This window comes from Streptomyces sp. NPDC126510, from assembly GCF_040302345.1.
Classification (GTDB): domain Bacteria; phylum Actinomycetota; class Actinomycetes; order Streptomycetales; family Streptomycetaceae; genus Streptomyces.
In genome coordinates this window covers 1-56,276 of record NZ_JBEORR010000013.1, presented here as the reverse complement: position 1 = coordinate 56,276, position 56,276 = coordinate 1, and the positions used below count along the sequence as shown (strand labels likewise).

Genomic DNA, 56,276 nt, shown 5'->3' with positions numbered 1-56,276 from the left:
TGTTGGTGAGGATCCGGTACAGCCACGCCTTGAGGTTGGTGCCCTCGCGGAACTGGTGGAAGGACGCGTACGCCTTGGCGTACGTCTCCTGCACCAGGTCCTCGGCGTCGGCCGGGTTGCGCGTCATGCGCAGCGCGGCCGAGTACATCTGGTCGAGGAACTCGAGCGCGTCCCGCTCGAAGCGCGCACTGCGCTCCGCGGCCGTCTCCGCGCCCGTGCCGCCCTGGCCCTCGGGCTGCTCCGCCTGGCCGTGTTCGGTCCCTGCGTCGGTCCCAGTGACCGGACCCACCTCCTCGAGTGTTCTCGTGAGACCGAGACCGGTCTCACCCGAATCGGAGGATAGACGACGATCCGGTCCGCCCGCCGCCCGAACAGGGGCGGTCTTGGCCGCGTGCAGCACCGTCCAGTCCAGGTCGGCGCGGCTGCTGCGGGTCGGGCAGATGGTCGAACCCATGCGGCGGACTCCCTCTCCTACGACGTCGGTGCTGGTCCCCAGCACGTACGTCCCGCACAACAGTGACCGCCGCCCCGGCATTCCCGAAGCTTTACCCGAGTGACCCGACCCACTCCACGACCGCGTCCGTGATGACCGCCACGGCCTCTTCCTGCGAGAGATCCGCACGCTTCGGCACAGCGAAGCCGTGATCCCCGTACGGGACCTCCACGAGCTCGTACTCCCCGTCGGGGAACTCCCCCGGCTTCCCGAACGGGTCGTTCGCGCCCTGCACGACCAGCGTCGGCACACCGGACCCCAGCAGCTCCCCGGCCCGGGACTTCTCCGGCTTGCCCGGCGGGTGGAGCGGGAAACTCAGCGCGAGCACGGCGTGGGCGCCCAGCTCGGCGGCGGTACGGCAGGCCACCCGGGCCCCGGCACTGCGCCCGCCGGAGACCACCGGCAGTCCGGGCCTCGCCAGCGCGGGCCACAGGCCCCGCCAGCCGGTGTCCAGCGTCTTCGGCGCGGGCGCCAGCTTCTTCCCCGCCACCCGCCAGGGCTGCTCCACGCGGGCCACGGTCACGCCGTGGGCGGGCAGGACCTCGGCCAGGGCCGTCAGGTCACGGGCCTCGATGCCGCCGCCCGCCCCATGGCTGACGGCGAGGACCAGCCGGGCCTTCTTCGCCTCGTGCCAGGTGATACGGGCCGTTCCCGCGTCGGTCTCGACGGTCTCGGTTGTCACGTCGGCCGCCTTCGTCCCACGAGTCACGTTCGTCACGTTCGTCACGTCAGAAGAGTGTGCCCTCTTCGGGCCCTTCGAGCTCCTTCAGCAGCTCCGGCCCGTTGTTGCGGACGTTGCTCACGGCGGTGGCGACCGGGTAGGCGCGCATCAGCCCGGCGGGCGGCGGAGCGAGGAGCTCGCGCAGTTCGCCGGCGTCCGTGCGGGAGGGGTCCAGCCAGGTGTCCCAGCGGTCGGGCGTCAGCATGAGCGGCATCCGGGGGTGGATCTCGGCGAGCGCCCGGGGCCCGTCGGCCGGGGACACCGCGAGCGGGCTCTGCTCGGCCTCCGTGGTGATGACCGAGCACGTCACCCACCAGGCCTGCGGGTGGTCGTCGGGGAGTGTCTTGTCACGCCAGAACTCGTACAGCCCGGCCATCGCGAAGACCGACCCGTCCGCCGGGGTCACGAAGTACGGCTGCTTGCGCGGCCGCTTCTTCTTGCCTTCGACCTCCAGCTCGCGCTCCTGGGTGCCGGTGACCCACTCGTAGTAGCCGTCGGCGGGCAGGATGCAGCGCCGGGAGGTGAAGGCGCGGCGGTAGGACGGCTTCTCGTGGACGGTCTCCGCCCGGGCGTTGATCATCCGGGCGCCGCCCTCGGGGGTCTTCGACCAGGACGGGACGAGCCCCCACTTCAGCGTGCGCAGCTGCCGAACCGGCCGCGGGTCGTCCGCGTCCTTCAGAGGGCGGTCCAGGACGGCGTAGACCTCTTTGGTGGGCGCCACGTTGTAGTCCGGCGCGAGGGTCTCCTCGGGCTCCCACTTCTCGATCTCGAAGATTCCTGCGAGATCCTCTGGCCTACGACTCGCTGAATACCGTCCGCACATACGTGCCACACTGCCAGATTCCGTCCGAGCACAGGGAGCCAACGCCACACATGGACAGCACCGCAACCGCCTCGCTCGCCTCCCTCTGGGACGAGGTCTCCGGTACGCAGCCCGACCCCGACCTGTGGGTGGTGATCGCGACCCTGGGCGCCGCGCTCGCCGTGGTGATCCCGCACGGCCTGTGGCGCATCTCCCGCAACGCCATCACCATCGCCCACGAGGGCGGTCACGGGCTCGTGGCCCTGCTCACCGGCCGCACCCTCACCGGCATACGCCTGCACTCGGACACCAGCGGCCTGACCGTCAGCCGGGGCAAGCCGCACGGCATCGGCATGATCCTCACCGCGGCCGCCGGTTACACCGCCCCGCCCCTGCTGGGCCTCGGCGGCGCGGCCCTGCTCGGCGCCGGCCGCATCACACTCCTGCTGTGGCTGGCGACGGCCCTGCTGCTCGCCATGCTCGTGATGATCCGCAACGCCTACGGCGCCCTGACCATGCTCGTCACCGGCGGCCTGTTCGTGCTGGTGTCGTGGCTGGCCGGCCCCCAGGTCCAAGCGGCGTTCGCGTACGCCGTGGTGTGGTTCCTGCTGATCGGCGGAGTCCGCCCGGCCTTCGAACTCCAGGCGAAGCGGGCCCGGGGCGGAGCCGGGGACTCGGACGCGGACCAACTGTCGCGGTTGACGCACGTGCCGGCGGGGCTGTGGTTCTTCCTGTTCCACGCCGTGTCGCTGTGCTCACTGATCGGCGGGGGCCGCTGGCTGCTGGAGATGTGACAGCGGGCAGGGGAGCCCGGCCGCCTCGGAGTGCGGCTCCACCCGCGCGCGACCGGCCCCACGGCGCCGCACCCGGAGGACGGCCTGCTTATAAAGTAAAGGCATGGCCCCGAACACCGCAGACACCGCCCTCTGGCCCGCCCCGCACGCGAGCGGAGCCGTCGACGCGACGGTCCACGTGCCCGGGTCCAAGTCGGTCACCAACCGCGCCCTCGTCCTCGCCTCCCTCGCCTCCGAGCCCGGCTGGCTGCGCCGCCCCCTGCGCTCCCGCGACACCCTGCTGATGGCCGGCGCGCTGCGTGCGATGGGCATCGAGATCGAGGAGGGCGTGGGCCCCGACGGCACCGGCGAGGCCTGGCGGGTGCTCCCCACGGGGCTGCGCGGCCCGGCCACGGTCGACGTCGGCAACGCCGGCACGGTGATGCGGTTCCTGCCGCCGGTGGCCGCGCTCGCCGACGGCCCCGTCCGCTTCGACGGCGACCCCCGTTCCTACGAGCGTCCCCTGACCGGCGTCATCGACGCGCTGCGTCAGCTCGGCGCCCGGATCGACGACGACGGACGCGGCGCCCTGCCGTTGACCGTGCACGGCAGCGGCGCCCTGGACGGCGGCACGGTCGCCATCGACGCCTCCTCCTCCTCGCAGTTCGTGAGCGCCCTGCTGCTGTCCGGCCCGCGCTTCAACCAGGGCGTGGAGGTCCGCCACACCGGCGCCACACTGCCCTCCATGCCGCACATCCGCATGACGGTCGACATGCTGCGTGCGGTCGGCGCCCAGGTGGACACGCCCGAGTCGGGCGGCGAGCCGAACGTCTGGCGGGTCTCGCCGGGTGCCCTCCTCGGCCGGGACCTGGTCATCGAGCCGGACCTGTCGAACGCCCAGCCGTTCCTGGCGGCGGCGCTGGTGACCGGCGGCAAGGTCGTCGTCCCGGACTGGCCCTCCCGCACCACGCAGCCGGGTGACCGGCTGCGCGAGATCTTCACCGAGATGGGCGGTTCCTGCGAACTGACCGATTACGGCCTGGTGTTCAACGGCTCCGGCTCGATCCACGGCATCGACGTCGACCTCGGCGAGGTGGGTGAGCTGACGCCGGGCATCGCGGCGGTCGCGGCCCTCGCGGACTCCCCGTCCACCCTGCGCGGTGTGGCTCATCTGCGGTTGCACGAGACGGACCGGCTGGCCGCTCTCACCAAGGAGATCAACGAACTCGGCGGCGACGTCACGGAGACCGCCGACGGTCTGCACATCCGCCCGCGCCGCCTGCACGGCGGGATCTTCCACACCTACGACGACCACCGCATGGCCACGGCCGGCGCGATCATCGGCCTCGCGGTGGAGGGCGTGCAGATCGAGAACGTGGCGACGACGGCCAAGACCCTGCCCGACTTCCCCGACCTGTGGACCGGGATGCTCGGGGCGTAGGACACAGGGATCACGTCATGCGCCGCTACGGCAAGCACACCGACGAGGACGACATCCGCACCCGTCCGGGCCGCCGCAACACCCGGCCCCGGACCAACATCCGCCCCAAGCACGAGGACGCCGCCGAGGGTCTCGTCCTCACCGTCGACCGGGGCCGCCTGACCTGCCTCGTCGAGGACCGCGTGGTCATGGCGATGAAGGCCCGCGAGCTGGGCCGCAAGGCGGCGGTGGTCGGCGACCGCGTGGCCCTCGTCGGCGACCTGACGGGCCAGAAGGACACCCTCGCGCGCATCGTGCGCATCGAAGAGCGGACCTCCGTTTTGCGGCGAACCGCGGACGACGACGATCCGTTCGAGCGCGTGATCGTCGCCAATGCCGACCAGTTGGCCATCGTCACCGCTCTCGCCGACCCGGAGCCCCGCCCCCGCCTGATCGACCGCTGCCTGGTCGCGGCCTACGCCGGTGGCCTGGATCCGCTGCTGGTACTGACCAAGTCGGACCTCGCCCCGCCCGACAAGCTGCTGGAGCTGTACGGACACCTCGACACCCCCTACGTCGTCACCAGCCGCGAGGAGCTGCAGAACGGCACCGCCCTCGCCCGGGTGCGGGAGCAGCTCGACGGCAAGATCACCGCGTTCGTCGGCCACTCCGGAGTCGGCAAGACGACCCTGGTGAACTCGCTGGTGCCCGAGGAACGGCGGCGTACGACCGGCCATGTGAACGCGGTCACGGGCCGCGGCCGGCACACCACCACCTCGGCGCTGGCGCTGCCGTTGTCGGGCGGTGACGGCTGGGTGATCGACACCCCGGGCCTGCGGTCCTTCGGCCTCAACCACGTCGATCCGTCCCGGGTCATCCACGCCTTCCCCGACCTGGAGCCGGGCACCGAGGGCTGTCCGCGCGCGTGCAGCCACGACGAGCCGGACTGCGCGCTGGACGCGTGGGTGGCCGAGGGGCACGCGGGTCCGGCGCGGCTGTACTCGCTGCGGCGGCTGCTGGCCACGCGTGAGCGCAAGGAAGGCGACTGACCTCCGCGTTGTTTGTCCTGGCGTGTGGGCGGTAAGTGCATAATCGCACCCAAGCCGGATGCAAGCGTGGCCAAGGCCTGACGAGCGCGCTGAGACTGATGAAGCGGTCACTGAACGTGGGATACGGGAGGACGACTCATGGCGTGGCTGCTGGTCATCGTGGCCGGGTTGCTCGAGACCGGCTTCGCGGTGTGTCTGAAGCTGTCGCACGGCTTCACCAGGCTGTGGCCGACGGTCGCGTTCTGCGTTTTCGCCCTCGGCAGCTTCGGACTGCTGACCCTCGCGCTCAGAAGACTCGACGTGGGTCCCGCGTACGCGGTGTGGACCGGCATCGGGGCTGCGGGGACGGCGATCTACGGCATGGTCTTCCTGGGCGACCTGGTGTCCGCGCTGAAGATCGTGTCCATCAGTCTCGTCATCGCCGGTGTGGTCGGACTGCAGTTGTCGGGGTCCGCGCACTGACACCCTGTCAGCCGCCCTGCCGGGAGAAGGCGCTGCGGACCAGTCCGGCGACGCCTCCCTCGCCGGGTGGCGCGGCCACACACGACAGGGCGAGCCGGACGGCGAGTTCGCAGGAGCGGGCCAGGTCAGCGGTGTCGGTCTTGGGCGTGGCGGGGCCGGCCAGCGCGGTGACGGCCCGGTCGCGGACGAGCGCGACGAAGTCGCCGGGTGAGGGCAGCGGTCCGTCGGCGCGGCGTTGGGCCGGTACGGCGGAGCTGGAGGGTAGGGCCGTCAGGGCCGGGGCCGGCAGTCGCTCGCTCCAGCACCCGGTGAGCATGGCGCGGACGAGGATGTTGTCCCGGGCCGCCGAGGCGGTCCACTCGGCGGTGGCGGTGAGCCGGTCGCACGGATCGCTGTGCCCTGAGAGGGCACGTTCAACCCCCGCGAGATAGCCGTCGGCCTCTCTCCGGACGAGCGCCCGGGCGAGACCGTCCTTGCTGCCGAACTCGTTGTAGAGCGTCTGCCGGGACACTCCGGCCGCCGCGGCCACGTCCACCATGCGTACGGCGGACCACGGCCGGCGCACCAGGGCCGTGTAAGCGGCGTCCAGTAGAGATTCCCGCGCTGCAGGCATCTTCGCCTCCCCTTGGGGCGAGCGGCTCTGCGCCCAGATTTGACGCGCGTGGAACCACTGTCAAGGGTTCGCGGGCGTGCACGGGGGCGCGTTTCGGCCTTGTAGCGCGGGGCGTTGACCTGTGTGCGGGGTCCTCCGCCCGCGCATACGAACGGGCGGCGCACTCCGACCGGTTGTCGGTGTACGCCGCCCTGGGGTGGGACGTTCGCGGGATACGGCCCGCGTGGCCACGGTGGCTACCTCGGGTCGCCGTCGAACTTCGAGGTCGACCAGAAGTAGCCGAGCACCGCGAGGCCCAGGCACCAGGCGAGGGCGAGCCATCCGTTGTGGCCGATCCCGGTGCCGAGCAGCAGGCCGCGCAGGGTCTCGATGGCCGGGGTGAACGGCTGGTACTCGGCGATCGGCCGGAACCAGCCCGGCATCGCGTCGAGCGGGACGAAGGTGCTGGACAGCAGCGGCAGCAGGATCAGGGGCATGGCGTTGTTGCTCGCCGCCTCGGCGTTCGGGCTGACCAATCCCATCCCGACGGCGATCCACGTGAGTGCCGTGGCGAAGAGCACGAGCAGGCCGAAGGCCGCCAGCCACTCCAGGACGGTGGCGTCGGTGGAGCGGAAGCCGATCGCCACACCGACGGCGCCGACGAGCACCACGCTGACGACCGCCTGCAGCACGCTGCCGAGGACGTGCCCGATGAGCACCGATCCACGGTGGATCGCCATGGTGCGGAAGCGGGCGATGATGCCCTCGGTCATGTCGTTGGAGACGGAGACCGCGGTGCCGATGGTGGTGCTGCCGATGGTCATCAGCAGCAGGCCGGGGACGACGAAGGCGATGTACGCGGAACGGTCCGGACCGCCACCGCCGATGCCGGCGCTCATGGTGTCGCCGAAGATGTAGACGAAGAGCAGCAGCAGCATGATCGGGGTGAGCAGGAGGTTGAGGGTGAGGGAGGGGTAGCGCCGGGCGTGCAGCAGGTTGCGGCGCAGCATGGTGGAGGAGTCGCGCAGGGCGAGGCCGAGGGAACTCATCGGGCGTTCTCCTTGGGCTGGTCGGGGATGCCGGCGGTGGTGCCGCCGGTCAGGGAGAAGAAGACGTCGTCCAGGTCGGGGGTGTGGACGGTGAGTTCGTCCGCTTCGATGCCGGCTGCGTCGAGCCGGTCGAGGATGGCGCGCAGGTGGCTCTGGCTGCCGTCGCTGGGGAGCCGCAGGGCGAGGGAGTCGTCGTCGCGGGTGGTGTCGGTGAGGGTGGCGGCGGCGTTGCGGTATGCGGCCGGTTCGGTGAAGCGGAGCCGGATGTGTCCGCCGGGGATGAGGCGCTTGAGCTGGTCGGGGGTGCCTTCGGCGGCGAGGGTGCCCTCGTTGAGGACGGCGATGCGGTCGGCGAGCTGGTCGGCCTCCTCGAGGTACTGGGTGGTGAGGAAGACGGTGACGCCTCCGGTGACGAGTTCGCGGATGATCTGCCACAGGTTGTGGCGGGCGCGTGGGTCGAGGCCGGTGGTGGGTTCGTCGAGGAAGATGATCCTCGGGCCGCCGACCAGGGTCATGGCGATGTCGAGGCGGCGTTTCATGCCTCCGGAGTAGGTGGAGGCCGGCTTCTTCGCGGCGGCGGTGAGGTCGAAGCGTTCCAGCAGTTCGGCGGCGACGCGGCGTCCCTCACGTCTGGGCAGGTGGTGCAGGTCCGCCATGAGGAGCATGTTCTCCTCGCCGGTGATCAGGCCGTCGACCGCGGAGAACTGGCCGGTGACTCCGATCGCGGCGCGTACGGCCTGGGGGTCGGTGGCGAGGTCGTGGCCGGCGACCCGGGCCTGCCCGCCGTCGGCGGTGATGAGGGTGGAGAGGATCTTGACGGCGGTGGTCTTGCCGGCGCCGTTCGGCCCGAGCAGGGAGAAGACGGTTCCTTCCGGGACGGCCAGGTCGACGCCGTCCAGGACGGTCTTGTCGCCGTAGGACTTCCGCAGCCCGTTCGCCGCGATGGCCAGGTCGGTCATGAGAGGTGCTCCTTCGGAGAAGCTGCGGGCTGTCAGAGGCTGCGGGCGGTGATGTCGCCCTGCCCGGTGGTCGCGTGGATGGTCAGGCCTGCGCCGGCGCCGTCGGCGTTCTTGAGGGTGTTGTGGATGCGGCCGTAACCGGTGCCGGCGTCCAGGGATGCGGAGACGCCGTGGGCGGCGCCGACCGAGATGTCGCCCTGCTCGGTGCGCAGCGCGACGGTGCCGCGGACGGCCTCGGCGATGCGGAGGTCGCCCTTCTGGGTGCTGATCTGCGCGGGGCCGCCCAGGCGGCCGACGGTGAGGTCGCCGGCGAGGAGGGTGAGACGGGCGTTCTGGGTCTCGTCGAGCTTGACCGAGCCCTGCGCCGCCTCGAAGACGACGTCGCCGAGGCGTCCTACGCCGCGGAGTTCGGCGGCGGCGGCCTTCGCCTCGACGTGGGAACCGGCGGGCAGCTGCACGGTGATCTCGACGGATCCGGAGTGGCCGAGGATGCGGTTCTTCGCCTCGGGGGCCGTGATGCGCAGGACGCCGTCGTCGTAGGTGGTCTCGATCTGCTCGGCCGCCTTCACATCGCGGCTCTTGGACGCGTCCACGGGCAGGACCTCGACGGTGGTGTAGCCCCGGTCGGCGGCGATGAAGCGAATGCGTCCGGCGGGGATGTCGAGGACGGTCGAGACGGGGGCGGGGGTGTCGAACTTCTGCATCGTGCTCTCCTTGGATTCTTACGGTGCGTCGTCGTTTCCAACGATGGAAAAGCTACGTTGCGTTCACAGAACTGACAACGACTTCGTTGCGCTTGATTGCCATAACTGCAGTTCAAAGCCCAGAAATCATTGCAACGAGCCTGGAGGCGAACGCAACAGAACCACCCACTCCGTTGCAATGATGTGTCGGTGAACGCTAAGGTGCGGGCATCACGCACCACCAAGGAGGCTCCGATGCCGGGAGGCAGACTCACCCAGCAGGAACGCCAGCAGATCGCGCTGGGCCTGGCCGACGGCCTCGCCTACGCGGAGATCGCCCGGAGCCTGGACCGCCCGACCTCGACGGTCACCCGCGAGGTCATGCGCAACGGCGGCCCCACGGCCTACCGCGCCGACCTGGCCCACCGCGCCACGGAACGGCGCACGCGCCGCAAGCAGGCCGCACCCCGGGACCCGATGTCACCCCCGCAGACCGACGGGCGCGACGCAGAGGCCGTGCGCGAGTACGAGGAGACGTTCACCACCGTCCTCATGGGGTCGGGCATGCCCAAGATGATGTCCCGGGTGATGGCCTGCCTCTACGTGACCGACTCGGGCAGCCTCACCGCGTCCGAACTCGCCCGGCGGCTCCAGGTCAGTCCGGCGTCCGTCTCCAAGGCCATCGCGTTCCTCGACAGCCAGGGCTTCGTCCGCCGTGAGACGGACGAAGGCCGCCGCGAGCGCTACGTCGTCGACGACGACGTCTGGTACCAGTCGATGACGGCCAGCGCCCGGTCCATCGCCCAGGTCGTCGACATCGCCCGGCAGGGCGTCGGCGTCCTCGGCCACGGCACCCTGGCCGCCACCCGGCTCGAGAACGCCGCCCGCTTCCTCGACTTCGTCTCCGAAAGCACCGCCCGAGCCGCGGAGCAGGCACGCGCCATCCTCCACAGCAAGCCCGGACCGGCTCCGGGCGGCGCCGAGGAGCCGAGTCCGGATCACTGACCCCGCCCCTTGCGCCCGGCCTCGCCCAAACCCCTCCCTCACCGTCACAAATCCCCGGTAGCCCCATCCCCACCTCGGCAGATAGGTTCGTTGCATGCCCGACTACCTCGACGACCTGCGTCTCGCCCACGTCCTCGCCGACGCCGCCGACGCCGCGACGATGGACCGCTTCAAGGCCCTCGACCTCAAGGTCGAGACCAAACCGGACATGACCCCGGTGAGCGAGGCGGACAAGGCCGCGGAGGAACTCATCCGCGGCCACCTCGGGCGCGCCCGCCCCAGGGACGCGATCCTCGGCGAGGAGTACGGCGTCGAGGGCACCGGCCCCCGCCGCTGGGTGATCGACCCGATCGACGGCACCAAGAACTACGTGCGCGGCGTGCCCGTGTGGGCCACGCTCATCTCGCTGATGGAGGCAGGCGAGGGCGGCTTCCAGCCCGTCGTCGGTGTCGTCTCCGCTCCCGCCCTCGGCCGCCGCTGGTGGGCTGCCAAGGGCCATGGCGCGTTCTCCGGCCGCAGCCTCACCAAGGCCTCCCGGCTGCAGGTCTCCCGCGTCTCGAAGCTCTCCGACGCGTCCCTGGCGTACTCCTCGCTCAGCGGCTGGGAGGAACAGGGCCGTCTGGACGGCTTCCTGGACCTGACGCGCGAGGTGTGGCGCACGCGCGCGTACGGCGACTTCTGGCCGTACATGATGGTGGCCGAAGGCGCCGTCGACATGTGCGCCGAGCCGGAGCTGTCCCTCTGGGACATGGCCGCCACGGCCATCGTCGTCACGGAGGCCGGCGGCACCTTCACCGGCCTCGACGCCCGCCCGGGCCCCCACAGCGGCAACGCGGCCGCGTCGAACGGCCTGCTGCACGACGAGTTGCTGGGGTACCTCAACCAGCGCTACTGATCGAATACGGCCTGACCTGCACGTTCCTTCCCCCTTCAGATATCAGGGCCCGTGGGCCGTCTCGGCAGACGCTGTTCGCGGCGATCATCTACGTGCTAGTCAGCGGTTGTGCCTGGCGGGGTCTGCCGCCGTGTTTCGGGATATCGAAGTCGACCGCGCACCGCCGGTTCCTGATCTGGTCGCGGGCCGGGGTGTGGGGCCGGCCGCACGAGGCGGTGCTGCACCGACTCGATGATGCCGGCCTCATCGACGTCTCGCGCCTGGTCCTCGACTCCGCTCACGTGGGGGCTAGAAATGGGGGCGAACTCAAGGTCCGGGACCCCCTTTTTCGTGTCGATGTGGCTGCCGTCGATCACCGCCCGGGACCAGTCGATCTCGTTTGCCGCGTTCAGCTGGGCAAGCAGGATCTGATGCAGATCGTCGAACACCCCGGCGTTGATTCACCGCTTGCTCCGCCGCCAGCACGTCATGCCTGACCTGAAGCCGAGTTCCTGCGGAATGTCTTCCCAGCCGATCCCGGTATGCAGCACGTACAAGATGCCCTGCAGGCACTGCCGATCCGGCACCGGCCGCGGACCGGGCGCCTTCATCGGGCCACGGCGGAAGCAACGGCTCGAGAAGCTCCCACAACTGATCATTTAGCAGAGCGCGTGAGCGGCTCTTTAACGTTCGTCTCAGGTTCGCTCGGTAGGAACTAGGCATGCGGATAAGCGATGCAACCCGTATGTAGAAGGCTAGTGATGGCAGTCGACGCAGCACCATCGGGGAAAGCGCAGCCCGGCCCCTACGCGCGGGCGGTCGTCAGCCCCACCACAGCCGCTGCGCACCGGCGGGCGTTTCCTCGACCTGAGCGCTGCCGCGGTGCGCGAGCGGATACCTCACCACACAAACGCCTGAAGAGAGGGACTGACATGAAGCCCATGGGACGCCGCGGCTTTCTCACCGCCAGCACGGCACTTGGCATTGGTGCCGGCTTGTCCACGCACGCCATTCTCTCGGAAGCGAGCGAGAACGAGACTTCGGACAAGACTTCGGACATTTCACGGCGGGACCAAGACCTGCCCTTCATCGGCACGGAGGAGACCTTTTCGACTCCCACGTTGTTGAAGTTGAACTCCATCAATCAGGATCATATAGCGTTCCTTGAGGAAATTGGTCTTTCGGATCTAGGCCAACGCCGCATCGGCGATATGGATGCGGGGGGACTCAACGTTCAAATCCTCTCTGCTCATACACCCTCCGTACAAAATGTCCCTGGGCAGAGGGGCATCGACCTTGCCTATCGTCTTAACCGGCAACTTGCAGACGGGCCAATCGCCAAATATCCGGACCGCTTCAAGGCTTTCGCCACCTTGCCCTTGCAGAGCCCGGAGGCGGCGGCGGACGAACTGGAACGCTCGGTTCGGGAAGATGGCTTCTTGGGCGCCCTGACCAACGGACACATCGCGAAGAAGTATCTCGATCATCCCGATTTCGAGCCTGTGCTGGCACGTGCCGTTGCTCTCGATGTGCCGATCTACCTGCATCCGGGCTATCCAGCTGACGAGGTCTTCAAGATCTACTACAGCACCACACGGTCTAAATACACCGAAGAGTACCAGGACTACATTTTCAGTGGGTCTGGATATGGCTGGCACCAGGAGGTGCTGACCCAATGCATTCGGATGATCGCGTACGGAGTTTTCGACAGATTCCCCAAACTGAAAATCATCATCGGCCACATGGGCGAAGGTCTTCCCTTCTACTATGAGCGGATCGTCAATGACATGGGCGAGCCGACCAAAGACTCGCTCGAGAAGCCCATCGGGCAATACTTCCAGGACAACTTCTGGGTCACAACCAGCGCATTCCCCCAAACCGAACTGCTCGATCTCCTGCTGAAGTACATAAGCGTGGATCGAGTGATGTTCGCAACCGACTACCCGTTCGCGGACATAAAGGAGCAGACCGACTGGTTCCGCGGAGTCGATTTGCCACGCGAAGACAAGGAAAAGATTGCATTCCGAAATGCAGAGAAACTGTTCAGAATGAAAGTGCCCGTGAAGTGATACGCCACCGTCGGCCGGAACGAAAGAATGCTTTGCTGTAAGGCGAGAGTACGGCCGAAGCAGGAGCTGGTCGCACCGTTGCTGCCGTCGTTCAACTCCCGTCCGCAGGGCGGCGGGACCGCTCCGCTGACCAGCGGGTGCGCCTGGCGGTATCTGCCGGAGACGTTCGGCGTCTCGCCCGCGACCGCGCATCGCCGGTTCACCGGGTGGACCCGGGCGGGACTGTGGCGTCGGCTCCACCGGGCGGTCCTGGACGAACAACTCGGTGCGCGGGGCGAGCTGGACTGGGCCTCGGCGATCGTCGATGCCGCCTCGGTCCGGGCCAAAAGGGGGGCACGCTGACCGGGCCGAACCCGGTCGATCGCGGCAAGAAGGGCAGCAAGCTGCATGTGCTGTCCGAGGCCCAGGGCATCCCGCTGGCCGTCGCGGTGTCGGTGCGGGGATGACAGGCGGAGCCTGGTCGCCATGATGACGCCTCTTCCGCAGGTTGCGGTTCCTGCTGCGTAGCGATCGAGGGACATCCGGGCATGCGTCCGCCACGCGTGAAGGCTTTGCAATGAGGGTGACAAGATCGAGCGGCGCCGAGGAGTCCGCTCCCAAACTCACTGGCAGGGCGGCCAGGACGAGGACCGTTCGCTGCCGACTGCCTGCCGCTGCGGTAACGGTCTGCAGTGTTGTGCCGCATTGATCTTCGGTTGCTCACACCCGCCCGCGGATCCCCCGGGCCGTCTCTGGGTCGTCCCACGACGGCATATAACGACCAACAACAACGGCGAAGGACGCCAACAGTCCAGCTCTCCGGCGGTTGCCGAGCAACGCCACAGCTCGCTGAAGCGGCCGATCAACCAGCGCTACCGAGCCCCCCGTTGTTACCGAGCGCCCCCTTGTTGACCCTCCCTTTGCCTGCCACCCTGAGAGTCCCCCCACTTGTGAATTTGTGAAACTCTGAACGAACGGTGGGGAGAATCCCAGGAGGTGGCTCCATCCATGCTCGTCCGTGACGCCATGAGCACCGTCGTCCTCACGATCGGCCCGACCCACACCCTGCGCCAGGCCGCATCGCTGATGTCCGCGCGCAAGGTCGGTGCGGCGGTGGTCCACGACCCCGACGCCGGCGGCATCGGCATCCTCACCGAACGCGACATCCTCAACTCCGTGGGCCTGGGCCAGGACCCTGACACGGAACGCGCCCACGCCCACACCACCAACAACGTCGTGTTCGCCGCCCCGGCCTGGACCCTGGAGGAGGCGGCGGCCGCCATGGCACACGGCGGCTTCCGGCACCTCATCGTGCTGGACGGCGGCGAACCCGCCGGCATCGTCTCGGTCCGCGACATCATCCGCTGCTGGGCACCGGCACGACAGCGGGTCCCGGCATGACGACGCGGACGGGCCGGGCCCCTCATGGGACCCGGCCCGTCCGCCACCGCAAGCGGTCCGGCGCCGGAGTTCAGCCGCGCAGGGTCCGGACCGCGACCTCCAGCCGCTTGCCGTAATCTCCGTCGGCCCGGCGGAAGTTGTCGATCGCCCGCTCGGCGATGTCGTCGCGCGAGACCTTGGCGATGAAGCCCGCCAGGTTGGTGATCAGGCGCTCCTTCTCGTCCTCGCCCATCAGACGGTAGAGGTTGCCCGCCTGCACGAAGTCGTCGTCCTCGGCATGCACAGGAGCCCGGTGGTTGCCCGTCGCCCCGCTCACGGCCGTGGCGCACCACAGGGGACGATCGGCCTGGAGCGGGCCGCCGAAGCTGTTCGGCTCATAGTTCTTCGCACCCGCGTGACGGCCGTCGTAGAGGTACCCGTCGCGGGAGTTGGTGCGCGTCACGGTGGCGTGCGGCCGGTTCACCGGCAGATGGTCGGCGTTGATGCCGACGCGGTAGCGATGGGCGTCGCCGTAGGCGAAGAGGCGGCCCCGGAGCATCTTGTCCGGGGACGGGCCGATTCCGGCACGAAGTGGGCGGGGCTGAAGATCGACTGCTCGACCTCGGCGAAGACATTCTCCGGGTCGCGGTTGAGCTCCAGCCTGCCGATCTCGATCATCGGGTAGTCGGCGTGCGGCCAGACCTTCGTCAGGTCGAACCGGTTGAAACGGTAGGTCGCCGCCTCGGCCACCGGCATGATCTGCACGCCGACGGTCCACGTCGGGTACTCGCCGCGCTCGACGGCCTCGCGCAGGTCGCGCTGGTGGGAGTCGGGGTCCTCACCGGCGAGCCGGGCGGCCGCTTCGGCGGTCAGGTTCTCGATGCCCTGGTCGGTCTTGAAGTGGTACTTCACCCAGAAGGCCTCGCCGGCCGCGTTGTTCCACTGGAACGTGTGCGAGCCGAAACCGTCCATGTGCCGGTACGAGGCGGGGATGCCACGGCCGAACAGCCAGGTCACCTGGTGCGTGGACTCGGGCGACAGACTCCAGAAGTCCCAGACGTTGTCCGCCTCCGTCGACCCCGTGTACGGGTCGCGCTTCTGGGTGTGGATGAAGTCCGGGAATTTGATGGCGTCCTTGATCAAGAACACCGGGGTGTTGTTGCCGACGAGGTCGTAGTCGCCCTCCTCGGTGTAGAACTTCAGCGCGAAGCCGCGCGGGTCCCGGACGGCGTCCGCCGCGCCCAGGTTGCCGGCCACCGTCGAGAAGCGCAGGAACACCTCGGTCTGCTTGCCGACCTCGGAGAGGAACGCGGCACGCGTGTACGGGGTGACGTCGGCGGTCACCGTGAAGGTGCCGTACGCCCCCGCACCGCGGGCATGCACCACGCGCTCCGGGATGCGCTCACGGTTGAAGTGAGCCGGCTTCTCCAGCAGGAGCTGGTCCTGGACGAGCACCGGACCGACGACGCCCGCGGTCTCGCTGTCTCGAACCTATAATAGACAATGTCTAAAGCAAGTTAGGATCTAAACTCACACCTGTTCGGGACCTGGTCTCTTTTGCTGTTAGGCTGGTGGCTATGAGTGACCTTCTGGAACGGCTGCGCGGACGCGGATGGCGGATGACCGCGCAGCGGCGTGTCGTGGCTGAGGTCCTCGACGGCGAACACGTCCATCTGACGGCCGACGAGGTCCATGCCCGGGCCGTCGCCAAGCTGCCCGAGATCTCCCGGGCCACCGTCTACAACACGCTGGGCGAACTGGTGACCCTCGGCGAGGTGCTCGAGGTCTCCACGGACCAGCGCGCCAAGCGGTACGACCCGAACGCCCACCAGCCGCACCACCACCTGGTCTGCGCCCAGTGCGGCGCGATCCGCGACGTCCACCCCACCGGCAACCCGCTGGCGGACCTCCCCGACACCGAGCGCTTCGGCTTCACGGTCTCGGACGTCGAGGTGACGTACCGCGGCGTCTGTCCGAACTGCGCCGCCGCCTAGCCCTCCCGCACGAAAACGCACGAGAGCCCCGGCACCGATGGGTGCCGGGGCTCTGGGCTGCCGTCCCGCATGGGCGCACACCCACTGGCGTCACATACGCCGAGGGCCGGAACCCTTTCGGATTCCGGCCCTCGGCCTTCAGTAGCGGGGACAGGATTTGAACCTGCGACCTCTGGGTTATGAGCCCAGCGAGCTACCGAGCTGCTCCACCCCGCGTCGTTGAATGCAACGTTACGTCACCGCTGAGGGCGGATGCAAATCCATTACTCGGCGGCCCTCGCCCGGGGCCGGACGGCAACGGCTCACGCGGACAGCTCCTGCCGCAGCGCATCCCGCAGCCGCTCCGCCCTCTCGGCTACGGACGCCGGTCCCAGGGACACGGCCCGGTCAGCCCAGCGCTGTCCCTCCGCCAGCTCACCCCGACGCGCGTAGACCAGGGCCAGCCGCAACGCCGCCCGCCCGTGCCCGGCGTCAGCGGCCCGCGTCCACCACACCGCCGCCTCGGGCTCGCTCCCTTCCCTGGCCAGCAGCAGCCCGAGATTGAACGCGCCGTTGCGGGATCCGGCCTCGGCCGCCTCCCGGTACCACCGAGCCGCCTCGACGACGTCGCCCCGGGCCGCCGCCAGCATGCCGACCCGCACCTGTGCCCGCCGGTGCCCCTGGGAGGCCGCCCGCTCGTACCACTCCTCGCACTCGCTCCGCCGGTGGACCGGCTCCCCCAGCTCGTGCGCGGGCTCCGGGGGCCGCCGCGCGTCGAGCACGGTCGCCAGCCGGTACGCGGCCTCGGAGCTCCCGCCCCCGGCCGCACACCGCAGGTGCCGCTCGGCCTCCTGATCGTCGCCGTCCCGCAGCCTCGCCATGCCGACCTGGAGCGCCGCCTCGGTGTGGCCGGCGGCGGCGGCACGCTCGTACCAGCGCAACGCGGCCTGCTCCTCACCCCGGCCGGCATGCAGGATGCCCAGGTTGAAGGCGGCGTCGACGCTCCCGGCCTCGGCGGCCTTGGAGAACCACGGCTCCGCGCCCGTCTCGTCGCCGCCCCGCAGCAGCAGGATCGCCAGCGCGTTCGCCGCCTCCCGGTGCCCGGCGTAGGCCGCGCGCCGGTACCACTGCTCGGCCTGCGGAGTGCGCCCCTGCTCGGCGCAGAGCAGACCGAGGTTGTACGCGCCGTTCACGTCACCCGCGTCCATCGCGGCCCGGTACCACCGCTCGGCGGTCTGGGTCTCGCCCCGCTCGGCGTGCAGCGCCCCCAGCGCGTTCGCCGCGTTGCCGTCGCCGTCCTGGGCGGCCCGCAGCCACCACACGGCGGCGTTCTCGGTGTCGCCCGCGTCGCGCAGCAGGAAGCCGAGCGCACAGGCGGCGCGCGCCTCCCCGTCCTTGGCGGAGGTCAGGTACCAGCGTCCGGCCTCCTTGAGCTCGCCCCGCCTCTCCAGGATCGTCCCGAGGTGCAGCGCGGCCCGCCGGTGGCCCCGCGCGGCGGCCTGGCGGTACCACTGCTCGGCCTCCTCGGGCGCCTGGACACCGTCGTCTCCGTCGGTTTCTCCCGCTGCCTTCCGGTCCAGCGCCCGCGCCAGCCGGTACGCCGCCTCCCGGTGCCCGCGCTCGGCCGCGACCCGCATCCACTGCTCGGCCCCGGCGTCACCGCGATGCTCCAGCAGATCGGCGAGCGCGTACGCCCCCAGCGTGTGGCCCTGTTCGGCGGACTGGCGCAGCCAGTACTCGGCGGCGGGCTCGTCGCCGCGCTCGCGGTGGTGCCGCCCGAGGGCGTGCGCGGCCGCCGTGGATCCGGCGACGGCGGCGATCCGCCACCATCCGGCGGCCTCGTCGGCGTACCCCCGCTGGTGCAGGAGGACTCCCAGGTTGTTGGCGGCCGCCCGGTCGCCCGCGGCGGTGGCGGCACGCAGATGAGGCTCGGCACCGTCGAGATCACCACGGCGCAACAGCATGGCCCCGAGGACACTCATCGCCTCGACGTCGCCGGCCTCGGCTGCGAGCCGCTGACGCAGCTCCTCGGCCGCCTCGTCGGCGATCTCCCCGGTCTCGTCCGGGGTCTCGGTGTCCTCCCGGCTGGAAGGCTGCACAAAACGCCCTGTCTCGAACAGAGTTGCCTTGTCCCCCATAACGTCCATCGTCGCACCACCTGCAACCTGGGTACACCTGGTATACCGCAGCCAGTGAGGTCACTACAGCGTTTTGTCGACATGCCCACAGAGAGACAAGTCAAACACAGATCGGCCAACTCCCCCCGACGGCGCGGCCACAAGCGGCGCCAGCACATGCGTTCACACATCACGAAGGCCCGGATTCCTTTGTGGAATCCGGGCCTTCGGTGCCGCTCCGTCACTCGGACATCGCGACTTCAGTAGCGGGGACAGGATTTGAACCTGCGACCTCTGGGTTATGAGCCCAGCGAGCTACCGAGCTGCTCCACCCCGCGCCGTTGTGTTCATAACCGTATCACGGCGCGGGATGGGCATTTGACCAGGCCAGGGCGCTAGCTGCTCGGCTTCGGACTCGGACTGCCGCTCGGCTTGCCGCCGGGCTTGCTCTCGCCGCCCCCGGAACCGCCGGCCCGGCTCGCCTCGGACTGTGCGTCCTCGGCCCGCTGCAGGGCGTCCTCGAGGTCCTTCTGCGCCTTGCCGTACGCCTCCCAGTCGTTCTTCTTCAGGGCCTCCTGACCCTCGTCGAACGCCTTCTGGGCGTCCTGCAGGGCCTGCTGGACCGTCGGGTTGTCGGACGTCGGCGGCGGTTTCGTCGTATCACCCTCGCCCGGTGGCTCGGTGGTCGGGCCGTCCGCTCCGAAGACCTTGTTGAGGGCCTCGTCGAGGGTGTTCTCGAAGGCGGTCTGGCCTCCGTAGGTGACCAGCACCTTGCGCAGCAGGGGGTATTTCAGTCCACCACCGCGTACGTAGACCGGCTCCACGTACAGCAGTCCTCCGTCGAGCGGCACCGTCAGCAGGTTGCCGTACTCGACTTCGGAGTCGCCGCCTCTCAGGAGCCTGATGGACTCGGCGATGTCCTCTTGCGAGTTGAACTGGCTCTGGACCTGCTTGGGTCCGTTGACCGTGGTGTTGGTCGGCAGTTTCAGGATTCTGATCTTGCCGTAGTCACTGGTGCCCGCCTCGGCGTCGACCGCCATGAACGCACTGAGGTTGTCCCGGCCGTTGGGCGTGAGGGTCGTCGTCAGCGAGAACGCCTGCGCCTTCTGGTCGGGCATCTTCATGCTCAGGTAGTACGGCGGCACCGCGCTGCCCGACCGGTTCGTCGGGTCGTCCGGCACCTGCCACACCTCGCTGCCGCTGAGGAACGTCGTGGCGTCCTTCACGTGGTAGCGCGTGAGCAGCTCCCGCTGGACCTTGAACAGGTCCTGCGGGTAGCGCAGGTGGTCCATCAGGTCCTTGGAGATGTCGCCCTTGGGCTCCACCGTGTTCGGGAAGGCCTTCATCCAGGTCTTCAGGACCGGGTCCTTGGTGTCCCACTGGTAGAGCTTGACCTTGCCGGTGTAGGCGTCGACGGTCGCCTTCACCGAGTTCCGGATGTAGTTGACCTGGTTCTGCTGGGCCACCACCGCGCGGTTGTCGTTGGTGGCGGTCAGCGAGTCAGCCGTGGTGTCGCCGAGGGTCGTACGCGAGGAGTACGGGTAGCCGTTCGTCGTCGTGTACGCGTCGACGATCCACTGGATCCGGCCGTCCACGACCGCCGGATAGGCGTCGCCGTCGATGGTCAGCCAGGGGGCGACCGCCTCGACGCGCTCCTTGGGCGTGCGGTTGTACAGGATCCGTGACCCCTCGCCGATGGCCCCGGAGTACAGGATCTGCGGCTCTCCGAACGCCACCGCGTACGCGGCCCGGTTGACCGGGTTGGAGAGATTGACCCCGCTGTCGCCCTTGTAGCTGGTGGTCTTCTCGCCGTTGTCGTCGGAGTAGTCGATCTCCTTCTGGGGACCGCCGACGATCGAGTACGTGGTGGTCTTCTCGCCGTAGTAGACCCGCTGCTCGTACGTGCCGAGGTCGCCCTCGGAGGGCAGGTCGGACTCGGTGAAGTTCGGACGGCCCTGGGCGTCGGCGCTGGTGCCCTCGGCGGCGACCACTCCGTAGCCGTGCGTGTAACGGAAGTGGTTGTTGATCCAGTTCTTCTTCGGGATGCCCGCGAGGTTCAGCTCACGCAGGCCGATGACCGTGTCCTGGTCCTTGCCGTCCTTGGCGTAGCGGTCGACGTCCAGGTTGGTCGGGAACGCGTAGTAGTTCCTGATCTGCTGGAGCTGCTGGAACGTCGGCGAGACGATGTTCGGGTCCATGATCCGGATGCTCGCCGTGGACGGGACGTCGTCGCGCAGTGTGCTCTTGTCCTCGGTCTTGCTCGTGCCCGAGTAGTCGGTGACCTTGGTGCCGTCGATGCCGTAGGCCTTACGCGTCGCTTCGAGGTTCTTCTCGACGTACGGCGCTTCCTTGGCCTGCTCGTTCGGCTGGACCTGGAACTTCTGCACGATCGCCGGGTACAGGCCGCCGATGAGGATCGCGGAGAGCACCATCAGACCGAAGCCGATCACGGGCAGCTGCCACGTGCGCCGCCAGATGGTGGCGAAGAACAGCAACGCGCAGATGACGGCGATGCAGAACAGGATCGTCTTGGCCGGCAGGTAGGCGTTGGCGTCGACGTACCTCAGGCCCGTCCAGTTGTCGGTCGCCCTGAAGTCGCTGGACTTCACCGCGAGTCCGTACCGGTCGAGCCAGTACGCGACCGCCTTGAGGGCGACGAAGACGCCGATGAGTACCGACAGGTGCCCGGTGGCCGCGGCCGTGGCGCGGGCACCGGGGCTGGTGACGCGCAGCCCGCCGTACAGGTAGTGCGTGAGCGCGGCGGCGATCACGGACAGGATCGCCGCGGCGAAGCCGAAGCCGAGCAGGAACCGGTACCAGGGCAGGTCGAAGGCGTAGAAGGAGACGTCCAGCTTGAACTGGGGGTCCTTCTGCCCGAAGGGCACGCCGTTGACCCACATGAGCCATGTCCGCCACTGGCCGGAGGCGGAGGCGCCGGCGATCAGGCCCACGAGGGCGGTGATCCCGAACAGCAGCCACTTCTTGTAGGGCGCGATGCCCATCCGGTAGCGGTCGAGGTTCTGCTGCTCCATCGACATGGCGCTCAGCGGTGGCCGCAGCCGGTGCGCCAGCCAGATGTTGAAGCCGACGGCGAGGGCCATGAGCAGGCCGAAGACGAAGAAGAGCCCGATCTTGGTCCACAGGGTGGTGGTGAAGACCGAGGAGTAGTTCACCGAGCGGTACCAGAGCCAGTCCGTCCAAAAGCCCGCGAACATGGTGAACGCCATGCCGAGAACGGCAAGGACGCCCAGCGTCATGAGCAGGGTCCGGACTCGCCGGGACGGGCGGCCCACTCTGATCCGCGGCCCTGTCGGGCCTCCGCCGCGGTCCGGCATCTGGAAAGCCAAGGTGCGCACCTCGAAGTTCGCTGTTGATTGGTCAGGCCCGCGTCTTCACGGGCCGTACGTGGCCCCGTGATCGTGGGGCCCCCACCTATGCAACTTACTCACCGTTTACTCGGTTCCCGATTCCGGCCGGGAACGAGGCAGGATTGTGACCATGTCCAACACTCCCATGGCTGCGAACCCGCTCACCCGGGCCGTTCTCGAGATCGACGAGTACGTCTCCGGCCTCGGCTGGGACCAGTCAGCCCGCCTTTTCGCCCTCGTCGACACCGCACGGCTACGGGCCGAACAGCCCTCGCTCGCGGACCGGCTCGGTCTGGGGGACGAGTCGGAGAACTCCGGCCTCACCCCGATCGAGCAGGACGAAGTGCCAACGGGCAAGCCGCTCGACGAGTTCCTCGCCACCATCGCCTGGCCCGACGCGGTGGTCGGCTGCGCCCTCGCCGTGGAGCGCCTGATGCTGCCACCGTCCGCGGAGGCGCAGGTTCCGCAGGGTCTGAGCGAGGCCGCCCTCACGAAGTGGGTGGCGGACCACCCGGACCGCCAGGAGGTCCGCATGACGGTCGCGGTCCTGCGCGACGGCACGCGTGAGTCGGCCCTGCGGCTGCGCGAGAAGGACTCCCCCACCGAGGTCCTGACCGGTTCCGACCTGGTCCCGGGGCTGGCGGAGGCGCTGGCCGCGACGTTCGAGGAGTAGCGACCGCCGAGGAGCGGACCGCGGGGCCCGGCTTTCCGGGCCCTCGGTCCCCCGGCTACTTACCGCACTTCGGCAGGTCCGCGGTGTCGCCGCTGCGGATGTCCTTCAGGGCTCCCAGGGCGTCCTTGATGGTGCCCACCTTGATCAGGGTGAGACCGTCGGGGGTGTCCGCGGCGGCGGCCGCGCAGTTGTCGGCGGGCGTGAGGAAGTACTTCGCGCCCTTGGCCCGCGCGCCCACGGTCTTCATCTCGATGCCGCCGATCGGCCCGACCTTGCCGGTGTCGTCGATCGTGCCGGTGCCGGCCACGAACGTGCCCCCGGTCAGGCTGCCCGGGGTGAGCTTGTCGTAGATGCCGAGCGCGAACATCAGCCCGGCGCTCGGCCCGCCGACGTCCGCGAGCTTGATGTCGATGGTGAACGGGAAGGTGTGGTCGGTCCCGGCGGAGATCCCCACGATGGCGCGCTTCTCACCGGTGTCGTCGGACGTCGTGGTGGTCATGGTGATGTCCTGCGTCCTGGTCGGCGTCCGCTTCTCCTTCTCCGCGGCGACCTGCTCCTTGGCCGGCACGATCGTGAAGCGGACCTCCTGGCCCGGCTTGTGCTTCGTGACGAGCTTCGCGACGTCGGCCGGCTCCTTCACCGCCGTACCGTCGACGGCCTTGATCACATCCCCCGCGTGCAGCTTGCCCTCGGCGGGGGATCCCTTGACGACCGTGGAGACGATCACCCAGGACTTCACCGGAACGTCCAGCTGCTTCAGGGCGGCGACCTTGGCGCTCTCCTGGGACTGGCTGAACTCCTCGGCGTTCTCCTGGGTGGACTGCTCCTCGGTCTTGCCGTCCGGGTAGAGCGTCTCGTGCGGCACGACCTTGTTGTCGTGCGCGAGCCAGCCGTAGACGGCTTCGACCAGGTTCATCCGGTAGTCGGCGCTCGTGACCCGGACCGTCGTCATGTTCAGATGGCCACTGGTGGGGTAGGTCTTCCGGCCCTCGATCTGCAGCACCGGCTCGCCGTCGTGATCGCCCAGCGTGTTCACCGTCGGCCCCGGGGACATCTCCGAGTACGGCACGGGGATGAACACTCCCGCGCACAGGAGCGCGATCAGCATCAGGGTGGAGGCGAGCATCGTCGCGGTGCGGCGTGGCATGAGTCGACAGTACGGGACGGTCCTGTCAGCGCACCGTCAGGGCCGCCCGTCCGGGGCGACCCTGCTCTCTGCAACGCTTGTGACCTGCGGGTTCCTCGGTCATCAGGCTCCCGGGCGGGGCTTCTCCATGGCCTCGCGGAAGCGGATGTAGCCGGTGAGCTCGGGGCCGTCGTTGCGGACCTTTCGGGTCCGGTGGGCCCAACTGCCCCAAAGTCCCGCGCCGATGGCAGCCACAAGCGGAATCAGCAACCAGGCGAGCGCCGCCATGCCGACCTCCAACCCCTTTGAGCATCCGCAACTGACTGATCAGCAGATTAACGATCCGCAGTGACAACGCTCACGCCAGGGGTGCGGTTACGCAACCGGAGGGCCGCTTCCAGGCTCGGCAGGCGGGCTGCCGGCCGGGGTCAGCAGGCTCCGACCCACTCCTCGGTGCCGTCGGAGAATTTCTGGTGCTTCCAGATGGGCACTTCGTGCTTGAGGTCGTCGATCAGCTTGCGGCAGGCCTCGAAGGCCTCTCCGCGATGCGGACAGGAGACGGCGACGACCACGGCGAGGTCCCCGACCCGCAGGTCTCCTACGCGGTGCACGGCCGCCAGGGCCCGCACCGGGAACTCGGCGGCGACCTTCTCCGCGACGCGCCGCATCTCGGCCTCGGCGCTGGGGTGGCAGGAATACCCCAGCTCGTCGACATCGGCACCGCCGTCGTGGTTCCGCACGGTTCCCACGAAGAGCGCGGTGCCTCCGGCCGCGTCGTCCCCGACGGCCCGGAACACCTCGTCCAGGGAGAGAGCCGAGTCCCGGATCCCGATCAGCTTGATCGGGTCCTGCGCGGCCTGCTCACCGGGGTGATCGTTCGTGGTTGCCATGCCTCCATCGTGCCGCACGCGACCGACAGCACGGAATAGAGCCATCGACCGGCACGCGCGCGTACCCGTTTGGAGCCTCCTACAGGGCGGCCTTCTGCGGCGCTCCCCGCGCAGGCGTTTCAGATCCGCCGCCGGGCCTTCCGCGCCCGCCGCACCACCGCCGCCGCGCCCAGCAGCGCCACCGTCGCACCGGCGGCACCCGCGGCCGTCGCGTCCTTGCGGCCCAGCCGCCGCCCGGCGACCGTGTGCCGGCCGGAGACCTCCTCGAGGAGCTCCGCCAGCACCTCCTCGTTGGTGTATCGCGGCCGCCACCCGGCGTCGTGCAGCCGGCTGCCGCTGACCACCCAGGGGTACATCGTGTACGCCAGGTCCCCGGCCGGGGAGGGCGTGAGCCCGATGCGGTGCAGTCGCGCCGCCGCACCCAGCGCGACCGCCGACGGCAGCTCCATCCGCCGGATCCCGCTGAGCTCCTCGACTTCCTCCTGCTCCAGCCAGCCGTCACAGCCGACGCTCAGTTCCCCGTCGACCTTCTCCAGAACGGCGTACTCCAGCGCGCTGCACAGGTCCTCGACGTGGCAGAACTGCCACGCGGGCCGCGATCCGGCCACGACGAGAAGCCGGGGCGACTCGAAGTACCTGGTCAGTGCGGTGTCGGTGCCTCCGACCAGCACGGCCGGCCGTACGACGGTGACATTGAGCCCGGGGTGCGCCCGGGGCGCGCGCCGGGCCAGCCGTTCGATCTCCAGCAGGTCGCCGACGCCCGTCGCCTCGGCCGTGGCGCGCAGCTCGGCGTCCTCGGACAGCGGCAGCTCGTTGTCGGGCAGCGCCCCGTAGACCATCGCCGAGGTGCACAGCACGACCCGGTGCACTCCGGCGGCCGCGGCGGCCGTCAGGACGGTCTGCGTCCCCCGTACGTTGTAGGCCGTTCGGGCGGCCGCGTCGGTTTCCAGGTCGAGATCCAGCGCCAGGTGCACCACCACGTCGGCCCCGCGCAGCTTGTCCGCGATGGCCGGGTCCCGTACGTCCAGGATGTGCCACTGGGCCGCCGCGCACTCGCCGCGCCGCTCGTCGATGGCGACGACCTGCTTGACCTCGTCGGATGCGGCCAGCTGCTCCGTGAGCAGGGCTCCGACGCCGTACGCGGCACCGGTGACCGCGACGACGGGTCCGCGTGCGGCGGGACTCGCGGAACTGGTTGACTGGTTTCGCGCTGCGCGAACCTGCGGATCTGGGGAACTCACCGGGCGTCTCCAGCGGTTGTCTTCAGTACGAGCGCGTCCGACGCGTGCGTACCAGGTGGCATCCATCCTGCCGCAGGCCGTCAGTCGGCGAAGCACCGAGGCCCGATCCGCCCCGGGTGTCTACGCTGGGTGGTGTTGTCGGGCAGCCGTGCCGCCGGAAAGAACCGGCGGCCCTACCAGCCGAGGAATCCCGTGAGTGACACCCCATTCGGATTCGGCCTTCCGCCGGAGGAGCCGGACGACGGCGACGAGGGCAAGAAGAAGGACCAGCAGAGCGGTGGTGGTCAGGGACCGGCCAACCCGTTCGGTTTCGGCGGCCTGCCCGGAGCCGGTGGCTTCGGCTCGGGCCCCGGTGGCCCTGGCGGCCCCGGTGCGGACAATCCGTTCGCAGCCATGTTCGGGTCGCTGAACCCCACCGACCTGGGCGCCGCGTTCCAGCAGCTGGGCCAGATGCTCTCCTACGAGGGCGGCCCGGTGAACTGGGACATGGCCAAGCAGATCGCCCGCCAGACGGTCTCCCAGGGCAGTCCCGACGGCACCAAGGACGCCAGCGTCGGCCCCGCCGAGCGCAAGTCCGTCGAGGAAGCCGTCCGCCTGGCCGACCTGTGGCTCGACGACGCCACGTCCCTGCCCTCCGGCGCCGCCTCCGCGGTGGCCTGGAGCCGCGCGGAGTGGGTCGAGGCCACCCTGCCCGCCTGGAAGGAGCTGGTCGACCCGGTCGCCGAGCGTGTCGGCAACGCCATGGGCGACGTCCTGCCGGAGGAGATGCAGGCCATGGCCGGCCCGCTGATCGGCATGATGCGCTCGATGGGCGGCGCCATGTTCGGCACGCAGATCGGGCAGGCCGTCGGCGTGCTCGCCGGCGAGGTCGTCGGCTCGTCCGACATCGGCCTGCCGCTCGGTCCGGCCGGCAAGGCCGCCCTTCTGCCGGTGAACATCGAGACGTTCGGCAAGGACCTGAGCGTCCCCCAGGAGGAGGTGCGGCTGTATCTCGCCCTGCGCGAGGCCGCCCACCAGCGCCTCTTCGCGCACGTGCCGTGGCTGCGCTCGCATCTGTTCGGCGCGGTCGACGGCTACGCCCGCGGGATCAAGGTCGACACGGCCAAGCTGGAGGACGTGGTCGGCCAGTTCGACCCGCAGAACCCGGAGCAGCTGCAGGAGGCCCTCCAGCAGGGCATGTTCCAGCCCGAGGACACGCCCGAGCAGAAGGCCGCCCTAGCCCGTCTGGAGACGGCTCTGGCGCTCGTGGAGGGCTGGGTGGACGCGGTGGTCCACGCCGCGGCGAAGCCCCGTCTGGCGTCCGCCGACGCCCTGCGCGAAACGCTGCGCCGCCGTCGCGCCTCGGGCGGCCCGGCCGAGCAGACGTTCGCCACGCTGATCGGCCTGGAGCTGCGCCCGCGCCGCCTGCGGGACGCCTCCCGTCTGTGGGCGTCGCTCACGGACGCGCGTGGTGTCGACGGCCGGGACGCCCTGTGGCACCACCCGGACATGCTTCCTACGGCGACCGACCTGGACGACCCGGACGGCTTCGTGCACCGCGAGCAGATCGACTTCTCCGAGCTGGACAAGATGCTCGGCGAGGCGGCGGACAAGCCCGACCTCAGGAAGAAGGACGATGGCGAGGACGACAACAGGGGCGACGACGCCGGGTGAGCCTGTATGACGACGCGGTCCTCGTGCTGAAGGGGTACGAGGACCAGACGGAGCTGCGCCAGGCCTATCTGGACCATCTGGCGGAGCACCCCGACGGTCTGTGGAAGGCCTGCCACGCGGGTCACATCACGGCGAGCGCCCTGGTGATCGACCCCGAGGGCGGCCGGGTGCTGCTGACCCTCCACAAGAAGCTGCGGATGTGGCTTCAGATGGGCGGCCACTGCGAGCCGGGTGACGCCTCCCTCGCGGGTGCGGCCCTGCGGGAGGCGACGGAGGAGTCCGGCGTTCCGGGCCTCTCCCTGCTGTCCGGCGGGCCGGTGCGCCTCGACCCGCATCCGATCCCGCCGCCGTGCCACCGCCACTTCGACGTCCAGTACGCGGCCGTGGCCCCGCCGGACGCCACGCACGCGATCAGCGACGAGTCACTCGACGTGCGGTGGTTCGGCTACGACGAGGTGCCGGACGTGGCGGACGAGTCGGTGGTCCGCCTTCTGGAGGCGACGCGCGCGAGGCTCTGAGGCCCGGGCATGGGTGGGGGCGACCGCATGGGCGGCCGCCCCCAAATCATCTGACGCCGGCTCGCGCGCCCCGTCAGGGGCGCGGGGAACGGCGCGGCCGGCCACGGACGACCCGCGGCCGGGACGAGACCATCCGCCCCTGAACCCCTCGGCCGAACCCGCGGAACGCTCAGCTCCAGACGTTGCCCTGGTTCTGCCCCCGCGCCCCCTGCTGGCCCATGCCGTACTGCGCGGCCAGGCCGGAGCCGATCTGGGCGCCCTGCGGCGGCAGCAGCTCACTGGGCTGGACCAGCGCGTAGCCGGTGCCCATGAAGCTCAGCTCCCAGCCCTCACCAGTGCTGCCGCGGCGCCGCCACACCCCGGAGGAGTGCGTCTGGGCCTGCATCTGCACCCGCAGGCTCGTCGACCAGGCGACGATCGCGTCGGCGTCGCAGTTGACGTACTTGTCGGGCGTCACCTGCAGCAGCAGCGGCATCCCGGAGGTCATCAGGGCGACCTTGCCCCGGCCCGAGATGTTGAGCTGGTACTTCCCGGAGCCGGAGATGCCGTACAGGCTGTCCACGGCGATGACTTCGTGGTGCAGGGAGGAGTCCATCGCCAGGACGTAGCTGCTGTCGACGGTGAGGCCGTCCTGGTCCACGTCCATGACGTGGACGTGCTGCTTGAGGTTGGCGAGGTAGACCGTGCCCTGCCCGTGGCAGCGCATCAGGTCGAGACCCTCACCGGTCTGCGCACGGGCACGTGACTGCTGGTTGCTCTGGAACTCGGCGTCGAACTCGACGAGGCCCTGGTAGGCGACCATGGTGCCCTTGCGGGCCAGGACGTCGTCGTGGCCCTCCAGTGTGACGCGCAGCATCTGCTTGTTCTGCAGGCTCCAGCGCTCCTGGGTCTGCTGCTCGTTGTAGGCGAAAATCGGGCTCTGCATGACGTGTGGCTCCCCCTCAGCCCCGGACCCGGAGGCGGTCGGTGCTGTCCTCGCTGGGCTGGACGACGACGATGCCCTGACCGGAGAAGGCCATCTGGTAGGCCTCGCCGCTGCCGCGGCCGATCAGCGACTGTGCCCGGAAGCTGCGCTTGCCCTTCACCTTGAGGTTCGGGGACCAGGCGACGAGCGCGTCGGGGTCGACGTAGGTCTCGTCCTCGCCGCCTCCGCAGTCGACGACGATGGGCTTGCCCCGGGAGGTCAGCGCGACCCAGCCCTGCCCGGAGATCTTGGTGTTCCACAGGCCCTGCCCGGCGAACTTGGCCAGGCCCTTGACCCGCTCCACGCCCCAGGTGAGGTGGGCGTCGAAGGCCAGCAGATTGGTCGCGTTGACCGAGATTCCGTCGCCGTTGAGATTGATGACGACGACGTTCGCCCCGTAGTCGGCGAGGTAGAGCAGACCGTCGCCGGAGCACTTCATGAGGGGCGCGCCCTCACCGGTCATCCAGTCCTTGGCGATCTGGCGCACGGCCGGCGGGTTGGGCTCGTACTGCACGAACCCTTCGTAGGCGACCATCGACCCCACGCGCGCGAGGAGGTCGTTCCCTGTCTGCATGGCCACCTTCAGCATGTGGTTGCCGTGGTTCTCCATGCGGGCGGTGACGGGGGCGGGGGCGTGGCCCGCGAGTTGCTGTGTCATGACGGGCTCCCTCAGACCTCGTACGGCTGGACGACGATGAAGTTGCCGGGCGCTCCCCGGAACTGGAGGTTGACGCTCTCCCCCGTGTCACCGGGGTAGGCGTTGCGGCGCATCCGCACCTGGCTGGAGACGACGACCTGGGCGGCGGCCGACCAGGCGACCACGGCGTTGCAGTCGGCGAACGTGGTGGGGGTGACGGGCAGCACCACGGGCGTTCCGTGCGTCTTCACGACGATCGTGCCGGTGCCCTGGAACTGCATGGTGAACAGGGCGCCGCCGGGGATGCCGTGGCCCTCGATGCGGCGGACCTCGTAGGTGAGGCTCTCGTCGAACGCGAGGACGTTCTCGGCGGAGACGCAGACGGCGTCGCCCTGCAACTCCAGAGGGTGCAGCATGGTCGAGTTCTCGGCGAGGAACACCTGCCCCTGGCCGGTACAGCGCATGAGCTGCATCTCCTGGCCGGTCGCGTTGCCCACGATCCGGCCGGCGAAGCCGGCGCCCTTGTAGCTGAAGTCGACCTTGCCCTGGTAGAGCACCATGCTGCCCTGCCGGGCGAGCACGGGCTGTCCGCCGATGCCAAGGTCGACGCGGACGAGCTTCTTGTTCTGCTGGGTCCAGCGCTGCCCCGTGGGCGTCTCCTTGAACTGCTGGAGCGCGGCGGACACGCCGGGACCCTGGGGAGCGCCCTGCGGGGCTCCGTGGGGAGCCTGCCCGAACGGCGGCTGCTGGCCGTAGCCAGGGGGCGGCGTGGGCTGGCCGTAGCCGGGGGGCGGGGCCGGAGCGTGGGGCGCCTGTGGCGCATGAGGTGCCTGGGGCTGACCGTAGCCGGGAGGCGGCGGGGCCGTCTGGCCGGGGACCTGGCCGTACTGCGGCGGCTGCTGACCGGCCTGGCCGTACGGCGCGGGCGCCGGCGCCGGGGGCGGCACCTGGGAGCCACCGGGCGGGGTGTGCAGGGGCGCCACGATGGTCGGGGCGGCGTGCACCTGGGGTGCGGGCGCCGGGGCCGGAGGCGGGGTGGGGCCGGCCGGGGGCGCGAAGCCCTGCGCGGCGGGCTGGGGCGCGGGAGCCGGAGGCGCCTGCGGGGCGGGGGCCGCGCCGGGTTCCGGAGTGGCGGGGACGCCGAACGCGGGCGGGGCGAAGCCGGGGGCGGCGCCGGCCTGCGGCTGCTGCGGCGCCGGCGCGGGCGTCTCCTCCTCGGCGACCTCGCCGCCGAAGTTCTTCAGCAGCGCGTCCAGACCTCCGTCGAAGCCCTGACCGACGGCGGCGAACCGCCAGACGTCCTTCAGGTAGAAGTCGCCCAGCATCACGGCCCGTTCGGTGGAGAACTCCGAGCCGTTGAAGGAGTAGCGCGCCACCTCCTCGCCGCCCGCGACGATACGGATGTATCCGGAGGCGATCTGCGACATCTGGCCGGCGCCGTCGATCGTCGCCGTGAAGGACAGCTTCTGGATCTGCGACGGGATGCGGTCGAGCGTCACCCGGAAGGACTCGGTGTCGCCCGCCTGGGCGCCCAGGAGCTGAATGGACTCCTCGGGGGACTTCGGCTGGTTGAAGAAGACGAAGTACCGGTCGTCCGAGAGCCGTTCGTCGGCGTCGAGGCCGAAGCAGCTGATGTCGAAGCTCAGTCCGGGGCCGGTGATCTGTACACCTACGTACAGATCCGTACCCGCGGTGAGGTCACTGATCCTGGCCTTGTGGCCGCGTTGGAATTCCCTGGCCATGCGTAACGACCGTCCCCCATCCAGAACGTAAGTGCGTCGCGCCAGGCTAACGGCAAACTCGGACACCGGACGAGGTCGGTACAGAGCCGGTACACAACGCCCGCTCAGCCGTATCGGCTGTTCGCTCGCGGAAAGCGGTCGGTCACCCCGCCGGGTCGTCACCCCTGGTGCCGGGTACGTGGGGCAACCGCTCGGCGGCTACGACGCCTTCGAGGTATCCCCGGGCGCGTTCCGTGCGCGGATAGGCCTCCAGGAGTTCCCAGAAGCGCGGTCCGTGTCCGGGTACGAGGAGATGCGCGAGTTCGTGGAGGAGGACGTAGTCGACGACGTACTCGGGCATGCCCTGGAGGCGGTGCGAGAGGCGGATGCTGCCCTCGGCGGGGGTGCAGGAGCCCCAGCGCGTGTTCTGGTTGGTCACCCAGCGCACCGACGCGGGCCGGGCCCGACCGTCGAAGTACTGGTCCGAAAGACGCCGGGCCCGCTCGGCCAGCTCTGCGTCGCCGAGGGCCCGCTTGCTCTCCTGGGCGGCCAGCTTGTCGAGCATGACGGTCACCCAGCGCTGTTCCTCCGCCTCGGACATCCGGGCGGGGATGAGGACCACGGTGCGATCGCCCTCGCGGTAAGCGGAGACGGTTCGGCGTCGGCGGGCGCTTCTGCGTACCTCGATCGCGCTCGCCCTTGAGCCGCTCGGCGGCTGGCTCGTCGTGCTGCGCTGTGCGGTTCCGGCGCGGTGCAGTGGGTCGGCGGGCACGCCCCGACGTTACCCGCTGCACACGGGGAAGTCCCGACTCCGGGACGCTTCGGTGCCGCCGCTGCCACCGGCCGCCGGATTCGTGCGACCCGGCTGCCCGGATTTGTGGCTGCCGGATTCCTATGACACGAGCGCCGGATTTGTCGGGCTCGGTCGCCGGACGGCAGGACACGGGCGCCGGACCAGTACGACTAATACCCACGCCTGTGGATAACTTTCAGCGGGTTGCTGCGGGGTTGGGCATGCTGGATCTCGTCGGCGAAGCCACGGCGAGGCCGGTCCGGGACCAGGGGCCGTACCCGCGCCGGGGACCGTCGGCATATGGGGACGATCTACGGCAAACGGGGGCCTGTTCATGCATCCGACGGTGAAACCCGCGCTCAGGCGCGGCTGGCGCGACCTCAACACCGTGCAGTTCGGAATGACACCGGCGCATGCGATGACGCTCGGCCCGATGGACCTGGCCACGGGCAGCTTCCTCGACCTGCTGAACGGCACGCGGGGGCTGGAGCTGCTCCGCGAGGAGGGACGCCGCATGGATCTGCCCGACGGTCATGTCGACAAGCTGGTGCGGGGGCTCGCCCGGGCCGGGCTGCTGGACGACACCCGCGGCGGCGGGCCGGCCGCAGAGGCGCTGCGGAAGAAGAAGGAGGTCCTCGACCGGCTGCGCCCCGACCTGGCCTCCCTTTCTCTGACGACATCGACCCCCGGCGGTGCGATGGGACGGCTGGCCGCGCGGCGCTCGCAGCGCGTGCAGGTGCGAGGCGCGGGCCGGGTGGGTGCCGTGCTGGCCTCGCTCCTGGCCGGGGCAGGCGTGGGCGGGGTGGACGTGATGGACGGCGGCCGTGTGGAGCCGTGGGACGTCGCGCCGGGCGGGCTTCCCCCGGATGCCGTCGGCGATCGCAGGGACGAGTCGGCCCGCCGTGCCGTGCGCCGGGCGGCCCCGGACCGGCCGCCGCGCCGCGCGACGGCCGAGGCGCCGCTGGAGGATGGCGACCCGGGATTCTCGCTGGTGATCCTCGCCTCGCGGGACGATGTCGCCGTGCACGCGCCGGACCCGGCCGCGGCGGAGCCGCTGATGGCCTCCGGGACGCCCCATCTGTACGCCGGTGTGGTGGAGGGCACCGGCGTGGTCGGTCCTCTCGTCCTGCCCGGCGAGACGGGATGCGCGGGATGCCTGCACGAGGACCGCGTCGACCGGGACCCCGCCTGGCCGCGTCTGGTCGCCCAGTGGCGCTCCGGCAAGCAGCGGCAGGTGCCACCCTGCGACCTGGCACTGGCCACGGCCGTGGCCGGACTCGCGGCCGCCCACGCACTCGCTTTCCTCGACGGCCGCGCCCCCTCCAGTTCCGGGGCACGCTGGGAGTGCTCCGCCCCTGATCTCCACTGGCGTGCGCGGCCGGTCCGGGCGCATCCTGCATGCCCCTGCGCTGCGGCGAAGAGAGGAAAAGGGGAGCACCTCTCGGAGGACGGGGAGTCACACGAGACAATGGCTGTGCAACGGCCGTCGGAGCAGTGCCGTGAGGCAGAGGCGGAGCGGCCGGCTGGGACTTGGAGGGCGCATGTCTGATCTTCCCCGGAAGGCGGTTACCCGGACCGCCAAGCTCGCCGCGCTCCCGCTCGGCATCGCCGGGCGGGCGACCTGGGGATTCGGAAAGCGGATCGTCGGTGAGTCCGCCGAGCTCGTCGGCCGCGAACTCCAACAGCGCACAGCGGACCAGCTGTTCAAGGTGCTGGGTGAGCTCAAGGGCGGCGCGATGAAGTTCGGCCAGGCCCTGTCCGTCTTCGAGTCCGCGCTGCCGGAGGAGGTGGCCGGCCCCTACCGGGCCGCGCTGACCAAGCTCCAGGAGGCGGCGCCCCCCATGCCGACCAGGACCGTGCACGCGGTGCTCGAGGAGCGGCTCGGCGAGGGCTGGCACGAGCTGTTCCTGGAGTTCGAGGACAAGCCCGCCGCGGCGGCCTCGATCGGCCAGGTCCACCGAGGGGTGTGGCACGACGGCCGCGAGGTGGCCGTCAAGGTGCAGTACCCGGGTGCCGGCGAGGCCCTGCTGTCGGATCTCAACCAGCTGAGCCGCTTCTCCCGCCTGCTCGGCCCGCTGATTCCCGGCATGGACATCAAGCCCTTGATCACAGAGCTGAAGGACCGCGTCTCGGAGGAGCTGGACTACGGTCTGGAAGCGCAGGCCCAGCAAGCCCACGCGGAGGAGTTCACGGACGACCCGGACGTGGTCGTGCCGCAGGTGGTGCACCAGTCCGACCAGGTCCTGGTCACCGAGTGGATGGACGGCATCCCGCTGTCGGAGATCATCTCGGACGGCACCCAGGAACAGCGCGACCGTGCCGGTCAGCTTCTGGCCCGCTTCCTGTTTTCCGGGCCCGCCCGAACGGGCCTGCTGCACGCAGACCCCCACCCTGGCAACTTCCGGCTCCTGCCCGGCGGCCCGGAGGGGGAGGACGACTGGCGCCTGGGCGTGTTGGACTTCGGCACCGTCGACCGGCTCCCGGGGGGCCTGCCGGCCACCATCGGCGAGTCCCTGCGGATGACCCTCGACGGTGAGGCCGAGGCGGTCTACGAGCTTCTCTGCGCGGAAGGGTTCGTCAAGGAGACCATAGAGCTGGACCCGGACGCCGTCATGGACTACCTGCTGCCGATCATCGAGCCGGCCCAGGTCGAGGAGTTCACGTTCACCCGCGGCTGGATGCGCAGCCAGGCGGCTCGGGTCGCCGACCCCCGTTCCCCGGCCTACCAGCTCGGCAAGCAGCTCAACCTGCCGCCGTCCTATCTGCTGATCCACCGGGTGACGCTGAGCACCATCGGCGTGCTGTGCCAGCTGGGGGCGACGGTGCGGCTGCGCGGGGAGCTGGAGGAGTGGCTGCCGGGGTTCGTCCCGGAGGACCCGGCGGACGGCGAGGAGGCCGTGGCGCAGGCCTGAGTTCCCACCGCGGGCTCACCACCAGGCTGAGTCCAAGCGCCCCTCGATGGACCTGAGGTTCTCGCGGGAGCAGGCCTCGCAGTAGTGGCGAAGAGCGCCGTCCTCCACGGAGTAGGTCCAGGTGAGGGGTGGGCCTTCGGTCGGCACCTCGGCCGATGTGCCGCAGCGCGCGCAGATGCAGCGCCGCGGTTCCGCGGCGGGACCGCCGCCACTGCCTCCGGAAGGACTCGTCACCCGGCGACGATATCTCCGCACCCCGCGACGCGGCAGGCACAACGCCCGGGGCACGGCACACCACATGGGCGCGATTTGGCGCCAGGCCGCGGGCTGGCACCAGGCCCCGGGGTTCGCTGAGCACCCGCCCCGGCCCGGCGGGCACCGCACGCCCTGCCCGGCAGGCATCGCATCCTCTGCCCGGGGGGCATCGCGTCCTCTGCCGGGGGCACCGCACGCAGACCAAGTGGCCCCGTGCGTGTGCTCTCCGGGCGGACAACGCGCCGCGGGGGCCGGTCCGTTCGGTACGGACCGGCCCCCGTGGTGAGAGGTCGGCGGCGGCCCGGCCTCCCGGGCCGGAACGCCCCGCTTCAGGTACAGCGGATTACTGCATGACCGCCATGGCGAGCGCCCGGCGGGCACGCAGTGAGGCGCGCTCCGCCCTGCGCTGCATACGGCGGGCGGACGCCAGGCGCACGGCCAGGCGATCCCGCTCCGCCTCTTGCAGTCGCTCGCGCATATGCGCACGAGCCATGGCTTCTGGGATGAGTTGCATCTCTCGGGTCCTGTTCTGACGCGAGTCCTTCGCGCCGCTGGTGGGGAAGTCTTGGGTCGCCGAGCCGGCGGGCTCGTCAGTGGACGGCTTCATCGGGGCCTGCTTCTGGGGGTCGTGCGTGAGGGGACGGTCGATGGTTCCTGCGGTGTTCATGCCGTGACCGGGTTCTTGCGCGGGCGGCCACGCGGCCGCTTCCGGGCGACGACGACACCCTGGACGAACAGCTCGCCACCCCAGACGCCCCAGGGCTCACGCCGCTCCTTGGCACCGGCGAGGCAGGCCTCGACCAGCGGGCAGGTGCGGCAGAGGGACTTGGCGTACTCGACGTCCGCGGGCGTCTCGGCGAAGAAGACCTCCGGGTCGTAGGAACGGCACGGGACGGGTACGCCGAGGTTCTCGATGGCGTCGTCGAGCGCGGTGAGCGCGGTGAGCGGGGTCAAGGCGGGGTCCTCCGTGGAGCCGGGCTTGGGGATCGTGGAAGGCGGTACGGACGGGGCGTGCGCTTCGAGTTGCACGGTTCGTCTTCCTCGTCAGGTCGTTCCGGCCTGTTGGCCGGGGGGTGGTGGTACCGGGTTCTTTTCTTGTCCCGAGGCTCCTTCGGTCCGTCGTCCCTGTTCAGGGACAAACAGAAGGGCCGCGGATCCCGGATGGGGTTCCGCGGCCCTGAAGGCGCCGGCCTGATCGGCGATCAGGCTGGATCACTCCAGGGTTCTGGCCCACGGAAGGCCCACATCTGGTGGTGCTGCGTCGTCTGCTTCCGGAATCCGGCACCGGTCGCCGTAAAGGCATAGGCCTGTGCCTGTGCCGTTACTGCCGCTTCCAGTGCCTTGGTCGGTCGCTCATTGCGCTCGCGGACGGGAAGGCCCGCGGGAGCAACGGAGGAGGACGCCGACAGGACGGCACGAATGCCGGACAGACCGGTGCCCAGGTTCGAAACGCCGAGCATGCACGCGGAGACGGCCGAGCGATCGGTCATTTTCACGATGCTGACGGAGCTGGTGTTGATGCTGATCACTGGACTCGCCTCCTCTCGGCGTCTTGAGGGACTGGGTGAACCAGTCCGACGGATATGCAAGTACAACACGGAATCAGGGCCTCCGGGAAGGCCGCTGCTCTCGTGCCTAAGAACCTATGGGGATTGCCGGGGCATGCGCAAACTATTTTTTCGACGAGTTCGTGTCAGTCCTGATCTGTGCTCTCCGCGCCTGACTGGCCTGCGCAGATGGCCAGTACGTCGGCCCCGTAGCGGGTGAGCTTGCGCATCCCGACGCCCGGGATGCGGGCGAGCTCGCGTTCGTCGTCGGGGGCGGACTCGGCGATCGCCATCAGCGTCCTGTCCGTGAACACGCAAAAGGCGGGCTGACCACTGCTGCGTGCCTGGTCGGCCCGCCACTCGCGCAACCGCTCGTACAGGCCCTCGTTCATGTCGGAGGGGCAGTCGTCACAGCGCATCAGCTTCATCTCGCCCGGGTCGGTGAGCGTGCGGCCGCAGACCCGGCAGCGGGCGGGAACGCGCGAGGTCCGCCTCGGGGCGGAATCCCTGGTTCCGGAAATTCCGCGCTCGATTCCGCCCGCCCCGCCGGAGGGGGCACGGCCCGTGGTGGCCGTCGAGCCCGGGCGCAGTCCGTCGAGGAAACGGCTGGGACGGCGGTTGGGGCGACCGCCGGGCGAGCGGGAGAGCGCCCAGGAGACATGGAGGCGCTCGCGCGCGCGGGTGACCCCGACATAGAGGAGCCGGCGCTCCTCCTCGATCTGTTCGTCGGTCTTCGCGTAGGTGATCGGCATCATGCCCTCGGCCACACCCACGAGGAAGACGTTGTCCCATTCCAGGCCCTTGGCCGAGTGCAGCGAGGCGAGGGTGACGCCCTGGACGGTGGGGGCGTGCTGGGCGTTCGCCCGTTCGTCGAGTTCGGCGACGAGGTCGGCCAGGGTGGCGCCCGGCTTGGCGGCGGCGAAGTCCTGGGCCAGGTTCACCAGGGCGGCCAGGGACTCCCAGCGCTCTCTCACCGCACCGGAGCCGGCCGGTGGCTGGGTCGTCCAGCCCTCCCCCGACAGGACGGCGCGCACCTGCGAGGGCAGGTCGACGACATCGTCGAGAAGGGAGTCGTTGCCGCCGAAGCGGGCCGCGCCGCGCAGGGCGATGCCCGCCTTGCGCACCTCCGGGCGGTCGAAGAACCGCTCGGCGCCGCGCAGCTGGTAGGGCACCGCGGCGTCGGCGAGGGCCTGTTCATAGGTCTCGGACTGCGCGTTGGTGCGGAAGAGGATCGCGATCTCGGAGGCCGGGACCCCGGCGTCGATGAGCTCCCGGATCCGGCGGGCCGCGCCTTCTGCTTCGGCGGGCTCGTCGGTGTACTCGCAGTAGACCGGCTCGGGCCCCGCGGCGCGCTGGGAGACGAGCTCCAGGCGGTGATCCGCGGCCCGGCCCCGGGCCTGGGCGAGCAGGCCGTTGGCGAGGTGGACGACCTGAGGGGTGGAGCGGTAGTCGCGGACCAGCTTGACGACGGTGGCACCGGGGTGGCGGGTGCGGAAATCAAGCAGGTGGTCCGGGGTGGCTCCGGTGAAGGAGTAGATCGTCTGGCTGGCGTCCCCGACCACACACAGGCTGTCCCGTTCACCCAGCCACAGTTCGAGCAGGCGCTGCTGGAGGGGGCTGACGTCCTGGTACTCGTCGACCACGAAGTGCTGGTACTGGGCGCGGATCTGCTCCGCGATGTCGTGCCGGTCCTGCAGGACGGCCACGGTCAGCAGCAGCACGTCCTCGAAGTCGATGACGGACCGCTCGCGCTTGACGTCCTCGTAGGCGGCGTAGAGCTGGGCGATCTCGGCGGGGTCGCGGGGGGACTCACGGCCGGCCTTGGCGGCGGCGGGGGCGTAGTCGGCGGGGACGGTCTGGGTGACCTTGGACCATTCGATCTCGGCGGTGACGTCCCGCAGCTCGCCCCGGTCGAGCCGGATGCGGCAGGCCGCCGCCGCGTCGGCGACGAGCTGGATCTTGCGGTCGACGAGCCGGGGCATGGAGCCACCGATCGCTTTCGGCCAGAAGTACTGGAGCTGGCGCAGGGCGGCCGAGTGGAACGTACGCGCCTGGACGCCTGCGGCGCCGAGCTGGCGCAACCGGCCGCGCATCTCTCCGGCCGCGCGGTTGGTGAAGGTGACGGCGAGGACGCTGGAGGGGTGCAGCATGCCCGCGCGCACTCCGTAGGCGATGCGGTGGGTGATCGCCCGGGTCTTGCCCGTGCCCGCGCCTGCCAGGACGCACACCGGACCGTGCAGGGCCGTGGCCACCTCGCGCTGCTCGGGGTCGAGTCCTTCGAGCACGGCGTCGGCGGAGTCCGGTACCTGCGGGAACAGGGTGGAGTGCGTTGCTGCTGTCACACAGCCATGCTGCCAGGTCGCGCGAGACGGCTGCGCCGGTTGTCCACAGGCAGGCACCGATAGTCGTACCAATGCGGCAGGCGTCACGTCGGGCCGGGCCCGGGGACCGGGAATGGTGGACCTTCCGCATACGTTCCACCACAGCGACCACCCGCCCCGAGCCACCGAAGGAGCACGAGAGACATGCTGGGCACTGTGACGATGTACAGCACCACGTGGTGCGGCTACTGCCGCCGGCTGAAGAGCCAGATGGACCGCGAGGGCATCGCGTACACCGAGATCAACATCGAGCAGGACCCGGAGTCCGCCGCCTTCGTGGAGAAGGCCAATGGCGGAAACCAGACGGTGCCCACCGTCCTGTTCCCGGACGGCTCGACGCTCACGAACCCCTCGCTGGCTCAGGTGAAGCAGAAGATCGGCGCCTAGGCGCCGTGTGCTGGTGCGGGGAAGGCGGCCCCTGAGGAAGCTCAGGGGCCGCCTTCCTGCATGCCGGTTCGAACGCCGCGCTGACGGGTCAGACGACGCTCCGTGTCGGGAGCGGCTTGCCGTACCAGAGCTCGATCAGGCGCGCCGCGATCGAGATGCCGTAGGGCGGGAGCATCTCGCCGGACTCGAAGGCGGCGTGCAGCTCCTCCCGGGAGAACCAGCGGGCCTCGTGGATCTCGTCGCCGTCGACCTCGATCTCGGTCGAGGTGGCCCGGGCCATGAAGCCCAGCATGAGGCTGGACGGGAAGGGCCAGGGCTGGCTGGCGACGTACTCGACCTGGCCGACGCTGATGCCGACCTCCTCGTGGACCTCGCGGCGCACCGACTGCTCGATGGCCTCGCCGGGCTCGACGAAGCCGGCCAGCGTCGAGAAGCGGCCCTCGGGCCAGTGGACCTGGCGGCCGAGCAGGATGCGGTCGTCCTCGTCGGTCACGGCCATGATCACGGCGGGGTCGGTGCGCGGGTAGTGCTCCGCGCCGCAGGCCTGGCAGCGGCGGATGTGTCCGGCGGCGGCGATGACGGTGCGCTCGCCGCAGCGCGAGCAGAAACGGTGCGTGCGCTGCCAGTTCTCCAGTCCCACCGCGTGCACCATCAGGCCCACGTCGCGGGCCGACAGCAGGGCGCCCGCCTCGCGCAGGCCGGCCGGACGCGCGGACTGGTCCATCCGTCCGGGCAGGGAGTCCTTCTGGAGGGCGAAGTAGCTGACCCCGTCCTCGTCGATGCCGAGGAAGTAGCGGTGTGCCTCGGTGAGGGGAGCTTCGAAGGAGGGGGTCATGACGAGTTCGGTGCGCCCGTCCGCCGTCTCGTCGATGAGGACCTGCCCGCCGGAGACCACGAAGCAGCGCGTCGTGGGGTGGCTCCACGCCGCCGCGAGCCAGGCCTCGTCGAGCCGGTGGTGGGCGGCCCGGTCGATGCCGCTCGGGGCGGTGAGCGAGATGGGGCGGTCGGCGTTGTGGTCGGTCCAGGTGGTCACGGGTGCTTCCAACTCCCCGGTGGAACGGTCGGGTTCGGCAGGCGGTTCAGCGGGACGTACGGCGGGGGGCGACCGGGTCCGGCGGGCTCGGGCGGGGCGGCGTTTCCAGTGTGCCCCGCGCGCGTGGCCGGCCCGGACGGAACGGGACGCTCAGGGCTCATGGCGCCAGTTCTCGGCGAGGTCACCCCACAGGTACGCGGTGGTCTCGACGCCTTTGAGGAGCAGGTCGAGTTCGACTTTCTCGTTCGGGGCGTGCCAGCCGTCCGAGGGGACGGAGATGCCCAGGAACAGCACCGGGGCGCCGAGGACGTCCTGGAGGTCGGCGGCCGGTCCTGAGCCGCCCTCGCGCGTGAAGCGGACCGGCTGCTCGAAGGCACGGCCCATGGCGCGGGTCACCGACTGAAGGGCGGGGTGGTCCAGCGGCGTCAGGCACGGGCGCGTGGCTCCGCTGAAGGTGAGGTCGCAGCGGATCCCGGTCGGCACCTGCTGCTGGGCCCAGGCGCGGACGGCCTTCTCCACATGGCCGGGGTCCTGGCCCGCCACCAGGCGGAAGGACAGCTTCACCATGGCGGAGGCGGGGATGATCGTCTTGCTGCCGTGGCCCTGGTAGCCGCCGCCGATGCCGTTGACCTCCGCCGTGGGGCGGGCCCAGATCCGCTCCAGGGTGGTGTAGCCGGCCTCCCCCCGGGTGGCGTTCGACCTGGCCGTGCGCAGCCACCGCTGCTCGTCGAAGGGCAGTTCGGCGAAGAGTTCGCGTTCGTGGTCGGTGAGGTCGACCACCCCGTCGTAGAAGCCGGGGATGGCCACGCGCGCGTGCTCGTCGTGCAGGGCGGCGACGAGGCGGGCCACGGCCGTCGCGGGGTTGGGCACCGCGCCGCCGAAGGAGCCGGAGTGGATGTCCTGGTCGGGGCCGTACAGGCGTATCTCGCACTCGGCGAGGCCACGCATGCCGGTGCACACCGTGGGGGTGTCCTCGGACCACATGCCGGTGTCGGAGACGATCACGGCGTCGGCGGCGAGCCGTTCGGCGTGCTGCTCGACCAGGGCCCGGAAGTTCGGGGAGCCGGACTCCTCCTCGCCCTCGATCAGCAGCTTCAGGTGCACCGCCGGGGTGGTGCGGCCGGTGGCGGCGAGGTGGGCGCGGACGCCCAGGGTGTGGAAGAACACCTGGCCCTTGTCGTCGGCGGCCCCGCGCGCGTAGAGGCGGTTGCCGCGCACGACCGGCTCGAAGGGTTCGCTGTCCCAGCCGTCCTCCCGGGCGGCCGGCTGCACGTCGTGGTGGCCGTAGACCAGCACGGTGGGCGCCTGCGGGTCGTCGGAGGGCCACTCGGCGAAGACCGCGGGGGCGCCCGGGGTCGGCCAGACCTCGGCTGTCGGGAAGCCGGTCTCCTTCAGCTTGGCGGCGAGCCAGTCGGCGCTGCGTCGTACGTCGGGCGCGTGATCCGGCTGGGCGGACACCGACGGGATGCGCAGCCACTCGGTGAGGTCGTCGAGGAAGGCGGCGCGGTGCTGCTGGATGTACGTACGGACGACGCTGTCCGGGGTCTGGCTCATGGTCACGAGCCTATCGGCCCGCACCGACGTCCTCGGAGTGCGGTTCCTCACCGGGCCCCGCCCCTGTCCGCGCGCTCGTCCGGGCACCCGCCTCGCCGCCGGACGGGTCCTCCAGCAGCAGCCGCTCCAAGGCGGCGCGGTCCGGCAGCTTCGGGCGTACGACCTCCCCGCTGCGCACGTACAGGAACGCGGCCGTGACCGACTCCGGCGGCACGCCCCGCTGCTCGGCCCAGCCCAGGCGGTAGACGGCGAGCTGGAGCGGGTCGGCGGTCCGGGAACGGCTGGTCTTCCAGTCGACGATCTCGTACGTCGCCTCGTCCCCGGCACCCTCCTTGTAGACGGCGTCGATGCGGCCCCGGACGATCCGGCCGGCGATCTCGAGCTGGAAGGGGGCCTCCACCCGGTAGGGCGTGCGGTGCGCGTACGGGGTGCGCTCGAAGGCCTCCTTGAGGGCCTCGAGGTCCCGTTCGTCGGCGACCTCGGCATCGCTGCCGGGCAGTTCCTCCGGTTCCAGCATGGGCAGCCTGAGCTCTTCGAAGCGGGCCTCGACCCAGGCGTGGAAGCGGGTGCCACGGCGGGCAGCGGGCTGGGGCGGCCGGGGCATGGGGCGGGCCAGCTCCTGGGCCAGGCCGTCCGGGTCGGCGGCCAGGAGCAGCAGCTGGGACGCCGAGAGCGAGGCAGGCAGGGGGACCTCGGTGACGCTGTCGCGGGCGCGCAGGAGTTCGCCGGTGAGGGCGTCGAGGTCGCGGTCCCAGGAGGCGATGGTGCGGGATTCCTCCGGGGTGAGGTGCGGGTGTTCCCGCCGACGGGGGCCCGGGCGCTCGGGAGCCTTGGGGTGGGGGTGACCGGCGCGGCGCTCCGGTGGCGCCGCCTGGTGGGGGACGGTGGGGCGGACTGCGGCCCGGGCGTCACCACCCGCCGGGTCTTCCCCGGAGGCGCCTTCGTGAGGGGCCTCTGCGACGGCACCCTCATCGAAGGGGTCGTCGTCGAGAGGATCCTCGTCGAAGGGGTCCTTGCCGAACGGGTCCTCGTCGAAGGGCTCCTCGTCGAACGGGTCCGGTTCGTCGTGCACAGGCCCTTCGTAGGGAGGCTCGTCGTCCTCGGGGGGTGGGGGCCACTCCGGATCGGCGAGGTCGTCCGGGTCGTGTGTGGCCGTGGGCTGCCCGTCCTCCCGGGACGCGAGGTCCTCCAGATGGGCCAGGACGGTCTCGGCGGCCGCGCGGCGGCGGGCCAGGGCCGTCTCGTCCAGGGGCAGGGGCCAGACCTGGTCGGCCGTCGCCCGGTGCAGGGCGGGGTTCTCCTCGTCCTCGGCGGGTTCGTCCGCCCAGGCCTCGATCTCGCCGTGCCCGGCCTCGCAGTGCTCGTAGAGGGCCTGGAGGAAGGCGGACGGTCCGCGGCGCTTCTTCTGGGTCGGGCCCCACCAGTGGCCGGAACCGAGGAGAAGGGAGCGGGGCCGGGTGAAGGTGACGTAGCCGAGGCGGAGTTCCTCGGTGTGCTGGTGGTCCTTCATGGCCTCGTGGAAGGCCTTCAGGCCCTTGGCGTCCCAGGACGGCACCTCGGGCAGGGTGTCGGCGTCGCCGCGCAGCCCGTGCGGCAGGACCTTGCCCTGGGAGGTCCACTTCTCGCGGCCCTGGCTGCTGGGGAAGGTGCCGGTAACCAGGCCGGGGACGACCACGACGTCCCACTCCAGGCCCTTGGACTTGTGGGCGGTGAGCACCTTGACGGTGTTGTCGCCGCCCGGGAGGGCGTTGTCGAGCCCCTTCTCGTACTGGGCGGCGGTACGCAGGAAGCCGAGGAAGGCGAGCAGGGTCGCCTCGTTGTCGCCGGCGGCGAAGGAGGCGGCGACGTCCAGGAAGTTGGACAGGGTCTCGCGGCGGCGGGCGGCCAGGGCGTGCGGGGACGCCGACAGCTCCACCTCCAGGCCGGTGACGGCGAGGACGCGGTGCAGGACGTCCATCAGCGGGTCGGCCAGGGAGCGGCGCAGCTCGCGCAGTTCGGTGGCGAGCCGGGCGAAGCGCACGCGCGCGTCGGGCGAGAACGGCAGTCCGTCGTCGGCCCCGCGGCCGTCCAGCGAGGTCTCGAGGAAGGTGTCGAGGGCGTCCGCGAGGGAGGTCACCTCGGACGGGTCGACCCCTTCGACGGCCTCGGCGAGGCGGCGGTCCTGGTCGTCGTCGTCCGCCACGCGCGCGTGGGCCACGAGGAGCCGGGCGCGCCGCCCCAGCAGGGCGAGGTCGCGCGGGCCGATGCGCCAGCGGGGGCCGGTGAGCAGGCGCACCAGGGAGGCGTTGGCGCCGGGGTCCTGGAGGACCTCGCAGACGGCGACGAGGTCGGCGATCTCGGGCAGGTGCAGCAGCCCGGACAGGCCGACGACCTCGACCGGGATGTCCCGGGCGACCAAGGCGCCCTGGATCTCGGCGAAGTCGGTCGCCGTGCGGCACAGGACGGCGATCTCGCCCGGCGCCGTCCCGGTCCGGACGAGGTGGGCGACGGAGTCGGCGGCCCAGTCGATCTCCTCGGCGTGGGTGCGCAGCAGGGCGCAGCGGACCGTGCCGTCGCGTTCGGCGCCGGGGGCGGGGCGGAGGGCTTCCACGCCGGCGTGCAGATCCCGCAGGGGCTCTGCGAGGCCGTTGGCGAGGTCGAGGAGGCGGCCACCGCTGCGGCGGTTCTCGCTGAGCGCCTGGCGGGTCGCGGGGCGGCCGTCGGCGTGGGCGAAGTGCTCGGGGAAGTCGTCGAGGTTGGCGACGGAGGCGCCGCGCCAGCCGTAGATCGCCTGGCAGGGGTCGCCGACGGCGGTGACCGGATGGCCGGTGCCTTCGCCGAACAGCCCTGCCAGGAGGACGCGTTGGGCGACCGAGGTGTCCTGGTACTCGTCGAGCAGGACCACCCGGAACTCGTCGCGCAGGAGGCGGCCGACCTCGGGGATCCCGGCGAGCCGGGCCGACAGGGCGATCTGGTCACCGAAGTCGAGCAGGTCCCGCTCACGTTTGGCGGCCCGGTAGCGGGTGACCAGCTCGGCGAGTTCCCGCCGGGCGGCGGCCGCTTCGGGGACCTTGCGCAGGTCGGCGTTGCTGAGCTTGGCGCCCCGCAGGGTCAGCAGCAGTTCGGCGTCGTACGCGCGCAGTGCCTCCGGGCGTACGAGGTGCTCGGCGAGTTCGGCGTCGAGGGCGAGGAGGTCGCCGACCAGGTCGGGAAAGGAGCGGGTCAGGGCCGGGTAGGGCCCCGGGGCCTCGCGCAGGACCCGCGCGGCGAGCTGGAAGCGGGTGGCGTCGGCGAGCAGCCGTGACGTGGGCTCGAGACCGAGGCGCAGGCCGTGGTCGGTCAGCAGACGGCCCGCGAAGGAGTGGTACGTGGAGATCGCCGGCTCGCCCGGCGGATTGTCCGGGTCGATGGCGTCCGGGTCGGTCACGCCGGCCTTCACCAGCGCCTTGCGGACGCGCTCGGCGAGTTCGGCGGCGGCCTTGTTGGTGAAGGTGAGGCCGAGCACCTGCTCGGGGGCGACCTGGCCGGTGCCGACCAGCCACACCACGCGGGCCGCCATCACCGTCGTCTTGCCCGAGCCGGCTCCGGCCACGATCACCTGCGGGGCGGGCGGCGCGGTGATGCAGGCCGTCTGCTCCGGGGTGAACGGGATGCCGAGGAGCTCCTTGAGCTGTTCGGGATCGGTGATACGGGCGGGCACATCGAAAGGCTAGCGGCGGCCACTGACAGTGTCGGCCACACCGGCCTCCCGGGCAGGAAGAAGCGCTGGTCAGCACAGGTGGTGCGATACCTCACTCGACGACTTGACGCCCCTCCTGGCGCGCGCTGCACGACGCCCGGAACGCGCAGTGCGTGCAGTGCTGCCCGGCGGTGGGCGTGAAGCGCTCGTCGAGGACCTTGCCGGCTGCCGTGGCGAGCAGGTCGCCGACCCACTCCCCCTCCAGCGGCTCCTGGGCCTGCACCTTGGGCACGCTCTCGCCGCCGTCGCGCTTCGCCGCCCCCTGCCGGAGGTGGACCAGTTCGGCGCCGCCCGGTTCGGGACGTACGCCGTCGAAGGCCTCGTCGACGGCACCCTCGCGGACGGCCAGCTGGTAGACGGCGAGCTGCGGGTGACGCTCCACCTCCTTGGAACTGGGCGCCTGCTTGCCGGTCTTGAAGTCGACCACGTAGGCGCGGCCGTCGCCGTCCGCCTCGACCCGGTCCATCTGGCCGCGGATGCGCACCTGGTAGTCGCCCGCCTCGAGGGTGACGTCGAAGTCGTGCTCGCTGGCCACGGGGGTGCGGCCGGTGCGGTTCATGACGTGCCACTGCAGGAACCGTTCGAGCGCCACGCGCGCGTTGTCCTTCTCCTGGGCCGACTTCCACGGCGCGTCGAAGGCCAGCGCGTTCCACACGGAGTCGAGGCGTTCCATGAGAACGCCGAGGTCGGCCGGGGTGTGCCCGGAGGCGACCTCGTCGGCGAGCACGTGCACCACGTTGCCGAAGCCCTGGGCGGCCGTCGCGGGCGCGTCTGCCTTCACCTCTCGGCCCAGGAACCACTGCAGGGCGCAGGTGTTGGCCAGTTGGTCGAGCGCGCTGCCGGAGAGCACCACGGGCTGGTCGCGGTCGCGCAGCGGCACCTTGGACGCGGTCGGCTCGAACATGCCCCACCAGCGGTACGGGTGCGCGGACGGCACCAGGGGGCGGCCGTCCTCGTCGGCGAGGGCGGCGAGCCGGGCCAGGCGGTGCGCGGCGGCCTCCCGGAGTACGTCCGAGACGCGCGGGTCGACGGTGGTGGCGCGCAGTTCGGCGACGAGTGCGGCGACGGACAGCGGGCGGCGGGGGCGGCCCGAGACGTCCTTGGGTTCGACGCCGAGTTCGGTGAGGAAGCGGGAGGGCTGGTCGCCGTCGTCGGCGGGGGCCTTGACCGCGGTCACGACGAGGCGTTCACGCGCGCGCGTGGCGGCGACGTAGAACAGTCGGCGCTCCTCGGCGAGCAGGGCGCCGGGGGTGAGGGGTTCGGCGAGGCCGTCGCGGCCGATGCGGTCGGCCTCCAGGAGGGAGCCCCGGCGGCGCAGGTCGGGCCACAGGCCCTCCTGGACGCCCGCGACGACCACGAGACGCCACTGAAGGCCCTTGGAGCGGTGCGCGGTCATCAGGCGGACGGCGTCGGGGCGTACGGCACGCCGCGTGAGGGTGTCGGCGGCGATGTCCTCGGCGTCGGTCTCCGCGAGGAAGTTCAGGGCGCCCCGGCCGCCGGTGCGCTCCTCGGCGCGGGCGGCGGTGGCGAACAGGGCGCACACGGCATCCAGGTCACGGTCGGCGTTGCGTCCGGCGGCGCCGCCCCGGCGGGCGGCCCGTTCCAGCCGCGCGGGCCACGGTGTGCCCTCCCACAGGTCCCACAGCGCCTCCTCGGCCGTACCGCCGCCGGCCAGGCGCTCGCGGGCCTTGCGCAGCAGCGCGCCGAGGCGCTGGGCGCCACGCGCGTACGTGGGGTCGTGCACGGCGAGTCGCTCCGGCTCGGCGAGCGCCTGTGCGAGCAGCACGTCGGAGGGCGGGGGCAGCGGGTTGCCGGCGGCTCGCTCCTCGTCGCGCAGGGCGCGGCCGAGGCGGCGCAGGTCGGCGGCGTCCATGCTCGCGAGGGGGGAGGTCAGGAGGGTGAGGGCGGTTTCGGTGTCGAGCCAGCAGGTGCCCTGATGCACGGAAGCGGCGACCTCGGAGGAGGTGTCCTGGTCGGGCTCCACAGGTTCGGCGGACGCATCGGCGACCTGAGACTCGGGAAGCGCATCCCGCTCGGCCTCCGCAGACTCGGGGGCCGCGTTCCGCTCGGCGGCCTGAGGCTCCTCGACGGGGCCTGCCTCCGCCGTGGCCACCGCCCGCAGCGCCGTCAGCAGGGGCGCCACCGCCGGTTCCTGCCGCAGGGGCAGATCGTCACCGTCGACGTCCACCGGGACGCCCGCCGCCGAGAGGGCGCGGCGGAGCGTCGGGATGGTGCGGGAACCGGCGCGCACGAGGACGGCCATGTCGCTCCACGGAACGCCGTCCTCCAGGTGTCCCCTGCGGAGGATGTCGGCGATGTTGTCCAGCTCCGTCCCGGACGTCGGGTACGTGTACACCTCGACGCGGCCGCCGTCCCGCACCGGGGTGAGTTCGCGATGGGCGCGGACCTTCTCGGCGGGCAGGCGGGTCAGGGGCATGCGCTGGGTGAGGAGGCGGGTGGCGGCCAGCAGGCCGGCCCCGGAGCGGCGGGACGTCCGCAGCACCGAGACGGGGGCCGGGCGGCCGTCCGCGCGCGGGAAGGCATGCGGGAAGTCCAGGATGCCGTTCACGTCGGCACCGCGGAACGCGTAGATCGACTGGTCGGGGTCGCCGAAGGCCACGAGCGTGCGGCCGCCGCCGGCCAGGGCGTCCAGCAGCCGCACCTGAGCGGGATCCGTGTCCTGGTACTCGTCGACGTAGACGGCGTCGTACCGGGCGGCGAGCCACGCGGCGACCTCGGGACGGCGGGCGAGGAGGACCGCGCGGTGGACGAGTTCCGCGTAGTCGATCACGCCCTGCAGGTCGAGCACGTCGAGGTATTCGGCGAGGAAGGCGGCCGCGGCGCGCCAGTCGGGCCGTCCCGTGCGGCGGGCGAAGGCGTCCAGGGCGTCGGGGCCGAGGCCCAGCTCACGGCTGCGGGCAAGGACCGCGCGGACCTCGTCGGCGAAGCCGCGGGTGGTCAGGCAGGCGCGCAGCTCGTCCGGCCAGCGCACGTGCGCGAGCCCGAGCCGTTCCAGATCGGCCTGGCCCGCGAGCAGCTCCCGCACCGAGACGTCCTGTTCGGGGCCGGACAGCAGGCGCAGCGGCTCCACGAACAGGTCGCCGTCCTGGTGGGCGCGGACCAGGGCGTAGCAGAACGAGTGGAAGGTGGTCGCCCGGGGGGCGCGGGCGGCGCCGGTCCGCAGGGCCATGCGGTCGCGCAGTTCGACGGCCGCCCGGCGGCTGAACGTGAGCACCAGGACGCGCTCCGGGTCCCCTCCCCGGGCGACGCGCTCGGCCACGGACTCGACCAGGGTGGTGGTCTTGCCCGTGCCCGGACCTGCGAGGACGAGCAGCGGACCGGCGGTGTGGTCAACCACCGAGCGCTGCGCGGCGTCCAGAAGAGGGGGGTCCATGCGGGCAGGAGGGGTACGTACCAGTCGGTAAGCGCCACGGCTCCCCCGCCGCACCCGGGGGTGCGACAGGCCGCTGGTGGAGAAAGAGGAGCTCACGTGGTTCGCCGGTTCTGGTGGAAGTGCTGGGTGGCGGGCCACCGCGCGTGGCGGGCGGTGACCGCGGGGTGACGGGGGCACGCGCGGCCGACGCTACGCCGACGGGCCGGGCGGAAGCAGGGCTTCCCCTTCTTCCCGCCGACCACTCGCGGCACTCGTGGCACTCATGCCCCTCACCTCACGAACGTACGTCATGCCCCCGGTGTGCCCCGATTCCCCCGTACGGATCACGGGTCACACGGGCGGCCGTCCGATGGCGGAAGCTGTCAGGTGTGGCCCTCCGCGCGATCACCGCCGTCCCACCGCGCGCGTCTCATGTCGATGCGCGGCAGGTGGCCCTCGGCGGCGCGGCTCGCCTCTTTCAGGGGCGTGCCCTCCGCCCGGTAGTGGCCGAGCGCCCGTTGTTCGTGCCCCGGCAGCAGGACGCCGTCCGCGCGGACGACACGCCACCACGGAGCGGCTCCGCCGTAGAGCGCCATGACACGGCCGACCTGGCGCGGGCCGCCCTGCTCCAGCCACTCGGCGACGTCCCCGTAGGTCATGACACGACCCGCCGGGATCAGCTCGGCGACGTCGAGGACCCGCTCGGCGTACTCGGGCAGCGCCTGCGCGAGCTCGTCCTCGTACCGGCCCCCCTCAGGGCTCCTCTGCTCACTCATCCGCCCCATCCTGCCGCACCCCACCGACAACGGGCCGGGCGCGCTCCGGAGCGTTTCCGCCACCGGGAAGGGACGCATCGGGCAGACTGTCCGCCCCCGCATGTGCACCCTGATTGCCCCGTGTGCCGGTGCGGCATGCCACCATCGTGCGGGCGGTGACCGGTGATACGAGACCAAGAAGAGACGATGAAGCAGCAGGGTGCGCACCCCGAGGACACGGAGGGCATCTCTGACGCTTCGTCGCGCCCGGGCACTCCGGACGACAGCCCCAAGGGGGCCGCGAAGAAGACGCGCGGGGCCGCCGGGGAGCCCGAGTTCGCGCACATCGACGAGGTGGAGGGCGACGAGCCGCTGCTCCCCGCGCGCGTGCACCGCCCGTCCGACCTGATGCGTCTGCTGGTGGGTGTGCTCGCCGTCGCGGTCCTGATCGGGATCGCCGCGTTCGCGCACGGCACCACCTCGGGCCTCGAACAGGACATCAACAAGGGCACCGGTCAGGCACCCGACCTGCTCATCAAGATCGCGGGGCTGGCCTCCAGCATCGCCATCCTGCTGGTGCCGGTCGCCTTCGCCATCGAGCGGCTGATCAAACGGGACGGGCTCCGCATCGCGGACGGCGTCCTGGCGGCGGTCCTCGCACACGGCGTGACCCTCGCCACGGACCTGTGGGTCGCCCGGGCCGCACCCGACTCCATCCAGGAGGCGCTCACCCAGCCCTCCCCCGGCGACATCCACGCGCTGACCGACCCCGTGCACGGATACCTCGCCCCGGTCATCGCCTACATGACGGCCGTCGGCATGTCCCGCAGACCGAGATGGCGCGCGGTGCTGTGGGTCGTGCTGCTCCTCGACGCCTTCTCGATGCTCGTCACCGGGTACACGACCCCGTTCTCGATCATCCTGACCGTGCTGATCGGCTGGACGGTGGCCTACGGCACGCTGTACGCCGTCGGCTCGCCCAACGTCCGGCCCACCGGGCAGACGCTGATGGCAGGCCTGCGGACCGTCGGCTTCCGCCCGGTCAGCGCGTCCCGCGAGGACACCTCGGACAACCCGGACACCGGGGACCGGGGGCGGCGCTACTTCGTCACCCTTGAGGACGGCCCGCCCCTGGACGTGACCGTGGTCGACCGGGAGCAGCAGGCACAGGGCTTCTTCTACCGCGCGTGGCGCAACCTCACTCTGCGCGGCTTCGCCACCCGCAGCAGTCTCCAGTCGCTGCGGCAGGCCCTGGAGCAGGAGGCGCTGCTGGCCTACGCGGCCATCGCGGCGGGCGCCAACGCACCCAAGCTGATCGCAACCTCCGAGCTCGGCCCCGACGCCGTGATGCTCGTCTACGAGCACAGCGGCGCACGCACCCTCGACTCGCTGCCGGACGAGGAGATCACCGACGACCTGCTGCGCGACACCTGGCACCAGGTGAAGGCGCTGCAGTCACGGCGTATCGCGCATCGCAGGCTGGTGGGCGACGCGATCCTGGTGGATCGTTCCGGCACGGTGATCCTCACCGACCTGCGCGTCGGCGAGATCGCGGCCGGTGACCTTCTGCTGCGCATGGACACCTCCCAGCTGCTGGTGACGCTCGGCCTCCGGGTGGGCGCCGAGCGGGCGGTGGCCTCCGCGGTGGGCGTGCTCGGCCCCGACGCGGTGGCGGACTGTCTGCCGATGCTTCAGCCCATCGCGCTCAGCCGCTCCACGCGCGCGACGCTGCGCAGACTGGCCCGGGAGCGGGCACAGCGCGAGCGCGAAGCGGTACTGGAGGCTTCTCAGGTGGCCAAGCAGGCCCGCCTGGAGGAGCACGCGGACGAGTCCGGGCCCGTCCAGGAGAAACCCGACAAGAAGGCCGTACGGGCGGAGCAGCGCGCCGAGAAGCGGGCGATCGACGAAGCGCTGGAGGAGGCCCGTGAGGAGGACCTGCTCACGCAGATCCGGCACGCGGTGCTGCGGATCAGGCCGCAGGCACCCGTCGAGCCGGCCCGGCTGGAGCGGGTGCGTCCGCGCACGCTGATCAGTTTCATCGCCGGCGCGATCGGCGCGTACTTCCTGCTGACGCAGCTCACGCACATCGAGTTCGGGCCGCTCATCGCGAACGCCGAGTGGGGCTGGGTCGCCGCGGCCGTGCTGTTCTCGATGTGCAGCTACGTCGCCGCCGCGATGGCCCTGCTGGGCTTCGTACCCGAGCGGGTGCCGTTCGTGCGGACCGTGGCGGCGCAGGTCGCCGGGTCGTTCGTGAAGATCGTCGCCCCGGCGGCCGTCGGCGGTGTCGCGCTGAACACACGCTTCCTGCAGCGCGCGGGAGTGCGGCCAGGGCTCGCGGTGGCGAGTGTCGGCGCGTCGCAGCTGTTCGGGCTCGGCTGCCACATCCTGATGCTGCTGTCCTTCGGCTATCTCACCGGCACCGAGAAGACGCCGTCGCTGTCGCCGTCCCGGACGGTCATCGCGGGCCTGCTGACGGTGGCGGTGCTCGTGCTCGTGGTGACCTCGGTGCCGTTCCTGCGGAAGTTCGTCGTCACGCGCGTGCGGTCGCTGTTCGCGGGTGTCGTGCCGCGCATGCTGGACGTGCTCCAGCGACCGCAGAAGCTGGTCACGGGCATCGGCGGCATGCTGCTGCTGACGGCCTGCTTCGTGATGTGCCTGGACGCGTCGATCCGCGCGTTCGGCGACGACTCCACCTCGATCAGCATCGCCAGCGTCGCCGTCGTCTTCCTCGCGGGCAACGCCCTCGGGTCCGCGGCGCCGACACCGGGCGGTGTGGGGGCGGTCGAGGCGACCCTGACGGTCGGCCTCATCGCCGTCGGGCTCCCCAAGGAGGTCGCGGCACCGGCGGTCCTGCTGTTCCGCCTGCTGACGCTGTGGCTGCCCGTCCTGCCGGGCTGGCTGGCCTTCAACCACCTCTCGCGCAAGCAGGCCCTCTGACCCGACCGGGGCGGGCGCGGGTTCGCCGGCGTCTCAGACCCGACAGGTCGGGGCGGGGTTCGTCAGCCCCTCTGACCCGATCCGGCCGGGCGTGCGGTTCGTGAGCCCGTCGGCCCGGCGAGCAGGCCCTTTCGCCTCACTGAACCCTCCTACCTCGTACGGCACGCGTCCCGCGCGCCCCGTCCGGGCCCGCCGCAGGATGGAACCATGCCATCCCTCATCCGGCTGCGCGCCGCGGCCCTGACCGCCTCCGCCGTCCTGCTGTCCACCGTGCTGGCGGGCTGCGGCGACGACGCCCGGGACGAGGACGTGACGCGGCAGGACTTGAGCTGGAAGGCATGCCCGGCCCCGGACGAGGCCCAGGGCGGCGGCCCCGCCCCCACTCCCCTGCCGGACGACGGTGAGTGGCAGTGCGCGACGATGAAGGCCCCGCTCGACTGGAGCGAACCCAAGGGCGACACGATCGACCTCGAGCTGATCAGGGTCAGGACCACCGGCACGGGGAACGAACGCATCGGCTCGCTCGTCTTCAACTTCGGCGGCCCCGGCAGCTCGGGCGTCGCCACGCTGCCCGCTGCCGCCAAGGACTACGAGAAGCTGCGCACCCGCTACGACCTGGTCAGCTTCGACCCGCGCGGGGTCGGCCGCAGCGACCCCGTGATCTGCGAGAACGACCAGCAGCTCGACGCCTACTTCCAGCAGGACTCCACGCCAGACGATGCCGCCGAACGCAGCCGGCTCGTGGACAACACCAGAAGGTTCAACGACGCCTGCGAGCAGCATTCCGAGAAGGTCCTGCCCCATGTGCGCACCACCGACGCGGCCCGTGACCTGGACCTTATGCGCCACGTCCTCGGCGACGACAGACTGCATTACTTCGGCTTCTCCTACGGCACCGAACTCGGCGGCGTCTATGCCCATCTGTTCCCCAAGCGGGTCGGCCGTGCCGTGTTCGACGCCGTCGTGAACCCCAGCCTGAACCCCGAACAGGGCTCGCTCGCGCAGGTCAAGGGCTTCCAGCTCGCGCTCGAAAACTTCGCCGAGGATTGTGTGTCGAAGACCGAGGAGTGCCCCATCGGCGACAGCGCGCACAACGTGACGGATCGCATCGCCACGCTGCTGAATGACCTCGAAGACAGACCGATTGCGGGCGTATTCCCGCGCCAACTGACCCAGAGCGCGGCAACGAACGGCATCGCGCAAGCGCTGTACTCACAAGACTTGTGGGAGACCCTCACCGAGGGCCTGAATCAGGCCTACGACGGTGACGGGAGCATCCTGATGCTGTTGTCCGACTCTCTGACCGGGCGCAGCGAGAACGGCGAGTACGACAACTCAACCGCCGCCAACACCGCAATCAGCTGCGCAGATGCCAAGCCGCGCTACGACACCTCCTACGTGGAACGGAAGCTGCCCGAGTTCCGAGCGGCGTCACCCCTGTTCGGCGACTCCTGGGCCTGGGGCATGATCGGCTGCACCGACTGGGCCGTGGCGGGCGCGGCGGACCACCCTGACGTCAGCGCTCCGGGCTCGGCGCCCATTCTGGTCGTCGGCAACACCGGTGACCCGGCCACGCCGTACGAGGGTGCGAGAGCGATGGTGAACGCGCTGGGCCAGGGCGTCGGAGTCGAGCTCACCTACCGGGGTCAGGGCCACGGCGCCTACGACAGCAAGAACCCGTGCGTACAGGGCGCGGTGAACGGCTATCTGCTGGACGGGAAGGTGCCGCCGGCCGGGACCGTCTGCACCTGACACCCTCAGCGATCCGGGCGAACTCGCAGGTCACAGGGTTATCCACAGGCTGGGACGGTCGAGGCTGGATCTGCCTACCATGGCCGGACCGCCATCCGCGGCACGAAGCGGAGGGCCTGCGAGGGGGGATGGGCAATGACACGCTTCGTTCGGTGGACCGCTCTGGCGGCCGCGTCGGCTCTGCTGGCCGCGGGCTGCGGCGGCGGTCCGTCCGACGACGACAAGGGTGGGCTGTCCTGGGGGCGTTGCAAGGCCACGTCAGACGGCCCCGCGCCGAGCAGCGACTGGCAGTGCGCGACGCTGAAGGTGCCGCTGGACTGGTCGAAGCCGGACGGCGAGACGATCGGCCTGGGGCTGATCCGTGCCAAGGCGCGCGGCGGCGACCGCGTCGGGTCACTGCTGTTCAACTTCGGCGGCCCGGGCGCCTCGGGCGTGTCCATGATGCCGTCGTACGCCCCGACCGTCTCATCACTGCGCGAGCGGTACGACCTGGTGAGCTGGGACCCGCGCGGGGTGGGCGCGAGCGAGGGGATCCGCTGCCGGGGCGACAAGGAGATCCAGGCCGCCGAGTCGGTGGATCTCACTCCGGACACCCCCGCCGAGGAGAAGGCGTACCTGGAGGACGCCACCGACTTCGGCAAGGGCTGCCAGAAGGACGCCGGGGAGCTCATGTCCCACGTCTCGACCGCCGACTCGGCCCGTGACATGGACCGCATCCGTGAAGTCCTCGGCGACAAGAGGATGAACTACTACGGCATCTCCTACGGCACCGAACTGGGCGGCACCTACGCGCATCTGTTCCCGAAGAAGGTGGGACGCATGACGCTGGACGCGGTCGTCGACCCCGGGGCGGACACCGTAGGCCACGCCGAGAACCAGGCCAGGGGCTTCCAGCGCGCGCTGAACAATTACCTCGAGTCCACCGGCCAGGACCCTCAGGAGGGCTCGCGGAAGATCGCGGCCCTGTTGCGGCGGATCGACGCCCGGCCTCTCCCGGCGGGCGTGCCCGGGCGGAAGCTGACCCAGGCCCTCGCGGTGACCGGCATCATCCTGCCGCTGTACAGCAAGGACAGCTGGCCGACGCTGACCAGCGCCCTCGACGCGGCCGAACGGGGTGACGGCTCGGAGCTGCTGACCCTCGCCGACCGCTACAACGAACGTGTCCCGTCGGGGCGCTACGGCACGACGAGCCACTCCCAACGGGTCATATCGTGCCTGGACGACCGGCAGCGGCCGACGGTGGCCGAGACGAAGCGGTTGCTGCCCCGATTCGAGAAGATCTCCCCGGTCTTCGGGACCTTCCTCGGCTGGGACACGGCCGGCTGGTGCCACGACTGGCCGGTGCCCGGACAGCACGACACCCCGGAAGTGAGCGCCCCCGGCGCGGCGCCGGTCCTCGTGGTCGGCAACACCGGCGACCCGGCCACCCCGTACGAGGGCGCGCGCAGGATGGCCGGCGAACTGGGCAAGGGGGTCGGAGTGCTGCTCACGTGGCGGGGCGAGGGGCATGGCGCGTACGGCAGCGGGAGCGACTGCGTCGACTCCACGGTGAACGCGTACCTGCTGGACGGTTCGGTGCCGAAGGACGGCAAGGTCTGCTCATGACGACGGCGGGGGCTTCGGGCACCCGTGGTGCCCGAAGCCCCCCCCCCGCGGGGCGGGGGGCCGGAGAAGGCGCAGTTCACCCG

47 protein-coding genes, 2 tRNA genes and 2 pseudogenes (1 of these 51 running past the window's edge) are annotated in these 56,276 nt (G+C 70.8%); 20 read left to right on the top strand and 31 right to left on the bottom strand.

Going from position 1 to position 56,276, the window contains the following annotated elements; translation table 11 throughout:
• The 3 genes from sigR to ABTX60_RS20005 form a co-directional block, all read right to left on the bottom strand.
• Positions 1–289, bottom strand: partial view of an RNA polymerase sigma factor SigR gene (gene sigR, locus ABTX60_RS20015; protein WP_311127667.1) — the 5' portion only. It extends 398 nt beyond the left edge of the window; only the first 289 of its 687 coding nucleotides appear in the window; its start codon is at positions 287–289; its stop codon lies beyond the left edge, outside the window.
• A 256-nt stretch (positions 290–545) separates the two neighbouring features.
• On the bottom strand, positions 546–1,175 hold the full coding sequence (locus tag ABTX60_RS20010; protein WP_352098346.1) for an alpha/beta hydrolase family protein: 630 nt from the start codon (positions 1,173–1,175) through the stop codon (positions 546–548).
• A 46-nt stretch (positions 1,176–1,221) separates the two neighbouring features.
• On the bottom strand, positions 1,222–2,037 hold the full coding sequence (locus ABTX60_RS20005) for an SOS response-associated peptidase (RefSeq protein ID WP_352098345.1): 816 nt from the start codon (positions 2,035–2,037) through the stop codon (positions 1,222–1,224).
• A gap of 50 nt (positions 2,038–2,087) precedes the next feature.
• Between ABTX60_RS20005 and ABTX60_RS20000 the strand changes: the two genes are divergently transcribed.
• The 4 genes from ABTX60_RS20000 to ABTX60_RS19985 all read left to right on the top strand — a co-directional run bounded on the left by ABTX60_RS20000 (position 2,088) and on the right by ABTX60_RS19985 (position 5,720).
• Positions 2,088–2,810 carry a M50 family metallopeptidase gene (locus ABTX60_RS20000; RefSeq protein WP_352098344.1) on the top strand — a complete coding sequence of 241 codons (723 nt, stop codon included), beginning with the start codon at positions 2,088–2,090 and terminating at the stop codon, positions 2,808–2,810.
• A gap of 103 nt (positions 2,811–2,913) precedes the next feature.
• Positions 2,914–4,230, top strand: coding sequence for a 3-phosphoshikimate 1-carboxyvinyltransferase (gene aroA, locus ABTX60_RS19995; RefSeq protein WP_352098343.1), 1,317 nt, complete (start codon positions 2,914–2,916; stop codon positions 4,228–4,230).
• A gap of 17 nt (positions 4,231–4,247) precedes the next feature.
• On the top strand, positions 4,248–5,258 hold the full coding sequence (gene rsgA, locus ABTX60_RS19990) for a ribosome small subunit-dependent GTPase A (protein WP_352098342.1): 1,011 nt from the start codon (positions 4,248–4,250) through the stop codon (positions 5,256–5,258).
• Between the two features lie 138 nt (positions 5,259–5,396).
• Entirely contained in the window at positions 5,397–5,720 is a 324-nt protein-coding gene (locus ABTX60_RS19985; RefSeq protein ID WP_352098341.1) for a DMT family transporter, read from the top strand.
• A 7-nt stretch (positions 5,721–5,727) separates the two neighbouring features.
• On the opposite strand, the gene ABTX60_RS19980 is transcribed toward ABTX60_RS19985, so the two are convergent.
• The 4 genes from ABTX60_RS19980 to ABTX60_RS19965 form a co-directional block, all read right to left on the bottom strand.
• Positions 5,728–6,333, bottom strand: coding sequence for a TetR/AcrR family transcriptional regulator (locus tag ABTX60_RS19980; protein WP_352098340.1), 606 nt, complete (start codon positions 6,331–6,333; stop codon positions 5,728–5,730).
• A 236-nt stretch (positions 6,334–6,569) separates the two neighbouring features.
• Entirely contained in the window at positions 6,570–7,361 is a 792-nt protein-coding gene (locus ABTX60_RS19975) for an ABC transporter permease (RefSeq protein ID WP_352098339.1), read from the bottom strand.
• A complete protein-coding gene (locus tag ABTX60_RS19970) occupies positions 7,358–8,320 on the bottom strand; it encodes an ATP-binding cassette domain-containing protein (protein WP_352098338.1) in 963 nt (320 codons plus the stop codon). The genes ABTX60_RS19975 and ABTX60_RS19970 overlap by 4 nt, the downstream gene beginning before the upstream one ends.
• Before the next feature lie 32 nt (positions 8,321–8,352).
• On the bottom strand, positions 8,353–9,024 hold the full coding sequence (locus ABTX60_RS19965; RefSeq protein ID WP_352098337.1) for a DUF4097 family beta strand repeat-containing protein: 672 nt from the start codon (positions 9,022–9,024) through the stop codon (positions 8,353–8,355).
• 234 nt (positions 9,025–9,258) lie between these two features.
• Between ABTX60_RS19965 and ABTX60_RS19960 the strand changes: the two genes are divergently transcribed.
• The 3 genes and pseudogenes from ABTX60_RS19960 to ABTX60_RS19950 all read left to right on the top strand — a co-directional run.
• Positions 9,259–10,008, top strand: coding sequence for a GbsR/MarR family transcriptional regulator (locus ABTX60_RS19960; protein ID WP_352098336.1), 750 nt, complete (start codon positions 9,259–9,261; stop codon positions 10,006–10,008).
• Positions 10,009–10,102: 94 nt separating this feature from the next.
• Entirely contained in the window at positions 10,103–10,903 is an 801-nt protein-coding gene (gene hisN, locus ABTX60_RS19955) for a histidinol-phosphatase (protein ID WP_352098335.1), read from the top strand.
• Positions 10,904–10,929: 26 nt separating this feature from the next.
• A pseudogene (locus ABTX60_RS19950) lies at positions 10,930–11,235 on the top strand (transposase); the annotation flags it as partial.
• Between the two features lie 108 nt (positions 11,236–11,343).
• On the opposite strand, the gene ABTX60_RS19945 reads toward ABTX60_RS19950, so the two are convergent.
• Positions 11,344–11,493 (bottom strand): transposase, encoded by a 150-nt coding sequence (locus tag ABTX60_RS19945; RefSeq protein ID WP_352098334.1) that lies wholly within the window; start codon positions 11,491–11,493, stop codon positions 11,344–11,346.
• Positions 11,494–11,643: 150 nt separating this feature from the next.
• Between ABTX60_RS19945 and ABTX60_RS19940 the strand changes: the two genes are divergently transcribed.
• The 3 genes from ABTX60_RS19940 to ABTX60_RS19930 all read left to right on the top strand — a co-directional run bounded on the left by ABTX60_RS19940 (position 11,644) and on the right by ABTX60_RS19930 (position 14,331).
• Positions 11,644–12,951, top strand: a complete 1,308-nt coding sequence (locus tag ABTX60_RS19940) for an amidohydrolase family protein (RefSeq protein ID WP_352098333.1) — start codon at positions 11,644–11,646, stop codon at positions 12,949–12,951.
• Between the two features lie 27 nt (positions 12,952–12,978).
• Entirely contained in the window at positions 12,979–13,293 is a 315-nt protein-coding gene (locus ABTX60_RS19935) for a transposase (protein ID WP_502992355.1), read from the top strand.
• Between the two features lie 645 nt (positions 13,294–13,938).
• Complete coding sequence (locus ABTX60_RS19930) at positions 13,939–14,331, top strand: CBS domain-containing protein (RefSeq protein WP_352098332.1); 393 nt, start codon at positions 13,939–13,941, stop codon at positions 14,329–14,331.
• 70 nt (positions 14,332–14,401) lie between these two features.
• On the opposite strand, the gene ABTX60_RS19925 is transcribed toward ABTX60_RS19930, so the two are convergent.
• Positions 14,402–14,563, bottom strand: a complete 162-nt coding sequence (locus ABTX60_RS19925) for a catalase-related domain-containing protein (protein ID WP_352098499.1) — start codon at positions 14,561–14,563, stop codon at positions 14,402–14,404.
• 186 nt (positions 14,564–14,749) lie between these two features.
• Positions 14,750–15,765 (bottom strand): annotated as a pseudogene (locus ABTX60_RS19920) (catalase); the annotation flags it as partial.
• A gap of 122 nt (positions 15,766–15,887) precedes the next feature.
• Here ABTX60_RS19920 and ABTX60_RS19915 point away from each other — a divergent pair.
• The gene (locus ABTX60_RS19915; protein WP_062928973.1) at positions 15,888–16,304 is read left to right on the top strand and encodes a Fur family transcriptional regulator; all 417 of its coding nucleotides are present in this window, start codon (positions 15,888–15,890) and stop codon (positions 16,302–16,304) included.
• 142 nt (positions 16,305–16,446) lie between these two features.
• Here the strand turns inward: ABTX60_RS19915 and ABTX60_RS19910 are convergent.
• The 4 genes from ABTX60_RS19910 to ABTX60_RS19895 all read right to left on the bottom strand — a co-directional run bounded on the left by ABTX60_RS19910 (position 16,447) and on the right by ABTX60_RS19895 (position 21,735).
• Positions 16,447–16,520: transfer RNA gene (locus ABTX60_RS19910), tRNA-Met, on the bottom strand.
• A gap of 86 nt (positions 16,521–16,606) precedes the next feature.
• Positions 16,607–18,430, bottom strand: a complete 1,824-nt coding sequence (locus ABTX60_RS19905; protein ID WP_352098331.1) for a tetratricopeptide repeat protein — start codon at positions 18,428–18,430, stop codon at positions 16,607–16,609.
• Positions 18,431–18,664: 234 nt separating this feature from the next.
• Positions 18,665–18,738: transfer RNA gene (locus ABTX60_RS19900), tRNA-Met, on the bottom strand.
• A gap of 57 nt (positions 18,739–18,795) precedes the next feature.
• Complete coding sequence (locus ABTX60_RS19895) at positions 18,796–21,735, bottom strand: UPF0182 family membrane protein (RefSeq protein WP_352098498.1); 2,940 nt, start codon at positions 21,733–21,735, stop codon at positions 18,796–18,798.
• A gap of 163 nt (positions 21,736–21,898) precedes the next feature.
• On the opposite strand from ABTX60_RS19895, the gene ABTX60_RS19890 reads away from it, so the two are divergent.
• A complete protein-coding gene (locus ABTX60_RS19890; RefSeq protein ID WP_352098330.1) occupies positions 21,899–22,441 on the top strand; it encodes a PPA1309 family protein in 543 nt (180 codons plus the stop codon).
• Between the two features lie 55 nt (positions 22,442–22,496).
• Here ABTX60_RS19890 and ABTX60_RS19885 read toward each other — a convergent pair whose 3' ends face one another.
• From ABTX60_RS19885 to ABTX60_RS19870, 4 genes are all read right to left on the bottom strand, one after another.
• Positions 22,497–23,588, bottom strand: a complete 1,092-nt coding sequence (locus ABTX60_RS19885; protein ID WP_352098329.1) for a YlbL family protein — start codon at positions 23,586–23,588, stop codon at positions 22,497–22,499.
• Positions 23,589–23,690: 102 nt separating this feature from the next.
• A complete protein-coding gene (locus ABTX60_RS19880; RefSeq protein ID WP_199825688.1) occupies positions 23,691–23,855 on the bottom strand; it encodes a hypothetical protein in 165 nt (54 codons plus the stop codon).
• Positions 23,856–23,995: 140 nt separating this feature from the next.
• The gene (locus ABTX60_RS19875; protein WP_350708576.1) at positions 23,996–24,457 is read right to left on the bottom strand and encodes a molybdenum cofactor biosynthesis protein MoaE; all 462 of its coding nucleotides are present in this window, start codon (positions 24,455–24,457) and stop codon (positions 23,996–23,998) included.
• A gap of 119 nt (positions 24,458–24,576) precedes the next feature.
• A complete protein-coding gene (locus ABTX60_RS19870) occupies positions 24,577–25,698 on the bottom strand; it encodes an SDR family oxidoreductase (protein WP_352098328.1) in 1,122 nt (373 codons plus the stop codon).
• 192 nt (positions 25,699–25,890) lie between these two features.
• On the opposite strand from ABTX60_RS19870, the gene ABTX60_RS19865 reads away from it, so the two are divergent.
• The gene (locus tag ABTX60_RS19865) at positions 25,891–27,351 is read left to right on the top strand and encodes a zinc-dependent metalloprotease (RefSeq protein ID WP_352098327.1); all 1,461 of its coding nucleotides are present in this window, start codon (positions 25,891–25,893) and stop codon (positions 27,349–27,351) included.
• Positions 27,348–27,869: an NUDIX hydrolase gene (locus tag ABTX60_RS19860; protein ID WP_352098326.1), complete on the top strand. Its 522-nt coding sequence runs from the start codon at positions 27,348–27,350 to the stop codon at positions 27,867–27,869. Before ABTX60_RS19865 ends, ABTX60_RS19860 begins: the two co-directional genes overlap by 4 nt.
• Positions 27,870–28,038: 169 nt before the next feature.
• Here the strand turns inward: ABTX60_RS19860 and ABTX60_RS19855 are convergent, their stop codons facing one another.
• The 4 genes from ABTX60_RS19855 to ABTX60_RS19840 form a co-directional block, all read right to left on the bottom strand.
• Complete coding sequence (locus ABTX60_RS19855; protein ID WP_352098325.1) at positions 28,039–28,794, bottom strand: AIM24 family protein; 756 nt, start codon at positions 28,792–28,794, stop codon at positions 28,039–28,041.
• A 16-nt stretch (positions 28,795–28,810) separates the two neighbouring features.
• Positions 28,811–29,491: an AIM24 family protein gene (locus ABTX60_RS19850; protein WP_031112077.1), complete on the bottom strand. Its 681-nt coding sequence runs from the start codon at positions 29,489–29,491 to the stop codon at positions 28,811–28,813.
• An 11-nt stretch (positions 29,492–29,502) separates the two neighbouring features.
• A complete protein-coding gene (locus tag ABTX60_RS19845) occupies positions 29,503–31,212 on the bottom strand; it encodes a TerD family protein (RefSeq protein WP_352098324.1) in 1,710 nt (569 codons plus the stop codon).
• A gap of 142 nt (positions 31,213–31,354) precedes the next feature.
• On the bottom strand, positions 31,355–31,963 hold the full coding sequence (locus ABTX60_RS19840) for a M48 metallopeptidase family protein (protein ID WP_352098323.1): 609 nt from the start codon (positions 31,961–31,963) through the stop codon (positions 31,355–31,357).
• A 355-nt stretch (positions 31,964–32,318) separates the two neighbouring features.
• On the opposite strand from ABTX60_RS19840, the gene ABTX60_RS19835 reads away from it, so the two are divergent.
• Positions 32,319–33,533 carry a TOMM precursor leader peptide-binding protein gene (locus ABTX60_RS19835; protein ID WP_352098322.1) on the top strand — a complete coding sequence of 405 codons (1,215 nt, stop codon included), beginning with the start codon at positions 32,319–32,321 and terminating at the stop codon, positions 33,531–33,533.
• Entirely contained in the window at positions 33,526–34,896 is a 1,371-nt protein-coding gene (locus tag ABTX60_RS19830; RefSeq protein ID WP_352098321.1) for an ABC1 kinase family protein, read from the top strand. Before ABTX60_RS19835 ends, ABTX60_RS19830 begins: the two co-directional genes overlap by 8 nt.
• Before the next feature lie 598 nt (positions 34,897–35,494).
• Here ABTX60_RS19830 and ABTX60_RS19825 read toward each other — a convergent pair.
• The 4 genes from ABTX60_RS19825 to ABTX60_RS19810 form a co-directional block, all read right to left on the bottom strand.
• Positions 35,495–35,818 (bottom strand): putative WhiB-interacting protein, encoded by a 324-nt coding sequence (locus ABTX60_RS19825; protein ID WP_352098320.1) that lies wholly within the window; start codon positions 35,816–35,818, stop codon positions 35,495–35,497.
• Positions 35,815–36,180, bottom strand: a complete 366-nt coding sequence (locus ABTX60_RS19820; RefSeq protein ID WP_352098319.1) for a WhiB family transcriptional regulator — start codon at positions 36,178–36,180, stop codon at positions 35,815–35,817. The genes ABTX60_RS19825 and ABTX60_RS19820 overlap by 4 nt, the downstream gene beginning before the upstream one ends.
• Positions 36,181–36,353: 173 nt before the next feature.
• Entirely contained in the window at positions 36,354–36,680 is a 327-nt protein-coding gene (locus ABTX60_RS19815) for a hypothetical protein (protein WP_352098318.1), read from the bottom strand.
• Between the two features lie 164 nt (positions 36,681–36,844).
• A complete protein-coding gene (locus ABTX60_RS19810; protein ID WP_352098317.1) occupies positions 36,845–39,040 on the bottom strand; it encodes an ATP-dependent DNA helicase UvrD2 in 2,196 nt (731 codons plus the stop codon).
• 183 nt (positions 39,041–39,223) lie between these two features.
• Between ABTX60_RS19810 and ABTX60_RS19805 the strand changes: the two genes are divergently transcribed.
• Positions 39,224–39,466: a mycoredoxin gene (locus ABTX60_RS19805; RefSeq protein ID WP_003992805.1), complete on the top strand. Its 243-nt coding sequence runs from the start codon at positions 39,224–39,226 to the stop codon at positions 39,464–39,466.
• A gap of 88 nt (positions 39,467–39,554) precedes the next feature.
• Here ABTX60_RS19805 and nudC read toward each other — a convergent pair whose 3' ends face one another.
• The 5 genes from nudC to ABTX60_RS19780 all read right to left on the bottom strand — a co-directional run bounded on the left by nudC (position 39,555) and on the right by ABTX60_RS19780 (position 49,920).
• Positions 39,555–40,499, bottom strand: a complete 945-nt coding sequence (nudC, locus tag ABTX60_RS19800) for an NAD(+) diphosphatase (RefSeq protein WP_352098316.1) — start codon at positions 40,497–40,499, stop codon at positions 39,555–39,557.
• A gap of 150 nt (positions 40,500–40,649) precedes the next feature.
• The gene (locus ABTX60_RS19795; protein ID WP_352098315.1) at positions 40,650–42,053 is read right to left on the bottom strand and encodes a dipeptidase; all 1,404 of its coding nucleotides are present in this window, start codon (positions 42,051–42,053) and stop codon (positions 40,650–40,652) included.
• Between the two features lie 10 nt (positions 42,054–42,063).
• Positions 42,064–45,732, bottom strand: coding sequence for a UvrD-helicase domain-containing protein (locus tag ABTX60_RS19790; RefSeq protein ID WP_352098314.1), 3,669 nt, complete (start codon positions 45,730–45,732; stop codon positions 42,064–42,066).
• Positions 45,733–45,823: 91 nt separating this feature from the next.
• On the bottom strand, positions 45,824–49,261 hold the full coding sequence (locus tag ABTX60_RS19785) for an ATP-dependent helicase (RefSeq protein ID WP_352098313.1): 3,438 nt from the start codon (positions 49,259–49,261) through the stop codon (positions 45,824–45,826).
• A gap of 266 nt (positions 49,262–49,527) precedes the next feature.
• Positions 49,528–49,920: an MGMT family protein gene (locus tag ABTX60_RS19780; protein WP_344458665.1), complete on the bottom strand. Its 393-nt coding sequence runs from the start codon at positions 49,918–49,920 to the stop codon at positions 49,528–49,530.
• Positions 49,921–50,106: 186 nt separating this feature from the next.
• Between ABTX60_RS19780 and ABTX60_RS19775 the strand changes: the two genes are divergently transcribed.
• The 3 genes from ABTX60_RS19775 to ABTX60_RS19765 all read left to right on the top strand — a co-directional run bounded on the left by ABTX60_RS19775 (position 50,107) and on the right by ABTX60_RS19765 (position 56,193).
• Positions 50,107–52,836, top strand: a complete 2,730-nt coding sequence (locus ABTX60_RS19775; protein ID WP_352098312.1) for a lysylphosphatidylglycerol synthase domain-containing protein — start codon at positions 50,107–50,109, stop codon at positions 52,834–52,836.
• Positions 52,837–53,043: 207 nt separating this feature from the next.
• The gene (locus tag ABTX60_RS19770; RefSeq protein ID WP_352098311.1) at positions 53,044–54,588 is read left to right on the top strand and encodes an alpha/beta hydrolase; all 1,545 of its coding nucleotides are present in this window, start codon (positions 53,044–53,046) and stop codon (positions 54,586–54,588) included.
• A gap of 135 nt (positions 54,589–54,723) precedes the next feature.
• The gene (locus ABTX60_RS19765) at positions 54,724–56,193 is read left to right on the top strand and encodes an alpha/beta hydrolase (protein ID WP_352098310.1); all 1,470 of its coding nucleotides are present in this window, start codon (positions 54,724–54,726) and stop codon (positions 56,191–56,193) included.
• The last annotated feature ends 83 nt before the right edge of the window (positions 56,194–56,276 follow it).

Bases quoted from the DNA above. Each gene is read 5' to 3' on its own strand.
- ABTX60_RS20005 (WP_352098345.1), bottom strand. From the start codon at position 2,037: ATGTGCGGACGGTATTCAGCGAGTCGTAGGCCAGAGGATCTCGCAGGA.
- ABTX60_RS20000 (WP_352098344.1), top strand. From the start codon at position 2,088: ATGGACAGCACCGCAACCGCCTCGCTCGCCTCCCTCTGGGACGAGGTC.
- aroA (WP_352098343.1), top strand. From the start codon at position 2,914: ATGGCCCCGAACACCGCAGACACCGCCCTCTGGCCCGCCCCGCACGCG.
- rsgA (WP_352098342.1), top strand. From the start codon at position 4,248: ATGCGCCGCTACGGCAAGCACACCGACGAGGACGACATCCGCACCCGT.
- ABTX60_RS19985 (WP_352098341.1), top strand. From the start codon at position 5,397: ATGGCGTGGCTGCTGGTCATCGTGGCCGGGTTGCTCGAGACCGGCTTC.
- ABTX60_RS19980 (WP_352098340.1), bottom strand. From the start codon at position 6,333: ATGCCTGCAGCGCGGGAATCTCTACTGGACGCCGCTTACACGGCCCTG.
- ABTX60_RS19975 (WP_352098339.1), bottom strand. From the start codon at position 7,361: ATGAGTTCCCTCGGCCTCGCCCTGCGCGACTCCTCCACCATGCTGCGC.
- ABTX60_RS19970 (WP_352098338.1), bottom strand. From the start codon at position 8,320: ATGACCGACCTGGCCATCGCGGCGAACGGGCTGCGGAAGTCCTACGGC.
- ABTX60_RS19965 (WP_352098337.1), bottom strand. From the start codon at position 9,024: ATGCAGAAGTTCGACACCCCCGCCCCCGTCTCGACCGTCCTCGACATC.
- ABTX60_RS19960 (WP_352098336.1), top strand. From the start codon at position 9,259: ATGCCGGGAGGCAGACTCACCCAGCAGGAACGCCAGCAGATCGCGCTG.
- hisN (WP_352098335.1), top strand. From the start codon at position 10,103: ATGCCCGACTACCTCGACGACCTGCGTCTCGCCCACGTCCTCGCCGAC.
- ABTX60_RS19945 (WP_352098334.1), bottom strand. From the start codon at position 11,493: ATGAAGGCGCCCGGTCCGCGGCCGGTGCCGGATCGGCAGTGCCTGCAG.
- ABTX60_RS19940 (WP_352098333.1), top strand. From the start codon at position 11,644: ATGGCAGTCGACGCAGCACCATCGGGGAAAGCGCAGCCCGGCCCCTAC.
- ABTX60_RS19935 (WP_502992355.1), top strand. From the start codon at position 12,979: ATGCTTTGCTGTAAGGCGAGAGTACGGCCGAAGCAGGAGCTGGTCGCA.
- ABTX60_RS19930 (WP_352098332.1), top strand. From the start codon at position 13,939: ATGCTCGTCCGTGACGCCATGAGCACCGTCGTCCTCACGATCGGCCCG.
- ABTX60_RS19925 (WP_352098499.1), bottom strand. From the start codon at position 14,563: ATGGGCGAGGACGAGAAGGAGCGCCTGATCACCAACCTGGCGGGCTTC.
- ABTX60_RS19915 (WP_062928973.1), top strand. From the start codon at position 15,888: ATGAGTGACCTTCTGGAACGGCTGCGCGGACGCGGATGGCGGATGACC.
- ABTX60_RS19905 (WP_352098331.1), bottom strand. From the start codon at position 18,430: ATGGACGTTATGGGGGACAAGGCAACTCTGTTCGAGACAGGGCGTTTT.
- ABTX60_RS19895 (WP_352098498.1), bottom strand. From the start codon at position 21,735: ATGCCGGACCGCGGCGGAGGCCCGACAGGGCCGCGGATCAGAGTGGGC.
- ABTX60_RS19890 (WP_352098330.1), top strand. From the start codon at position 21,899: ATGTCCAACACTCCCATGGCTGCGAACCCGCTCACCCGGGCCGTTCTC.
- ABTX60_RS19885 (WP_352098329.1), bottom strand. From the start codon at position 23,588: ATGCCACGCCGCACCGCGACGATGCTCGCCTCCACCCTGATGCTGATC.
- ABTX60_RS19880 (WP_199825688.1), bottom strand. From the start codon at position 23,855: ATGGCGGCGCTCGCCTGGTTGCTGATTCCGCTTGTGGCTGCCATCGGC.
- ABTX60_RS19875 (WP_350708576.1), bottom strand. From the start codon at position 24,457: ATGGCAACCACGAACGATCACCCCGGTGAGCAGGCCGCGCAGGACCCG.
- ABTX60_RS19855 (WP_352098325.1), bottom strand. From the start codon at position 28,794: ATGCAGAGCCCGATTTTCGCCTACAACGAGCAGCAGACCCAGGAGCGC.
- ABTX60_RS19850 (WP_031112077.1), bottom strand. From the start codon at position 29,491: ATGACACAGCAACTCGCGGGCCACGCCCCCGCCCCCGTCACCGCCCGC.
- ABTX60_RS19845 (WP_352098324.1), bottom strand. From the start codon at position 31,212: ATGGCCAGGGAATTCCAACGCGGCCACAAGGCCAGGATCAGTGACCTC.
- ABTX60_RS19835 (WP_352098322.1), top strand. From the start codon at position 32,319: ATGCATCCGACGGTGAAACCCGCGCTCAGGCGCGGCTGGCGCGACCTC.
- ABTX60_RS19830 (WP_352098321.1), top strand. From the start codon at position 33,526: ATGTCTGATCTTCCCCGGAAGGCGGTTACCCGGACCGCCAAGCTCGCC.
- ABTX60_RS19825 (WP_352098320.1), bottom strand. From the start codon at position 35,818: ATGAACACCGCAGGAACCATCGACCGTCCCCTCACGCACGACCCCCAG.
- ABTX60_RS19805 (WP_003992805.1), top strand. From the start codon at position 39,224: ATGCTGGGCACTGTGACGATGTACAGCACCACGTGGTGCGGCTACTGC.
- ABTX60_RS19795 (WP_352098315.1), bottom strand. From the start codon at position 42,053: ATGAGCCAGACCCCGGACAGCGTCGTCCGTACGTACATCCAGCAGCAC.
- ABTX60_RS19780 (WP_344458665.1), bottom strand. From the start codon at position 49,920: ATGAGTGAGCAGAGGAGCCCTGAGGGGGGCCGGTACGAGGACGAGCTC.
- ABTX60_RS19775 (WP_352098312.1), top strand. From the start codon at position 50,107: ATGAAGCAGCAGGGTGCGCACCCCGAGGACACGGAGGGCATCTCTGAC.
- ABTX60_RS19770 (WP_352098311.1), top strand. From the start codon at position 53,044: ATGCCATCCCTCATCCGGCTGCGCGCCGCGGCCCTGACCGCCTCCGCC.
- ABTX60_RS19765 (WP_352098310.1), top strand. From the start codon at position 54,724: ATGACACGCTTCGTTCGGTGGACCGCTCTGGCGGCCGCGTCGGCTCTG.